Annotated in this window: 43 protein-coding genes; 24 read left to right on the plus strand and 19 right to left on the minus strand. The window is 50.8% G+C overall.

Going from position 1 to position 57,671, the window contains the following annotated elements; translation table 11 throughout:
* Both ACFOE0_RS08640 and ACFOE0_RS08645 read left to right on the plus strand, forming a co-directional pair.
* Positions 1-598: tyrosine-type recombinase/integrase (locus ACFOE0_RS08640; protein ID WP_380711800.1), on the plus strand; the 598-nt coding region annotated here is incomplete at its 5' end.
* Complete coding sequence (locus tag ACFOE0_RS08645) at positions 595-1,677, plus strand: IS91 family transposase (protein WP_248937837.1); 1,083 nt, start codon at positions 595-597, stop codon at positions 1,675-1,677. The genes ACFOE0_RS08640 and ACFOE0_RS08645, both read left to right, overlap by 4 nt.
* A gap of 268 nt (positions 1,678-1,945) precedes the next feature.
* On the opposite strand, the gene ACFOE0_RS08650 is transcribed toward ACFOE0_RS08645, so the two are convergent.
* The 3 genes from ACFOE0_RS08650 to ACFOE0_RS08660 form a co-directional block, all read right to left on the minus strand.
* Complete coding sequence (locus ACFOE0_RS08650; RefSeq protein ID WP_248937838.1) at positions 1,946-2,338, minus strand: GCN5 family acetyltransferase; 393 nt, start codon at positions 2,336-2,338, stop codon at positions 1,946-1,948.
* 110 nt (positions 2,339-2,448) lie between these two features.
* The gene (locus ACFOE0_RS08655; protein ID WP_248937840.1) at positions 2,449-2,748 is read right to left on the minus strand and encodes a hypothetical protein; all 300 of its coding nucleotides are present in this window, start codon (positions 2,746-2,748) and stop codon (positions 2,449-2,451) included.
* 841 nt (positions 2,749-3,589) lie between these two features.
* The gene (locus ACFOE0_RS08660) at positions 3,590-4,846 is read right to left on the minus strand and encodes a valine--pyruvate transaminase (protein WP_248937841.1); all 1,257 of its coding nucleotides are present in this window, start codon (positions 4,844-4,846) and stop codon (positions 3,590-3,592) included.
* Positions 4,847-5,230: 384 nt separating this feature from the next.
* Here ACFOE0_RS08660 and ACFOE0_RS08665 point away from each other — a divergent pair, with 384 nt between their 5' ends.
* From ACFOE0_RS08665 to ACFOE0_RS08685, 5 genes are read left to right on the plus strand one after another with little or no spacing between them, the layout of a single operon-like run.
* Positions 5,231-5,818, plus strand: a complete 588-nt coding sequence (locus tag ACFOE0_RS08665) for a chemotaxis protein CheW (RefSeq protein WP_248937842.1) — start codon at positions 5,231-5,233, stop codon at positions 5,816-5,818.
* Complete coding sequence (locus ACFOE0_RS08670; RefSeq protein WP_248937843.1) at positions 5,808-7,961, plus strand: CHASE3 domain-containing protein; 2,154 nt, start codon at positions 5,808-5,810, stop codon at positions 7,959-7,961. The genes ACFOE0_RS08665 and ACFOE0_RS08670 overlap by 11 nt, the downstream gene beginning before the upstream one ends.
* On the plus strand, positions 7,961-8,845 hold the full coding sequence (locus ACFOE0_RS08675; RefSeq protein WP_248937844.1) for a CheR family methyltransferase: 885 nt from the start codon (positions 7,961-7,963) through the stop codon (positions 8,843-8,845). Before ACFOE0_RS08670 ends, ACFOE0_RS08675 begins: the two co-directional genes overlap by 1 nt.
* Before the next feature lie 9 nt (positions 8,846-8,854).
* Positions 8,855-10,339: a chemotaxis protein CheB gene (locus tag ACFOE0_RS08680; protein WP_248937845.1), complete on the plus strand. Its 1,485-nt coding sequence runs from the start codon at positions 8,855-8,857 to the stop codon at positions 10,337-10,339.
* A gap of 57 nt (positions 10,340-10,396) precedes the next feature.
* The gene (locus tag ACFOE0_RS08685) at positions 10,397-11,608 is read left to right on the plus strand and encodes a bifunctional alpha/beta hydrolase/OsmC family protein (protein WP_248937846.1); all 1,212 of its coding nucleotides are present in this window, start codon (positions 10,397-10,399) and stop codon (positions 11,606-11,608) included.
* An 81-nt stretch (positions 11,609-11,689) separates the two neighbouring features.
* Here the strand turns inward: ACFOE0_RS08685 and ACFOE0_RS08690 are convergent, their stop codons facing one another.
* The 8 genes from ACFOE0_RS08690 to fabB all read right to left on the minus strand — a co-directional run bounded on the left by ACFOE0_RS08690 (position 11,690) and on the right by fabB (position 24,091).
* The gene (locus tag ACFOE0_RS08690) at positions 11,690-12,898 is read right to left on the minus strand and encodes an alkaline phosphatase family protein (protein ID WP_248937847.1); all 1,209 of its coding nucleotides are present in this window, start codon (positions 12,896-12,898) and stop codon (positions 11,690-11,692) included.
* 176 nt (positions 12,899-13,074) lie between these two features.
* Positions 13,075-13,695, minus strand: a complete 621-nt coding sequence (gene dedD / locus ACFOE0_RS08695; protein WP_248937848.1) for a cell division protein DedD — start codon at positions 13,693-13,695, stop codon at positions 13,075-13,077.
* 2 nt (positions 13,696-13,697) lie between these two features.
* A complete protein-coding gene (gene folC / locus ACFOE0_RS08700) occupies positions 13,698-14,981 on the minus strand; it encodes a bifunctional tetrahydrofolate synthase/dihydrofolate synthase (RefSeq protein ID WP_248937849.1) in 1,284 nt (427 codons plus the stop codon).
* 9 nt (positions 14,982-14,990) lie between these two features.
* Complete coding sequence (gene truA / locus ACFOE0_RS08705; RefSeq protein WP_248937850.1) at positions 14,991-15,776, minus strand: tRNA pseudouridine(38-40) synthase TruA; 786 nt, start codon at positions 15,774-15,776, stop codon at positions 14,991-14,993.
* 148 nt (positions 15,777-15,924) lie between these two features.
* Positions 15,925-20,391 (minus strand): FimV/HubP family polar landmark protein, encoded by a 4,467-nt coding sequence (locus ACFOE0_RS08710; RefSeq protein ID WP_248937851.1) that lies wholly within the window; start codon positions 20,389-20,391, stop codon positions 15,925-15,927.
* Between the two features lie 204 nt (positions 20,392-20,595).
* Entirely contained in the window at positions 20,596-21,612 is a 1,017-nt protein-coding gene (locus tag ACFOE0_RS08715) for an aspartate-semialdehyde dehydrogenase (protein ID WP_248937852.1), read from the minus strand.
* Between the two features lie 2 nt (positions 21,613-21,614).
* Positions 21,615-22,745, minus strand: a complete 1,131-nt coding sequence (locus ACFOE0_RS08720) for a 4-phosphoerythronate dehydrogenase (protein ID WP_248937853.1) — start codon at positions 22,743-22,745, stop codon at positions 21,615-21,617.
* A gap of 134 nt (positions 22,746-22,879) precedes the next feature.
* The gene (gene fabB / locus ACFOE0_RS08725) at positions 22,880-24,091 is read right to left on the minus strand and encodes a beta-ketoacyl-ACP synthase I (RefSeq protein ID WP_248937854.1); all 1,212 of its coding nucleotides are present in this window, start codon (positions 24,089-24,091) and stop codon (positions 22,880-22,882) included.
* A gap of 236 nt (positions 24,092-24,327) precedes the next feature.
* Here fabB and mnmC point away from each other — a divergent pair, with 236 nt between their 5' ends.
* Positions 24,328-26,100, plus strand: coding sequence for an FAD-dependent 5-carboxymethylaminomethyl-2-thiouridine(34) oxidoreductase MnmC (gene mnmC / locus ACFOE0_RS08730; protein WP_248937856.1), 1,773 nt, complete (start codon positions 24,328-24,330; stop codon positions 26,098-26,100).
* A gap of 70 nt (positions 26,101-26,170) precedes the next feature.
* Here the strand turns inward: mnmC and ACFOE0_RS08735 are convergent, their stop codons facing one another.
* From ACFOE0_RS08735 to prmB, 5 genes are all read right to left on the minus strand, one after another.
* Positions 26,171-26,440 carry a YfcL family protein gene (locus tag ACFOE0_RS08735; protein ID WP_248937857.1) on the minus strand — a complete coding sequence of 90 codons (270 nt, stop codon included), beginning with the start codon at positions 26,438-26,440 and terminating at the stop codon, positions 26,171-26,173.
* Between the two features lie 14 nt (positions 26,441-26,454).
* A complete protein-coding gene (locus ACFOE0_RS08740) occupies positions 26,455-27,609 on the minus strand; it encodes an ATP-NAD kinase family protein (protein WP_248937858.1) in 1,155 nt (384 codons plus the stop codon).
* Positions 27,610-27,660: 51 nt separating this feature from the next.
* On the minus strand, positions 27,661-28,869 hold the full coding sequence (locus ACFOE0_RS08745) for an MFS transporter (RefSeq protein WP_248937859.1): 1,209 nt from the start codon (positions 28,867-28,869) through the stop codon (positions 27,661-27,663).
* Positions 28,866-29,963, minus strand: coding sequence for a chorismate synthase (gene aroC / locus ACFOE0_RS08750; RefSeq protein ID WP_248937861.1), 1,098 nt, complete (start codon positions 29,961-29,963; stop codon positions 28,866-28,868). The genes ACFOE0_RS08745 and aroC overlap by 4 nt, the downstream gene beginning before the upstream one ends.
* Before the next feature lie 113 nt (positions 29,964-30,076).
* The gene (gene prmB, locus ACFOE0_RS08755; protein ID WP_248937862.1) at positions 30,077-31,021 is read right to left on the minus strand and encodes a 50S ribosomal protein L3 N(5)-glutamine methyltransferase; all 945 of its coding nucleotides are present in this window, start codon (positions 31,019-31,021) and stop codon (positions 30,077-30,079) included.
* Between the two features lie 136 nt (positions 31,022-31,157).
* Here prmB and smrB point away from each other — a divergent pair, with 136 nt between their 5' ends.
* On the plus strand, positions 31,158-31,688 hold the full coding sequence (smrB, locus tag ACFOE0_RS08760; RefSeq protein WP_115134781.1) for an endonuclease SmrB: 531 nt from the start codon (positions 31,158-31,160) through the stop codon (positions 31,686-31,688).
* A 60-nt stretch (positions 31,689-31,748) separates the two neighbouring features.
* Here the strand turns inward: smrB and sixA are convergent, their stop codons facing one another.
* The gene (gene sixA / locus ACFOE0_RS08765) at positions 31,749-32,219 is read right to left on the minus strand and encodes a phosphohistidine phosphatase SixA (protein WP_248937863.1); all 471 of its coding nucleotides are present in this window, start codon (positions 32,217-32,219) and stop codon (positions 31,749-31,751) included.
* Positions 32,220-32,386: 167 nt separating this feature from the next.
* Between sixA and ACFOE0_RS08770 the strand changes: the two genes are divergently transcribed.
* From ACFOE0_RS08770 to ACFOE0_RS08785, 4 genes are all read left to right on the plus strand, one after another.
* Positions 32,387-35,176 (plus strand): insulinase family protein, encoded by a 2,790-nt coding sequence (locus ACFOE0_RS08770; protein WP_248937864.1) that lies wholly within the window; start codon positions 32,387-32,389, stop codon positions 35,174-35,176.
* Positions 35,177-35,409: 233 nt separating this feature from the next.
* The gene (locus ACFOE0_RS08775) at positions 35,410-39,684 is read left to right on the plus strand and encodes an EAL domain-containing protein (RefSeq protein ID WP_248937865.1); all 4,275 of its coding nucleotides are present in this window, start codon (positions 35,410-35,412) and stop codon (positions 39,682-39,684) included.
* Positions 39,685-39,841: 157 nt separating this feature from the next.
* The gene (locus ACFOE0_RS08780) at positions 39,842-40,534 is read left to right on the plus strand and encodes a hypothetical protein (protein ID WP_380711812.1); all 693 of its coding nucleotides are present in this window, start codon (positions 39,842-39,844) and stop codon (positions 40,532-40,534) included.
* 47 nt (positions 40,535-40,581) lie between these two features.
* The gene (locus ACFOE0_RS08785; RefSeq protein WP_248937795.1) at positions 40,582-40,722 is read left to right on the plus strand and encodes a hypothetical protein; all 141 of its coding nucleotides are present in this window, start codon (positions 40,582-40,584) and stop codon (positions 40,720-40,722) included.
* 135 nt (positions 40,723-40,857) lie between these two features.
* On the opposite strand, the gene fadJ is transcribed toward ACFOE0_RS08785, so the two are convergent.
* Positions 40,858-42,990: a fatty acid oxidation complex subunit alpha FadJ gene (gene fadJ / locus ACFOE0_RS08790; protein WP_248937797.1), complete on the minus strand. Its 2,133-nt coding sequence runs from the start codon at positions 42,988-42,990 to the stop codon at positions 40,858-40,860.
* Between the two features lie 9 nt (positions 42,991-42,999).
* The gene (gene fadI / locus ACFOE0_RS08795; RefSeq protein ID WP_248937799.1) at positions 43,000-44,310 is read right to left on the minus strand and encodes an acetyl-CoA C-acyltransferase FadI; all 1,311 of its coding nucleotides are present in this window, start codon (positions 44,308-44,310) and stop codon (positions 43,000-43,002) included.
* Positions 44,311-45,028: 718 nt separating this feature from the next.
* On the opposite strand from fadI, the gene ACFOE0_RS08800 reads away from it, so the two are divergent.
* From ACFOE0_RS08800 to ACFOE0_RS08850, 11 genes are all read left to right on the plus strand, one after another.
* Entirely contained in the window at positions 45,029-45,985 is a 957-nt protein-coding gene (locus tag ACFOE0_RS08800; protein ID WP_115134796.1) for an AAA family ATPase, read from the plus strand.
* Positions 45,985-46,920, plus strand: a complete 936-nt coding sequence (locus ACFOE0_RS08805; protein WP_248937800.1) for a DUF58 domain-containing protein — start codon at positions 45,985-45,987, stop codon at positions 46,918-46,920. The genes ACFOE0_RS08800 and ACFOE0_RS08805 overlap by 1 nt, the downstream gene beginning before the upstream one ends.
* Positions 46,917-47,435: a DUF4381 domain-containing protein gene (locus ACFOE0_RS08810; protein WP_248937801.1), complete on the plus strand. Its 519-nt coding sequence runs from the start codon at positions 46,917-46,919 to the stop codon at positions 47,433-47,435. The genes ACFOE0_RS08805 and ACFOE0_RS08810 overlap by 4 nt, the downstream gene beginning before the upstream one ends.
* A complete protein-coding gene (locus tag ACFOE0_RS08815; protein WP_248937802.1) occupies positions 47,429-48,439 on the plus strand; it encodes a vWA domain-containing protein in 1,011 nt (336 codons plus the stop codon). The genes ACFOE0_RS08810 and ACFOE0_RS08815 overlap by 7 nt, the downstream gene beginning before the upstream one ends.
* A complete protein-coding gene (locus ACFOE0_RS08820) occupies positions 48,436-50,550 on the plus strand; it encodes a vWA domain-containing protein (RefSeq protein ID WP_248937804.1) in 2,115 nt (704 codons plus the stop codon). Before ACFOE0_RS08815 ends, ACFOE0_RS08820 begins: the two co-directional genes overlap by 4 nt.
* A gap of 26 nt (positions 50,551-50,576) precedes the next feature.
* Positions 50,577-52,214, plus strand: a complete 1,638-nt coding sequence (locus tag ACFOE0_RS08825) for a BatD family protein (RefSeq protein WP_248937805.1) — start codon at positions 50,577-50,579, stop codon at positions 52,212-52,214.
* 113 nt (positions 52,215-52,327) lie between these two features.
* Complete coding sequence (locus ACFOE0_RS08830; RefSeq protein WP_248937806.1) at positions 52,328-52,891, plus strand: sigma-70 family RNA polymerase sigma factor; 564 nt, start codon at positions 52,328-52,330, stop codon at positions 52,889-52,891.
* Positions 52,884-53,588, plus strand: coding sequence for a DUF3379 family protein (locus ACFOE0_RS08835; protein WP_248937807.1), 705 nt, complete (start codon positions 52,884-52,886; stop codon positions 53,586-53,588). Before ACFOE0_RS08830 ends, ACFOE0_RS08835 begins: the two co-directional genes overlap by 8 nt.
* A gap of 174 nt (positions 53,589-53,762) precedes the next feature.
* Entirely contained in the window at positions 53,763-55,220 is a 1,458-nt protein-coding gene (putP, locus tag ACFOE0_RS08840; RefSeq protein WP_248937808.1) for a sodium/proline symporter PutP, read from the plus strand.
* Positions 55,221-55,574: 354 nt separating this feature from the next.
* A complete protein-coding gene (locus tag ACFOE0_RS08845) occupies positions 55,575-56,813 on the plus strand; it encodes an OmpP1/FadL family transporter (protein WP_248937809.1) in 1,239 nt (412 codons plus the stop codon).
* A gap of 125 nt (positions 56,814-56,938) precedes the next feature.
* Entirely contained in the window at positions 56,939-57,655 is a 717-nt protein-coding gene (locus tag ACFOE0_RS08850) for an SIMPL domain-containing protein (RefSeq protein ID WP_248937810.1), read from the plus strand.
* Positions 57,656-57,671: the final 16 nt, after the last annotated feature.

Raw genomic sequence — 57,671 nt, forward strand, 5'->3', positions numbered from 1 at the left:
GCCACCGCAAGTCAAACGCTTGCCTGATATCCTCACCCCAACCGAAGTGGCCATCGTCATCAGTCTTACCCGTCAGCTACGCTATCAGGTGTTTTTTCTCACCTTGTACAGCATGGGCTTGCGTCTTGGGGAAGCCATTTCACTGCGTGTAGGAGATATCGATTCAGCCTTAATGCAAGTGCATATTCGTGATGCCAAAGGCGGTAAAGACAGACTGGTGCCGCTGCCCAATCGCACCTTGTTGGCATTGCGATATTACTGGCAAACCCATCGTCATCCCCAGAGCCTGTTTCCGGGGAAGGACGGTAAACCAGACTCACTCATGGATAAAGGCGGCATTCAGCGGGCGTTAAAACGGGTGATTGCTGAGTGCAACATTCATAAAGCCATCAGTCCCCATAACCTGCGCCACAGCTATGCCACTCACCTACTGGAGCAAGGAGTGGACTTACGCTCGGTACAAAGCCTACTGGGCCATAACAGCCTCAATACGACTGCCCGCTATACCCGACTGACCCACATCACCCGCCAACACACGGCCAAGGCCATCAACCAGCTCACCGATTGTCTGGCGTTAACCTGGGAGTGTGGCGTATGACCTTCATCGATATTTTACGTGACCACCTTGAGACGTTTAATCAAAGGTATGGACCAAGACTCACCCCCGAGATGCATGAAGCCATTCACGCCATGCTCTGCTGCCGCGCCCAAACCGAACGAACCAGTCAGTGGGCCTGTCAGCATTGCCCTCATACCGCAGACTTTCCCCTGTCTTGTGGTCATCGCAGTTGCCATCAGTGTCAACACAACACCACCATGGACTGGCTGGCAAAACAGCAGGCGAAGTTATTGCCAGTTAATTATTTTATGGTGACATTCACCATACCCTATGAGCTGCGTGTTCTTGCCAAAACATATCCAGAGGCAGTCTATCAAGCCATGTTCACCGTGGCGGCCAGCGTATTGAAAGACTTCGCTAAACATTGTAAGCCACTAGGGGGTGAGATTGGGTTCACCGGCGTACTGCACACCCACAACCGACGCCGGGACTATCACCCGCATATTCACTTCATCATCCCAGCCGGGAGTTTTCATCAGGGCAAACAACAGTGGCAAAAGCACAAAGGTCAGTACCTGTTCAATGCCTTTAATCTGGCGACCGTTTGGCGTGCACGCTTGCTGGCATATTTAACACGCCAAGGCAATATCGCCCTGCCTCCCGTGGTGCCTAAAAAGTGGGTGGTAGATTGCCGTCATATTGGCAAAGGCCTGCCCGCGCTCAAGTACCTGTCGCGTTATCTATACCGGGGTGTCTTGCCCGATAGCAGTATCGTCAATGTCACGGATGACCATGTCAGCTTCGCCTATCACAATAGCCAAACCGACCGCCGTGAAATACGGACCTTACCCACACTCAAATTCCTGTGGTTGATATTGCAGCATGTGTTACCCAAGGGATTGCGACGGGTGAGAGATTATGGGCTGATGCGGGGATGCTGTCGCACACTCCGACAACAGATACAGCTGATGCTGGCCGTTGCGGGTGCCGTATTCCCCATCATGCCTGAGCCTAAGCGAGCCGCTGCAATACGAGTTTGTCCCTGTTGCCAACAACCAATGCAGTTTATGGGCGTTCATCTGCACAGACGACCGACGAGCCAGGCCATCACCCTCTGAGGTGACACAGATGGTTAGTGCTGAGAGTCACCGCTACACCAAGTGAGCAAAGGAGGCGGACAATAGATTGATATAGCTTGATTTATTTTAGCTGACGGTTTGGCTAACGGCATTGCACATCTTTTTAAAAGTGACAGCGTTGCCTGAACATCCACACCAGCGTTAGTGCTCTCACCGCTATTTACTATATAAAGGTATCACTTCTCAACCCCGGGCTTGTTCAACACCCGGGATAAGGACGCGGCTGCGCGCGGCCTATCCTTATTTGTTATGCGTTTCCTTCACTTTCAATAAAGTTTGTAATTGAATCAGGCTCCCGTTTACCACCTTCTAGCCAATCCACAAGCCATTCCGTAATACGCTCTCCCTTTTCATGAATATACTGCCCTTGCTCAGGCTCATTTATCCATTCTAATTGCCTGATCAGAACTAAAGGATCTTCGCTACCTTTCGTACTTTGGGAAAACTCGTGAGCTTCTTCGAAATTAGAAAATGCGTAATAGTATATTTCACCATCGAACTCATCTGGTGCCCCTAACCAAGGGCGGCACCAAACTCTAAATTCAAGAACATCATCATAAAAATACCCTCCGCCAGACTTAGTGGCAGCAGGATATTTACCAACCATGTCAAAATCGACTGCTACAGGGAATTTACTCATATCTGTCCTGGTGCATAACGCTGCGCTCAGCCGCCGGAGGCCAATGGCGACTTTTTTGCTGCGAAGCGCAAAAAAGGTGACAGTGGCCGGAGGTCGGTTGCAGCGCCTTGTTATGCGCTTGCTTGTAAAATGGCATGTTCTATTGCCTTATGTATATCCTGAAACTCATATGTAGCATCAATTTGTGAAACACCTGCCAAATTACAAATAAGCGTTTGGAAATGCGCCAATAAAAGTAGAGCTAACTCTTCGATGCTAGAAATTCCTTGCGCCAGACTTTCTAGATGACCGCGCTCATATAGAATTTCGTTAATTTTCGCCCTCACACTAATCGGATCAGGCTTAGGTAAGCTCATTCGCTCGGCTAACAAATCTGCGCTTTCGATTAGTTTTGCTATATCTGGACTCATCTATGGCCTTTCACCGCCGCATAACATTTGTATAGTGTGCATGCTCGTTTGTCACATCAGACCAGTGAAAACCGTGCCATTGTTTTGATTGATTATTCAACAGTGTGGCAACAAAAGTCCAGATTAAACTTTGAGCAAAAGCGTGCTGGCACATTATCTCCTTCTCATTGGCCTGTTATTTTTCACGCTATTTATCTATCTGCATAATTAAAAAGGATTTTTTAAATTCCCTTAAGTGCAAACCGTGCCACCTTCTGCACAAAAATTGATTTCAATGCACCAAAATTTAAATACGACTGTATACTTATACAGTTTTATCAGTTATTTGAATACCTGGTGACCAGTAGCCTTTCCTCTTCATCAGATTTCATCCTGATTCACCTACATTGATCATGAAAGGTCAACTCAGCACAGTGTTCATAAACGGGGCACTTCTGAGTTACGAAGTGCAGACTGTGAAGGTTTGGGGCAAAACGTTTGTTGGAGGAATACACCAGTCCCCATCGGAGACGCTGAGAGGTGTTGGATGAAATGGCGTGAGCGAGACATGGATGTCGAGCTAGCTTCAATCGAATCATGGACGAGCGTCTGAAGCGATAGCCAATTTCGTCCATAAACCCGAAGGGTTGTCGTCTCCGTCTGGGGCGGCAGGGGGTTTGCAAAGGGGGCGAAGCCGCCTAGTCCCCTTTGCCCGGGTGTGGGCAGGAAGCCCACGACTTTACCCGCTGGCAAGCGGCATGTCCCGAAGGGACAAACGGTAGTTCCGCCAAGCGAAGTTTGGCTAATGAGCCATGAGGCTAATGGAGCAAAGCTCCATCAATCAACATCGTCCGCAGAGCGATTACTCTGCATACGCTCTGGCAACTTCCTCTGCAATCACTGCAATCCCAACACGCATTTTGGCCTCATCCTGCACATAGTTCATGCGAATACACTCCTGACGGTGACGCCAGTTGTTGTCCTCCGCAGGCATGCCGAAGAAGAAATACTCGCCGGGTACCACCAGCACGCCGCGCGCTTTCAGCCGCTGATATAGCTCTTTGGTAGAGATAGGCAGGCCTTCAAACCAGAGCCAGAGGAAGATAGCGCCTTCCGGTTTGTGTACCCGAAATCCGGGTACGGTAATTTGTCGCTGCAGCTCCTCCAGCGCCCACTGGGAGCGGGCCTGATAGAAAGGCTTAATCACCTGCTCACTGAGCTCCAGCAACTTACCTGTGTTGATCATATGATTGGCGATGGCGGGCCCCATACTGCCCGGAGCCAGACTGACAATACCATTGATATTGGTCATCGCCTGGGTGACGATTTCATTGGCAATCACAATGCCACAGCGCACGCCGGGCAAGCCAAGCTTGGACAGGCTCATACACAAAATAGTGTTGTCGTTCCAGAATGGTGTCACCTCTTCAAAGATGATATTGGGGAACGGTGTGCCATAGGCGTTATCCAGAATAAGCGGAATGCCCCGCTCACGGGCGATCGCATCCAATCTGGCCACTTCAGCATCTGTGAGCACATTGCCCGTTGGGTTGGTGGGACGGGAGACACAAATCGCCGCAATGCTGTCATCCAGCGGCAAACGGTCAAAATCCACATGATATTTAAACAGGCCATCATCAAGCAGCTCGATTTCCGGACGGCAAGAGGCGAAGATGCCATCATCCAACCCGGCATCACTGTAACCAATATACTCAGGCGCCAGTGGCAACAGCACTTTCTTGAAGCTGCCATCGGTCTGCTCACCTGCCAGCAGGTTAAACAGTGCAAAGAAGGCACTTTGGCTACCATTGGTCAGGCTGATATTACGCTCGCTGATATCCCAGCCATAGGTTTCTCTGAGCAAGCTTGCCAACGACTTCAGAAACGCACTCTTTCCCTGAGGACCATCGTAGTTGGCGATGGCATCAATAAAGGCACCATCCGCCAGCAGCTCGGTGCTGACGCCATGAAAGTAGTCGAGCATCTCGGGAATGGCAGCCGGATTGCCTCCACCCAGCATAATGGCGCCTTCGGTACGTAGGCCTTCGTTGAGATCGTCCATCAACTGAGTGATCCCCGCGTAACGATTAAACTTCTCGCCAAATCTGGAAAATTGCATGACCTGAATATCGTCCCTTGTTATCTCTTAACCTATTGTTGTCTATCACGTTGGCTGTTTTTTATGGCTTGCAGCACTTCATTTCAGCCTGTGCGCCATTGTGACACAGGCTTGCCACTCAGGCGGGATGAAATTCTTTCATACAGATTGAAAATCTCAGCCTGAGTCACATTCCCGGCGACAGGAAAAAGTACAAACCTCCTTTCCCTTGATTTCTATCTCTGTTTTAAAGGCTGAAGAGCCAGGCAAGGTGTCAACTAATACAAGCCTCTGATTTTTGACATGTCCCCTATCTGACCTAAGGTTATTAGAGGTAACAGGAATACCTCAAATAGAGGCAGAACAGGCCTCTGGCAATACAAATCAGAATGGACAAGGTGCTGAATGAACAGGTCAGTTGCGAAAACCAGCCACCACGTTTTCGGCGGTGACAATCAGGAGCAGAATCTTCAACTGCATTCAGATAGTCATAAGCATCTGATTTTTAATGTCGGAGAAGTGGAATACGGCATTCCTCTTTCAGATGTCAAAGAGGTGATCAGTATGGGGCCTGTCACTCATGTGCCCAGGCTGCCGGACTATTTTGAGGGCATCCTTAACCTCAGAGGCGAAGTGATCTCCATTATCGACCTCAGACGTAAACTGGGGCTCCCATCCAAGCCCTGGCAACAGCAAAAAACCTGCATCATTATTTTTGAAGTCAATAAGCTCACACTGGGTGTGATTGTCGACAACGTCATCGAAGTACAAGGCTTTGGCAGCCAACAGATACGTCAGGAACTGGATATCTCCAAACACCCTGAACGTGAATTTATTCAGGGTGTCGCCACCAAACACTCGGGTGAGATGGTCATGTTGCTCAACAGCAGGAAACTGCTTAATCCGTTGGAGCTGGGCCTGATCGCCCAACAATTACAACAGCTATCTCCCTCTCACCAATCCGTTAACTCAGAGGCAGCTCATGTTCGATAACCTATCATTACGGGCAAAGATTTTAATGGGCAGTGCAGTCAGCCTTGGGTTTCTGGTACTGCTAAGCCTGCTCAGCCTGAGCAGTATCAGCAAATTGAATGAAACCGGTGCCTGGGTTGACCATACCTACAAGGTCATTAATAAGGCTCAGGAACTGGAAACCGCCGCGCTGGAGATGCAAACGGGTATCCGGGGCTACCTGTTGGCCGGCACAGAGCAGTATCTGGTTCCCTATGAAAAAGGTCGCCAGCATTTCAAGCGCCTGGTTGCAGAACTTTTACAAACCGTGGACGACAACCCCTCACAGGTTGCCCTGATGCAAGAGATGGATGCCACTATGAACAGCTGGGAGGAGTATATCAATGCCGAAGCGGTAGAGCTTCGCAGGGAGATAGGTGATGCCAAAACCATGAATGATATGGCCCGTCTGGTCGCAGAAGCTAAAGGTAAAACCTACTTTGATCGTTTCCGTGGGATGCTCGCCAACTTTATCAATCAGGAGCAAATACTGCTCAGCCAGCGAAAAACGGTATTTGAGAATGCTTCTACCCCAGAGGAGGTCAGCGCTGCCATTGAGTGGGTTAAGCATACTTATCAGGTGATTGTCGAAGCACAGAAAATCCAGGTTGCCGCCATAGATATGGAAACCGGCATGCGGGGTTACCTGCTGGCTGGCAGGGAGGAGTTCCTGGAGCCCTACAATAGAGGGGTTCAGGAGTCTACGTCGCTTATATCAATGCTCAAACTCAAGGTCAGTGATAACCCGGCCCAGGTACAACTCTTAACCGATATTGCCCGGGTGTTGAGCGACTGGAATACCTTGGTGGCCGAACCTCAAATCACCCTGAGACGGGAGATTGGCGATGCCAAGACCATGGATGATATGGCTGACTTAATCGGCAGCGATAGTGAAAAATTGTATTTCGATAAGTTCAGCTCACAAATACGTACCTTTATCGAAAACGAAAATATTCTACTCAAACAACGCCAACAGAATGCCTCGAGCAGTGCGGAGCAAACCAACTACGTACTCATTGTTGGCATGGCGATCGCCGCACTTGTCTCAATTCCTGCCGCCTTTATGATCAGCGCATCGATTCACAAGCCTTTCCGTAATATCTTCCAGGGCTTGTCAAAATTCAGCAGTAGTGAATTGAAAGAGTTAAGCCGCACCTTTAAAGAGGTTGTAACTCAACTCAGCTCAGGTGCCGCCGGTGTGGGCACAGTAGCGTCCAATATAGAAAATGCCAGTATGAACCTGTCGCAGATCTCCAACCGTCAAGCCAGCTCAGTGGAGGAGACCTCCGCCAGTACTGAAGAGATTTCCGGCATGGTGAAAATCAATGTGCAGTCAGCTGAGCAGTCCAGAGATCTATCGCGCCAGGTCGGAGAAAAAATGGGAGAACTGCAACTGGCTATGGAGCAAATTGCAGAATCCAATGAAAAGATTAATGAGCTGGTGAAGATTATTGGAGAGATAGGTACCAAGACAGAGATCATTGATGAAATAGTGTTCCAGACCAAGCTTCTGTCATTCAATGCCTCAGTGGAGGCGGAGCGCGCCGGTGAACATGGTCGCGGCTTCGGCGTGGTGGCCAAAGAGGTGGGTAACCTGGCCCAGATGAGCGGTAAAGCCGCCACAGATATCGCCGCCATAGTGAAGCACAGTGTCAGCGAAGCCGAGGCAATCGCCAAAGAGAACTCTGCCCGGGTGGAAAGAGGCAATCAAATCGTTAAAGAGACCAAGAGCCAGGCACAGACTGTGGTTACCGGAGCCAATAAGATTTTTGAAGCGTCCAACGAGCAGGCCAGAGGTATTCAGGAGATAAGCAATGCCGTTGAGTCAATCAACAAAGCCACTCAGCATGCGGCTTCTATCTCAGATCAGGCGGCAGCATCCAGTACAGATCTCAGACGTCAGTCTGAAGAACTCAATCGTCTCGTACTGCGGCTCAATAGCTTCCTGAGAAACAGTGACAGAGATTCCACCCCGGACTTTGCGTTACGCAGTGCCCCTGAGCCAGTGCAAATGGACAGTCACTGGCAGGCTCCTGCGTCCCGTCCCCACGAAGATGTGGCAGCGCCTATTATTGTTCCGGAAAATCAGGACAGCGACAACAAACAGGCCTGGGACAGACTGTAATGGCTAAGCTGATGTCATCCAATGCTGCTGTCGACCCACAGGTCTCCTGCCAGAATCTGGATGAGTGGCAGTCCAGTAATGTCTCTGACAATGAGTTTAAGGTTTTCAGTAAGCTGATTCTGGAACAGGCAGGAATCGAGATCCCACCTGAGAAACGTTCACTGCTTGAAGTCCGGCTCAACAAGCGTGTCAGAACCCTGGGGTTAAACAGTTTCTCTGAATACCTGGCAATGCTCCTGCATGACAGGGAACATACAGAGCTAACTGAGTTCATCAATGCTTTGACCACCAATACCACGGCCTTCTTTCGTGAATCATTTCATTTTGACTATCTGCTTCAACATCTGGAGTCCAATCCTGCTGGTAAGGATACTTACTTCTGGTCTGCAGCCTGCTCCAGCGGTGAAGAGGTGTACACCCTTGCCATGGTATGTGAGGAGTTTTCTCGAACTCACCCTGAGTTTACCTACAAGGTATTGGGAACCGATATCGACACTGAGCGGCTGGCCATGAGTACAGAAGCTATCTATGAGAAAGATAAGTTGGAGGAGATCCCCCATCTGATGCAGCTCAAGTATCTCTCCCCCACCAGCCCGGACCCGGCCCACTTTGCTATCGCCGCAGAGCTAAAAAGGCACATTAAGTTCCGTCAGCACAACCTGATCGCCTTCGACGCTTCACCCGGGATCACCTTTAATTACATTTTCCTGCGTAACGTTTTGTTTTACTTCCCAATGGAAAACATACGTCAGGTCATCAGCAAGCTGGAGAGGCACCTGTCACCGGGAGGCTTGCTGTTTGTCGGTTTGACTGAAACCCTGCATCATCTCGATACTGAACTTATTCAGGTCGCCCCTTCTGTCTATCAAAAACCGTTAGGCTGAGCCCTTCACATGGAGTTCTCAGTCAATTCAGGGGAGTGTGTGGTCAGCCCCAGCCAGGATATCTGCCTGCAGGCCGTGGTCGGCACCTGTGTCAGCGTCTGCATACGTGACACACAACAAGGTTTCGGCGGCATGTGCCACTACCGCCTGTCCACAGCCAATCAATCGATAACAGATGACAGTCAGGAGTACGACTACGGCGACAGAGCAATTTTGGCGTTACTGCAGAAACTGAAACACCAGGGGGCATCCAGGCAACACCTTGAGGCCTGGGTCATCGGCGGCGGCAACCTGAATACCAGCAGCATAGATATCTGTCGTCAGATAGGTGTTCGCAATATTGCCATCGCCTTCAGGGTATTGGCTGAATATGGGATCCCCATCTCTGGTACCTCTATAGGCGGCGATACCGGCAGGCAGATCCGCTTTTTTCCCGGCACAGGTGAAGTACTTTGCAGACAAACTCATAAAAGCAAGAGTGCAGGTGATGCTGAGCATCACCAGGCAATATTTCTCTCCAACAATGAGCCTTTATTCGACAAATTACAGCAAACCCTGACAGGCGCAGGCATCAATACCAGAATGGCACTGAGCAGCACTGCCGAAAGTCTGCAGGATCAGGTGTTGGTTATCGATGAATCCTGGTTGATGTCTGCAGGCCACCAGGTTGAGGGGCCTCAGTATACCGCCCCGGTTGTGCTGCTGCAGAACCATGACACCTGTCCCTCTTCGTTTACCCTGGACCGGGTGATCAATCAGTTCGGCAGCCTGGTGTTCATCGCCAACAGGCAGAATCTGCCCAAAGTGCTGAAGGCGGCCGTACATACACGTACATTGTCCTGTGCGCTTGGGGCAGAAGAGCAGGCCTTAAGCCACAGCCATTGTCAGGAGTCTCTGGTGATGATCGGCAGCTCTACCGGCGGTATTGACGCGCTGGACAGCGTGATTAAACATCTGCCCGCCATCATGCCCCCTGTATGCATAGTGCAACATTTACCTGAAGGTTATACAGATTCACTGGTCGCCGCGCTGGACAAGATCGGAAACCTCAAGGTGTGCCGCGCTGAAGATGGCATGCTGGCCAAACCCTCCACCGTATATCTGGCACCGGGAGACAGGCACCTGACGGTCACCCCACATGGTCAGCAAATCATGCTCAGGTTAAGAGACTCGCCCCCGGTCAACGGCTTTCGCCCATCGGTCGATACCATGTTCAAATCCGCCCTCAAACTCGAAGGGAAACGCCTGGTCGCTGCTCTGCTGACAGGTATGGGGCAGGATGGTGCTCAGGGACTGCTGGAGCTCAAGCAAGTGGGCGCGATCACCCTTATCCAGAATGAACAGTCCAGCGTGGTTTATGGTATGGCCAGAGCCGCAAATGAACTGGGGGCAGCCACCCGGGTTGTCTCGCTTGAAAATATGGGACAAGCTATTGTGGATTCTATAATTAACACCCAACAAAACCACAAACACAATCAGATGCAGTTGCTTTAACCAGAATAAACACCAAAGACCACACAAAGGCACTACAGATGAGCATCAGGAGGTTCTATGGCTCTACAGGTTAAATTTCCCAGTGGCTCACTTATGCTGGCAGGCAGTTTGGAAACGCCGGATACAGAACCTAAAGGCTATGCGCTGTTCGCTCATTGCTTTACCTGTGGCAAAAGTTCCGTGGCTGCCAGTCGCATATCCAGAGCCCTGGTTGAAAAAGGGTTCGCAGTATTCAGATTTGACTTTACCGGGCTGGGAGGCAGTGAAGGTGACTTTGCCAACAGTAACTTTTCCTCCAACGTAGATGATCTGGTTGCCGCTGCAGACTTTATGCGCAGTGAATATCAAGCGCCGGCATTATTGGTTGGCCATAGTCTGGGGGGACGCGCCGTACTGTCTGCAGCCGCTCGTATCAGCGAAGTCCAGGCCGTCGCAACGCTGGGGGCACCTGCAGACCCGGACCATGTCAGTAAGCAGTTTGCCTGCGACCTTGAACGTATCGAGAAGGAAGGTGAAGCCAATGTGTCACTGGCTGGCCGCCCTTTCACCATCAAGAAGCAGTTTTTGGAAGATATACGGCAGGACAACCGGGATATTGAACAACTGAAAGCCGCACTGCTGGTAATGCACTCCCCCGTAGACAGTGTGGTCTCCATTGCTCAGGCGGAGAAGATCTATACCCGAGCCAAACACCCCAAGAGTTTTGTCACTCTGGACAGCGCCGACCACCTGCTGACCAACAAAAACGACGCTATCTATGTGGCCGAAGTGATTGCTGCCTGGGCTGCCCGCTATTTACCGGTTTCAGCAGAGAGCAGTAAGCAATACCCCAAAACCGCCGCGGGTGAGGTGGCCGTCTATGAGTACAACCACAAGTTCACCCGTACTCTGGTGTGTGATAAACACCAGTGGCTCGCAGACGAACCTGCCAGGGTGGGAGGAGACGAACTTGGGCCTGATCCCTATGAACATCTGCTGGCAGCACTGGGTGCCTGTACCTCAATGACAGTGCGTATGTATGCCAATCGCAAAGGGCTGGATTTGCAGGATGTGCAGGTACTGCTTGAGCACTCGCGCCAGCATGGGGAAGATTGTCAGCACTGTGACGACCAACATGCCAAAGTAGAAGTACTGGCCCGTAAGGTGAAGGTGACCGGGGAGCTGACTCCAGAGCAGCGCCAGCGATTATTGGAAATTGCCGATCTCTGCCCGGTCCACAAGACCCTCAGTGGCAAGATAGTGATCACCACAGTTCCATGGGAAGACTAATGCATACGCTTTACTCATAATACTTTCGCTTTGATCTTAAAGGGCTCCAACAGGAGCCCTTTATGTTTATCAAACGCGACTTTACTCAGCCAGCGCAGGACTTAATGAACTGCCATCGCCATCCACAGGAACCAGGAGTTCCAGCCCGAGTATTTCGGCAGCGACCGGGTAAATATCCAAATTGGATACACGTTCCAGCATCAGCCCCTGCTTGAAGGCAGGACCCACGCCAATCAAAGTTGCGTCCATATCATCAAAGTGAGGATAACCGTGATCACCGAAATAGGTGGCAGGTTTATCCAGGGTAAAGGTCGCCGGAGCCCGAGTTTCAAACATAATGTCCGGGACTCTTGGGCTACCGAAGAACTTGCGGGCCTTCATGGTTTCCTCAGATACATACTGGAAACGACCACCGGCAGCCGCTTTCAATTTGGCTATCTGCTCTGCTTTATCTGCGTCGACACCTTTTTTGGCATACAGCATCAAGTGTGGCCCGGAGAACTGTACCTTCCACTCATCAGAGATGGGCAGCTGACTGACCTGAATACTCTTTTTGGGGTTGATAGTGGCCATACCATGGTCTGACACTATCAGCAGACTCACCGGCTGCGGCAGCGCCTGCAGCTGTAGGTAAAAGTCGCCTATCATGGCATCCATCTTCTGCACAGCGTTATATACCTGGGTACTGTCAGGCCCATGGTCGTGCCCCATGCTGTCTACCAGAGAAAAGTACCCGGCGATAAAGCGGGGGCGCTCGCTTTCCGGCAGAGTCAGCCACTGGATCATCTGATCCAGCCTGTCCTGATAATCGCTGTGCTTGGAGTAGTGATAGTAATAATCCGGCGTCATGCCGTTGAATCTGGCATCCGACTCGGGCCAGAAATAAGTCGCAGACTTAACTCCCTGTAACCTGGCAAGATTCCACAGCGGCATCCCTTTAAGCCAGGTGCTGTCATCCTTGCCTTTTCCAAGCCGGTAGCACTCATCGCGCGCCTTATCGCAAAAGCGGTTCTCCACTATGCCGTGATTGACCGGCAACAGGCCGGTAATAATGGAGATATGGTTGGGAAAGGTTTTGGTTGGATAGACAGGTGTCAGCCGCTCGGCTCGCACACCGGCTTTGGCCAGCTTTGCCAGCTGCTTTGCCTGGTGTTTCTCAATATAGTCCCAGCGAAAACCGTCCAGTGAGATCATCACCAGCGTGTGTTCTGCCGTTTTATCGGTTTCTTGTTGTGCCGCGGCCTCCCCTGATCCCAGTATCAGTGCCAGCAGCAATATCAGCTGTTTCATCTTATTCTCATCCTTGTATTGATGTGCCCAAGAATACAGATGATGAGTTTAGATTCAATGACAAGCAGGAAATTGCACCAGCGGTTGCTGCGCACTCAGGCTGACAACTGTTGGCAAAGGAGCATAAAAAAGGCCGCCCCGGGGCGACCTTCATATTAAGCTTTAGTTTGGCTGACTCAGGACTCCAGCGGGTTGAATGGCACTACCCTGCCCTTAAGCTTGGTCAGCTTTTCCACTTCACCAAGCAGCTTTTCAACCTTGGCTTTGGAGACATCCGGTCCGACAAACACCTTGGTCAGGCTGCCATGAACGGGTTTTGCAGGCAGAGTGTAGGCCCGGAAACCGGCTTCTCTAAGCTGTTCAACCAGCCCCTGAACATTGCCCGCGTCGCGGAAGCTACCCAGTTGCAGGGTCCAGCCCGGGGATTTCGCTACTGGCTTATCGACCCTGGCTGTAGTCTCCTGTTTGGCTTTGAGTTTCGCCTCAGGCTGAGTTGCTGGCTTTTGCGCCTGTTCAGTCTCCTTGAGCACCCAACCGCCGTTCTCCTCTTGCTCCAGCTCCTTTGGTTGCTCAGGTGTGGCACTGTCACTGTTACCCAAAGTCATGGTATCAGCCACTTCCAGCACTTCGAAGGCTTCCGGCGCTTTATCACCGGCAGATTGCGGCCGCAGCGGGATCTCTGCAAATTCTTCCTGAACCCGCTCCTTCTTACCATCCAAAATATCAGGCAGGAAAATGACGCCCAGGGCCACTACCACTATGGTCCCAACCAAACGGTTATGAAACTGACTCGACAAACTTATTCCCCATCAATGAATGATTTAACTGCAGATACAGTGTAAAAGGAGCCAAACACAATTACCACATCATCCTCAGATACCCCTGAGGTTAACGCCTGCCACGCAGCGTCTGCCTGAGTGAACGCCTGATACTGTGCCTCTTTGGGCAAACATTGGGTGAGCGTACTCAGCTCAGCACTGCGCTCCGTATCCAGCTCAGTCAGGAACCACTCATCCACCACAGGCGACATTACCTCCAGCACACCGGCGATATCCTTATCTTTAAGCATGCCGCACAGAGCCAGAACGCGTTTTCCCTGATACTGCTCAAGCCGCGATGCCAGATAGCGGGCAGCGTGGGGGTTATGGGCAACATCCAGAATAGTCAGTGGCTTGTCTGATATTTTCTCGAACCGGCCTGTCAATCTGGCATTAATCAAACCACGTTCAATGGAACTTTGGGGCAATTCAGGCAGAAGCATCTCAAGAGCGGCCAGCGCAGTGGCAGCATTGGGCAATGGCAAATTGGGCATTGGCAGATTATCGAGCTGCCAGCGCTGTCCTCTGAACTGCCAGCGTTCCAGCTGTTCACCTTCAGGCCCCACACTCTTATAATTGAACTCTTTGCCGACTCTGTGCAGCGGCGCGCCGACTTTGTCAGCAACTTGCGTCACCGTTATCGGTAAGTCAGGCTCGCCGGTGATAGCCTGTTTGCCAGACTTGAAGATCCCCGCCTTCTCAAACCCAACAGACTCCCGGGTATTACCCAAAAACTCCTGATGGTCCAGATCCACCGCTGTCACCACGGCCACATCGGCATCGATAATATTGGTGGCGTCGAGACGTCCACCCAGGCCTACTTCCAGAATTGCCACATCCAGTTTGGCCTGCTTGAATAGGTACAGGCCGGTCAGGGTTGCAAATTCGAAGTAGCTCAGGGAGGTGTCGCCCCTTGCCTGTTCAATCGCCGCAAATGCACCGATAATGTCGGCATCCGGCGCATCAATGCCGTTAATACGTACCCTTTCATTGAAGTGAACCAGATGGGGGGAACTGTATACGCCCACTGACATACCCGCATCGCGCAGTATGCTTTCCAGCATGGCGCAGCTGGTGCCTTTGCCATTGGTACCGCCAACAGTAATCACCCTGGTTGGTGCCAGATCCAGTAAGCCCATTGACGCGGCAACCTGACCTACCCGCTCCAGCCCCAAATCCATCGACGCCAGCTCACTGGTATGCCTGGCAAGCAGATACTCCAGCCAGGTATTCAAACTGTCTGACTGTGTTGGTACTTGAATCATCCTGATATCCTAGTCGGGTAAAAACAGTGGACCCATCGCCAGCTTTGGCAATTCAAATTCCTGCGGGTAAGTAACATCCACCAGATACAAACCATGGGGCTTTGCAGTAGCCGCGGCCTTGGTTCTGTCTTTCATGTCCAGCAGCGTACGCATCCAGTCCAGCGGCTGGTTACCCAGGCCGATCTCCAGCAGGGAGCCGACAATATTACGCACCATATGGTGCAGAAAGGCATTGGCCTGAATATCGACAATGATATACATACCCTGGCGGGTTACAGTGACCTTGTGGACATTACGAAACGGCGTTTTTGACTGACACTGGATAGCCCGGAAACTGGTAAAGTCCTGCTCGCCAATCAGTGCCTGGGCCGCCATGTTCATGCGTTTTTCATCGATAACGCCGTGGTAATGGCTGACACCGTGACGGTGAATCCCCGGACGGAAGTTATGATTGTAGATGATGTAACGATAACGACGGGCTGTGGCAGAGAAGCGAGCATGAAACTCATCATCGACCTGCTTAGCCCAACGCACAGCAATGCCGTCCGGCAGATTGGCGTTGACCCCCATGGTCCAGGCGCCCTCTTTACGGATCGCATTGGTATCAAAGTGCACCACCTGACCTGTTGCATGCACGCCTGCATCGGTACGACCGGCACATTGAAGTTCAATCGGCTCATTGGCCACTATCGACAGCGCTTTTTCCAGCTGCGCCTGCACAGAATCGACTTCCTGCTGACGCTGCCAACCATAAAAGCCACTGCCATCGTACTCAACCCCAAGGGCAATACGCATAATCTCTCCGGAATAGAACGGGCCACAGGGCGCCCCGTCCCAAATACAGTCTTAAAAAATGCCGCAAAGTCTATCATATTGGAAGCGGAAAACGGCGAATCCAAGGCACAAAAAAGCGGCGCATGGAGCGCCGCTTTTGCACTGGCTATCAGCCTATTTTTTCCAACAAACGCTGCGCTTCATCCTGCTGCCTGTCGTTACCATCCAGGGTGACCTCCTGCAGCAGTGCTCTGGCACTGTCGTTATCATCAATTTCGATATATGCCCGGGCCAGATCCAACTTGGCGTTAACCGAGTTTTCTTCGTCATCCACATCAACCATGGTGTTATCACCGACCACCTTGCGGTAATCCTCCATGGCAACTTCCGCCGGGCCCTGGTAGTTATCGACCTCATCACTTTCATCGGCTTCATTAAGCAGACGGTCTATATCGATAAATCCATTTTCCTTTTGGAAGTTGGCCAGGTCCGCCTCATCAAAATGAGCCGTTCTGGGTCTTTGCTGTGTCGCCTGCTCCTGCTCTTTGGCATCCAGTGCCGCCAGCGCCTGCTCCACCGTCATATTGTTGGTGCTTTCGAGCGCCTGTTCATCCACCTCTACATCAGCAACCTCCCCGACCGAGTCAGTCGACTCACCGGAGAACTCCTCGTTTTCGGCAAATGCCGCCAGCAGCTCCTCATCAGACAGAGACATGTCAGTATCATGTGCGTCCAGCGACAGATCCGCACCAAAAGGATCGGGCGATGCTTGAGACGCCGCAGCCTGGCTGGGTGCCATTGAAGCCATCTCTGCCAGTTCATCAGGTGAAACATCCGCTTCTTCAGCTTCTGCCTGACGCGCACGGGCCAATGCTTCTTCCCTGTGTTTGGCGCGCAGTTCACTGCGGCTCATGGCTTCATCCATCGCCTTTTCGCTGCGCTCCAACGCCGTCATATTGGTCAGCTCACCCTGATTCATATCAGGAACAACCGATGGATTAACCCCTCTTTGAATGGGCTGACCATTTTCATCGAGCGAATCCAGATCATCGGCCGAGAAAGTGGTTCCCTCAGATGAGTCCAGATCTGTCAGAAAGTCATCGTCCAGCCCGTCATCCAATTCAGAGCCGAAGTCTTCTGCACCAAAATCAGCCGTACTGTCGCGATTCTCCAAAGAGGCCAACTCGGCAAGGGGATCATCTGCCTCTGCTACCGACTCAGACTCAAACTCGGGCTCGGCCTCACCGACCTCTTCGGCAGTGGCCAATTCCAGATCTTCAGATTCCCGACCTTCTGATTCCTGAATTTCAGTATCCAGGCTATCCAGATCGGCTTCTTCTGTATCAGGAGCAAGGGTTTCAACCTCTGCATCAGACTGCAAACCAGCCAATAAGGCTTCCGGGTCGGCATCGTCAACATCCAGGCCTTCTATCTCAGCCAGAGCAGAATCGAGTTCGTCATCAAGCTCGGAGTCCTGCTCATCAATTGCTTCAACCGCTTCAGATGCTGCATCTGGAGTGTCCGTAGTCTCTTCGGATTGAGTCTCTTCGGATTGAGTCTCTTCGGATTGAGTCTCTTCGGCTTGAGCCCCTGCCTCCTGCAGGTCTGTTTCCTGAGGGGCTGCTTGCTGAATATCGGTTTCCAGACTATCCAGGTCAGTGCCAGCATCCTCAGCTACCTGAGCTTGAGCGTGAGCTTCAACCTCACCTTCAGAATCGGACTGCAGACCTGCCAGCAAGGCTTCAGGGTCGGCATCTTCAGTATCCAGACCATCGATATCAGCCAGAGCAGAATCGAGCTCTTGATGAAGTTCGGAGTCCTGCTCATCAATTACTTCAGGTGCAGCTTCAGGGGCTGATGTCTCAACCTCTTCATCAGACTGCAGACCTGCCAACAAGGCTTTGGGGTCGGCATCTTCAGTATCCAGACCTTCTATATCAGCCAGAGCGTCATCCAGCTCAGAATGCAGCTCATCTGTACCTTCAGCTTGATTTACTTCAGCATCAGTATCTAAAGCCTCGACTTCAGCGTCAGACTGTAAACCCGCAAGCAGGGCTTCGGGGTCGGCATCATCAGAGTCCAGGCCTTCAATATCAGCCAGGGCATCATCCAGCTCAGAATGCAGCTCTTGCTGGGCAGTATCAGTCACAGGCTCATGGCCTGATTCAGGCTTCATTTCCGGAGCGGTCTGAGGCTCGGTCTCCAGACCAGCCAACAGAGCATCTACATCCGCTTCCTCTTCCGGCAGATCAACATCCGGCATCTCCGCCATAGCTGCATCCAGCTCGGCATCAAGAGCAACCTGAGTCTCATCTGTCTCGGCGATCGGCTCAGCTTCTGCTTCGAATTCGGTTTGGTCTTCAGCTTGTGGCTCCGGCTGAGGCTCTGCATCCAGACCAGCCAACAGAGCATCTACATCCGCTTCCTCTTCCGGCAGATCCACATCCGGCATCTCCGCCATGGCTGCATCCAGCTCGGCATCAAGAGCATCCTGAGTCTCATCGGCCTCAGCGGCAGGTTCAGGTTCGGCGTCGAATTCTGTTTGGTCCTCGGCTTGTGGCTCCGGCTGAGGTTCCGGCTGAGGCTCCGCATCGAGACCAGCCAACAGCGCGTCTACATCAGCTTCCTCTTCCGGCAGGTCAACATCCGGCATCTCTGCCATGGCTGCATCCAGCTCGGCATCAAGAGCAACCTGAGTTTCATCTGTTTCTGCGGCGGGTTCAGCTTCTGCTTCGAATTCTGTTTGGTTCTCTACTTGCGGTTCCGGCTGAGGCTCTGCATCCAGACCAGCCAACAGAGCATCTACATCTGCTTCATCTTCCGGCAGGTCAACATCAGGCATCTCCGCCATGGCTGCATCCAGCTCGGCGTCCAGGGCATCCTGAGTTTCATCTGTCTCGGCGGCAGATTCAGCTTCGGCTTCGAATTCTGTTTGGTCTTCAGCTTTCGGCTCTGGCTCTGGCTCTGGCTCTGGCTCTGGCTCTGGCTCAGCCTCGGGCTCTGCATCCAGACCGGCAAGCAGCGCATCTACATCGGCTTCCTCTTCCGGCAGGTCGACATCAGGCATATCGGCCATGGCCGCATCCAGCTCGGCGTCAAGGGCATCCTGAGCACTGTCTTCTGCAGCCGGTTCGATTTCAGGAGCGGCTTCCTGCTCTGGTGGGAGATCTACATCCAAGCCAGCCAACAGGGCATCAACATCAACATCATCCTCATCAGCGCCCTCTTGCGTTGACATATCTGCCATCTCGGATTCAGACAGCTCCTCAGCACTATCTACCGCCATCAAATCATCCGCTGGGGCAATATCAGGCTCAAGATCGGATTCCAGATCTGCAATCAGGGAATCAACGTCATCCCCCTCTGCCGCCACATCATCGGAGACTGGTGCCAAATCATCGTCGGGCTCAAGCTCCCCCTCAGGCTCTGAAGTTGATTCGATATTGTCGATATCGACATCCTCGTCATCGCGCTGGGCTTCACCTTCTTCCTGCTCGCCCATAGCTTCTGCCCACAGGTCATCGAGAGACTGACTCTCATCCGGTTCAGGCGCAGGTTCCGGCTCATCCTCTTCGGCGACATACATATCAGGATCGCCGTCGCCACTAAGATCGGTTTCAGGCTCAAGGTCTACATTGCCAGCATCCAGCAGGCTATCAATGGAATCGTCTGGCTCATCCAGATGCACTGCCAAGTCATCAACGTCGTCTTTAAGGCCTTCGGCCGCGGCTGTTGCAGCAACCGCTCCAGCTCCAGCCGCTACAGCAGCCTGGGTAGCCCCGGCCTGAGCAGCTTTACTGGACTTGCGTTTAAGTACAATCCAAAGACCAATCAATAGAAGTAAGGTCACGCCCACACTGATGAGCCCAAGACCCAGAGGAGAGGTAATAAAGGCTTGCTCCTCTTTTGGAAGCGCTGCCTGACTGGCTTCCCATTCAAGCTGTTCAACTTTTTGCCTCAGCCCCTGATTTTGCTCTCTGGAGGTGATCAACTCCTGCTCCAAAGTGGCTACTCTGTCGCTCAGATCCTGTATTTTGGCCTTGAGGTTGTCATTATCATTCTTGACGACCACCAATTGATCCAGCGCCCGACCCAACTCATCAGTCAGGTTGAGGTTTTTGGATTGTGCCTGAGTCAGAGATTCATTGATCTGATCAAGTTCCTGCCTGGCTTCCTTCAAGTCGACCGCATTTTCCGCTTCGATCACTTGCTGAGGCGTTGGCTTGGCGGCTTCCTGACGTAACATGGCTTGCCAGCTTCTATCATCCTGTTCGGCCCTGGACTTAGCCAAAGACGCAGGAATCGCCTTGATAACCTCTTTGGAAGGGATAGCCAGAATCATGCCTTTTTCAAGGCTGTTGTAATTATCAGAGGCAAAAGCATGAGGGTTGGCTTCAAAGATAGCCGCCATCATTTGATAAACAGTGACACTGTTATCGGGGCGGGTCTTCTGGGCAATGCTCCAGAAGGTATCTGATGTGGTTGTCGGCCCGTACTGGGCGACTTCGACCCGGGTTTCTCCCTCAGGTCCGGTAAGTTTCAACGACCCCACCGCTGCAGCAGGTGAAGATGGCAGGGATGCCAGCGCAAAAACGACTGTAGCGGCTCCCAAAAGAGTTGAAGTGCGAAAATTCATCAATCCTTTCCTTTTCAGCACACGGATAACGCCACGCAGACGTATAGCTTTAGGCAATTGTATTTATTGAGATTACTATAAACCAGAATGCTACTCCCTGCTACTGTTCACAAGTGTTATAAGGTTTTCACCAAAGGTGATGGAAAACAAAAAAGCCTGCACAGCGGCAGGCTTTTAACAGTTAAGGGCTAACTTACCGATATATCAGTAATAATCCCGGATCAATATCTCGGCGATCTGAACACTGTTGAGGGCCGCGCCCTTACGAATGTTATCGGCAACAATCCAAAGATTTATACCATTTGGGTGAGAAATATCTTTACGCACCCGTCCAACGTACACAGGATCAGTACCAGCACCGTCAGTCACGGCGGTTGGATACTCTTCATCAGACTCAAACAGTTCCACGCCTTCAGCGTTGGCCAGTACCGCTTTCACCTGATCGGCATCGACCTGCTGTTGGGTCTCAATATGAACCGCTTCAGAGTGGCCATAGAACACAGGCACACGTACTGCTGTCGGGTTTACCTCGATACTGTCATCGCCAAAGATTTTCTGGGTTTCCCACACCATTTTCATCTCTTCTTTGGTGTAGCCATTGTCCATAAATTTGTCGATTTGCGGCAGTACGTTGAAGGCAATCTGCTTTGAATAAACCTCAGACTCGGCTGGCACCCCCTGCAGCAACTTGGCACACTGCTTGGCCAGCTCTTCGATGGCCGCCTTACCTGTGCCAGATACCGACTGGTATGTGCATACGTTAATGCGGCTGATACCGAAAGCGTCATAAATCGGCTTCAGTGCCACCAGCATCTGGATGGTAGAGCAGTTCGGGTTGGCAATGATATTACGGTTACGGAAGTCAGCAATTGCATGAGGGTTAACTTCAGGCACAACCAATGGAATATCATAGTCATAGCGGAAGTGAGAGGTGTTATCTATCACCACACAACCATGTTCTGCAGCGATAGGCGCCCACTTGGCTGACACATCACCACCAGCAGAGAAGAAACCTATCTGCGCCTTTGACCAATCGAAGGTCTCTACATCCAGGATTTCAATCTGTTTACCATGGAAGCTGACCGTATCTCCGGCACTGCGGCTGCTGGCCAATGGGTATAGATTGGCGACCGGGAAATTGCGCTCTTCGAGGATTTCGATCATGGTTTGACCGACGGCTCCTGAGGCACCTAATACGACAACATTGAATTCCTGCGACATAACTACAGACTGGCTCCTGAAAATCCTAATTTGGTCAACCAATCTACCTCAAAGCCACTGCCCTTGACCAGCGCCAGAGCGCTGAATTCACGCCTGTGTGTATGATTTTTTCTCAACTGGTCAAATCCCCCTGCCAAGGCGTAGTTGGCGCGGAATTTACGGTCGTCATCCCGCAGGTCATAAATCAATCTGCACAGTTGCAACAGTGCGCCTTCATCGGGCTGATTTTCAAGCTTGATGCGGGAGAAAACATGAACAGGCAACAATCCATCAAGCTTGTTCTCAGGCTCAATATTCAGGACCTGACTCAAAGCACTGTGAAGCATGGTGGTACCGCGGGCTTTCCCCTCCAGGCTATAACCGGCAATGTGGGGGGTGGCTATATCCACCAAAGGCACCAGCTCAGGCATGGGGTTGGGCTCTCCTTCCCACACGTCCAGCACCAGCTTAAGGTCAGCTCTTTGTTGTTTGACCCGGAATAGCGCCCGGTTATCGATCACCTCTCCCCGGCAACAGTTCAGCAACCAGGCATCAGGCTTAAGGGCTGACAGACGTGCTTCGTCCAGCAGATACCAGGTGGGTTCAATTCCGCCTTTGGTTAAGGGAACGTGCAAACTGATGACATCACAGCTGGCAATCAGCTCGTCCAGAGTGTGAAATTCACGGCTGTCACCGGATGCTGCCTGCACAGGATCGCATAGCAGGGTTTTGACGCCATAGGCCTCCAGACAACGTGCCACCTGACTGCCGGTATTACCGGCCCCAACTATGCCCACAGTTCGCTGTTTAAGACTGGATCCCGTCATAGCGGCCAGTTCCAGCATGGCAATAAAAGCGTACTCACCGACTGCTATCGCATTACAACCAGGCGCATTGGAAAAAGGGATTCCCTTCTGAGCCAGAAGCTGGGCATCGATATGATCTGTGCCTATGGTGGCACTGCCAACAAACTTCAGACTGTCGTTGTGTGCCAGCAGCTGCGCATTGACCTGAGTGACTGAGCGCACCAGGAGCACATCAGCCCCTTCAAGCTGTTCAGCACTCAACTGTCGGCCATTGACCAGAGACACCTCCCCAATATCGGCAAACACCTGCTCGACATAGGGCATATTTTCATCGGCAATTATCTTCATTGTTTTCGTTGTTCCATCTCGAATGCCTGAATCTTACCCCAATTTCATCAAAGTTCAGGTAAGTGGCGCAAAGAACACTGATTTTCGGACACAAAAAAGGGAGCCTCAGCTCCCTTTTATCCGATTAAACCGGCTTACTTATATTTGCGCAATACCAGCGTAGCGTTGGTACCACCAAAGCCAAAGCTGTTGCTCATCACTGTGGTCAGCTCTTTTTCCTGCATTTCAGTAGCAATCGGCATGCCCTCAGCCTTTTCATCCGGCGTCTCAATATTGATGCTTGGGGCAATAAAGTTATTGTCCAGCATCAGAGTTGAGTAGATAGCTTCGTGTACACCGGCAGCCCCCAAACCATGACCTGTCATAGACTTGGTGGAACCGATAACCGGCATCTCGTTGCCGAATACTTCACGCAGGGCTTCCAGCTCACGTACGTCACCCACAGGAGTGGAAGTACCGTGAGTGTTGACATATTCGATTGGAGTATCAACGTCCGCCAGCGCCAGGTTCATACAACGCACAGCGCCTTCACCGGATGGCGCAACCATGTCGTAGCCGTCTGATGAGGCACCATAACCGATAATTTCAGCGTAGATTTTAGCGCCACGGGCCAGAGCATGCTCCAGCTCTTCAACGACAACGATACCGCCACCGGCAGAGATAACGAAACCATCGCGGTTGGCATCATAGGTACGGGATGCTTTTTCCGGTGTGTCATTGTACTTGGTAGACAGCGCGCCCATGGCGTCAAAGCCCATGGCCAGGGTCCAGTCCAGCTCTTCAGCACCGCCGGCAAATACCATATCCTGCTTACCCAATTGGATAAGTTCAGCAGCGTGACCGATGCAGTGAGCACTGGTGGCACAGGCAGAGCTGATAGAGTAGTTGGTACCCTTAATTTTGAATGGAGTCGCCAGACAGGCACTGGTGGTACTGGCCATGATACGAGGCACAATATATGGACCAACACGCTTAACGCCTTTTTCACGCAGAGTGTCAGCAGCCTGTACCTGGTTAGCAGAAGATGCACCACCGGAGCCCACAACCAGGCCTACACGGGGGCTGGAGTACTGAGACTCTTCCAGACCAGCGTCTTCAATCGCTTCCTGCATAGCCAGATAAGCGTATGCAGCTGCATCACCCATAAAGCGCAATGCTTTACGGTCAATCAGGTCTGCTGGGTTCAATTTGATATCACCCCACACCTGGCTGCGCAGTTTCATCTGTTCAAACTGCTCAGAGTGCGTGACACCGCTGCGTCCGGCTTTCAGTGACTCGATCACTTCCTGCTTGTTGTTGCCGATACTCGACACGATGCCCATTCCGGTGATTACGACTCTTTTCATTGTTTACTATCCATTCCGTCAATATCAGAACCCGGGAGAGTCACCAGAAGCCTTATAAAATAAAGGTAAAGCCCCTGAAAGCGCACCCGCCCAAAATTTGCTGTGGCAATACTAACCCTTAATGACGACTCAAGTGGTCAGCTTTCCACAAACAAAGTTAAAATACAGCACATTCTCGCTCGGAGAAGCCGCATTACGCCAGCGCCCGAGCCATTAAGTCTGCTGAAAAGGTTAAAATGTCTACGCTTTCCAAGCCATTCGATTCTATTTCCATCAGCGCTGACCAAAGCCTGGCGCTGGTTTGCGACCAAGATCTGTCTGTTTTGCCACACCTGCTGGCCAAGCTGGCTCAGTCCCAACAGACCCATTTTCAGCTGAGCTGTTTCTGCTTGTCAGCACCCAATCCAGCCATATTCCAACAGCTGCTGCTGGAATATCAACCGGATTCTTTGAAAACCCCCAGACGCTGGTCTTTGAATCCGACGCCGGAGTCGTGTCTGACTGTCACGCTCACCTTGAATACAGAGTTAACCCTGAATGGGATCAACGAACTCGACTATCGCCATGGTTTCGAGCAACTGATTATTGCCGCCGATGCCAATGACAAGTTAGCTGCTGACCCCGACATCGCCTCAGCATTTGCAGGTCTGTGCAAACTGGGCGGAAATATTAGCTTATTGCAGCAAGATGACATTCTCGCGACAAGCCTGACCAAGGCTATGCTTTCGACTGAACAAGTGACTGACAACGCCTCTGGCCCCTATCCGGCACCAACACAAACCCGGGGAGAAACCGCAATTATCGGTGGCGGTATTGCCAGTGCGGCCCTGTGCTTATCTCTCGCCGAGCGAGGAGTAAACATGAGTTTGTTCTGCCGCGATGCCCAGGCCGGGGAAGCGGCATCCGGTAATCGTCAGGGAGCGCTTTATCCTCTGCTCAGCCAACACCACGATGAGTTAAGCCAATTCTATGTGCAGAGCTTTTTGTACAGCCGCTTTAGATTGGCGCAGATGCTTGAACAGGGACACGAGATAGCCCATGGCTTCAGCGGCGTTTTGCAAACTGCCCATGACGACAAAAGTGCTGCCCGGGTTGGTAAGGTGATGCAGTTTCCCTGGCCTGACTTTGTTGCCAGGCCCGTGGATGCAGAAACCGCCACAAACATTGCCGGCATAGATATTAATAAGCCCGGTCTTGAGTACCCGCTGGGCGCCTGGGTTTGTCCCGCCGAGTTTACCCGGGCCATGATTGCGCAGGCAGCAAAAGCAACCGGGCTTAAACAGCACTATCAAACTCAGATAGACGCCATCGAGCAAAAAGAGGACGGCTGGTACCTGAGCCAGTGTGGCAGCGAACAGAAGTATGGTCCTTTCGCCAATCTGGTATTGGCCAGCGGCGCAGAAGCCACCGCCCTGCCCCAGACCAGTCAATTGCCACTGAGTCCGTTTCGCGGTCAGGTGAGTCACGTCCCCACCACAGTCCGCCTGAGTCAGCTCAATACGGTACTGTGTGCCGAGGGGTACATGACGCCCGCCCATAATCAGGCTCATTGTATTGGCGCCAGCTATGTAAAGAGCAGCAAGGATCTGAGCTTCAGCGAAACAGAGCAGCAGGCCAACAAGGCTCGTGTGCAACTCTCTTATCCGGGCAAAGACTGGGTGGAAGATATTGATGTGAGCGGCAACAGCGCCAGAGTCGGAGTACGTATGGTCAGCCGGGATCACTTCCCTATGATGGGTGCCGCACCGGACACTGAACACCTGCTTGAATTAGCAGCGGCACACCCTCAGGATGCGAAATTCTGGCAGGCTCAAAATGCGCCGGTTTATCAGGGCTTATTTATCCTTGGCGGGTTTGGCAGCCGCGGTGTTTGTTCAGCCCCGCTGACGGCGGAAGCACTGGCAGCTCAGCTATGTGGAGAGATATCGCCTTTTAATCAGGATATTCGACAGCGACTGAACCCCAACCGAATGTGGATGCGCAAATTGCTGAAGGGCAAGCCGCTATAAAATCGGAGGCAGAAACAACAAAGGAGCCATGAGGCTCCTTTGTTTATACCGGCAACTATCAAGGCCGATGTTATGCGAGGATGGCGCTGCGCAGCTCCTGCCATGCATTGGCCACCAGCAGGTAATCCGGGTCTTCCAACTCACGGGTCGCCTGGTTCAGACAAACTTTCATTTTCTCATCCAGTGACGCCATATCAGTCTGGCCTTCACCTTCCATTTCAGCCAACACCACAGCAAAGTGTCCCTGAAGATAGCCGCTGGCAAACAGGGCGTCATCATCACCGCTGGTCACGATGGACTCGATCCACTGATCCAATGTTTGTTCGTACTTCTCTAACATGGGGTCTCCGTTTGTCACTCATTCAGATCAGGGTTGGCCACCTGATACATCACATAATCATGATAACCGGTGGTGACGCGATAATAGCCGCTCATTTCCCGGTCCAGTTCTGGGTCGCCACTATCCACGATCAGCGGCCGACCTTCAAGTGCTTTCAGCTTGGTTTTGGTCGCCAGGATAATAATATTCTCCTTGCCTATCCTTCTTATAAGCTCTGGCGACAACTGCTGATTGCCCCGTCCCAGAATATGGCCCTGGCCACCGATAAGGGTGATGACCAGTTTTACTCCTGGATTATCCTTCCCTTCCCAGGCTGCGGCGGTCTGCTCCAGCAACTGATTGGCGGTCAAATCACTGGCCAGCAGATCACGGTCCTGAATCAGATCGACACCCAGCAAAGTGTTATCCAGCCCAAGCTCCTCCATCACAGCAGCCACAGTACTACCTGACCCCATAATAAACAGCTCATCATCCATCTGCTCAATCAGGTTAGCAGCGATATCAGCCAGTACCAACTCATCTACTTCCTTGCCGCCCATTTTAACCGCCTGCACATATCTGGGCTCAGCAGGCACAGTCATCTCACCAAAGCGTCTGGCCCTGACAGTACCCTGACGAAAAGCCTCTTCGTCAATATCCATCACATCGGCGCTCATCAGGCTGACCAACTCGCCCTGCAGCAACATACGAACCACAACCCCAGCGGCATGAGGAGTTATCGCATACACGCCGGAATGGATTTTCACCCCGGCAGGCACCCCCAGCACAGGCAAACAATCATCTACCTCAGCATAAACATCCCGGGCCGTGCCATCACCACCGGCAAACAGCAGTAAATCCGGCTTATGGGTATCGGCCAGAACCGCAGCCAGAGACCTGGAATCCCTTGCCGTGGAGGGCTCAGTTCCTGTGTACACCACCTGAGTAGTGAACCCCAGCTCCAACGCCAGCGTCTCACCCAGGGGCCCGGCGCCTGTCAGTATGTGAATATTGTCTTTGTAAGGCAGCAGCACTTCCAGCGCCTGTTTCATTCGCAGAGGCGCTTTCGGCTTTGCACCTCTGGCTAAAGCTTCCGCGGCAACACCATCACTGCCTTTTAGCGCGACACTGCCACCCAATCCGGCCAATGGATTGATCAATAGTCCCAGCTTAAACACTCTGTCACTCATGGTCTTCCCTGTGTTGTTTCTGTTTTGGCATTTGAATGGGTATCAGGTCATTCAGCCATGGGCTGGTAAGGCGTTATCCTGAGCTCTCGGCTCCCGTGGAATAAAGCAAACAGCCAGCATGGAAAGAAAGGCGCAGATTGCGGCAAACACCCAGGTCCACATGGCACCACTGCCATCTCCCCAAATATAGCCACATATCCAGATCCCCAATGCACCGCCCATACCAAAGCCAATACTGGCGTACAGTGCCTGGCCCTGACTTTGATGACGCTTATCAAAATGCTGATAGACAAACTGGATTGACGCGGCATGAACCAGACCAAAGGTAAAGGCATGGAGCAACTGACTCAGCGCGATGATACTGACATGTTCTACTCCAAAGGCCATCATCAGCCAACGGGCTGCTGTCATCAGAATACTGACAGCCATCAGTGGCATAACGCCAAAGCGCTTCAGTAGCCGGGGAGCCATCATAAACATACCAATTTCTGCCGTTACTCCCAGCGCCACCATAATGCCGGCCAGGGATTCTGCGTATCCGGCCTGTTTAAGGTAGAGGACGAAGAAACCGTAAAATGGTCCGGCGCTCATTTGCAACAACAAGGCTGACAGCAAGAACCAGAATACTGCCGGAGTAACTACCTTGCCTTTGGGCGCGGGGCTTTCATCCTTTTGCTGCCGCTCCGCTTTCAATGGCAGGGCACAAGCCAACATGCCAAGAAACAGCACCATGCCAAGATATGGCAGAATTTGCGCGCCAAAATGCTCAATGGCAAAACCACCACCTACCACAAGGCAGATATAACCCACGCTGCCCCAACTGCGAATCGCACCGTACCTTTGAGGGTTATTACCCAGGGTATCCAGAGTGACCACTTCAAGTTGGGCAAGGATGGCGTTCCAGAAGAAGGTATAAACCACCAGGCTGGCTGCCAGATAGAGGAAACTACCCTCTACAAAAAAGCTGGTGTAGGTAATGGCTGCCGCGGCGGCACCGGCTTTGACCAGTTCCACTCTCATACCTGTTCTGTCTGCCACTCTGGCCCAGACATTGGGAGCGATTACCCGGGTACCCAGTACAATTGCCAGCAATATGCCGATTTCCTGAGGATTAAATCCGCGACTTTCAAAGAAGACCCCAAGGTAAGGGACCATAACTCCAAGAATGGAGTAGAAGAAAAAATAACAGGCGCCCAGCCAAAAAAGCTGTCGCGCCTGTGCTGAGGCACCGTTTGGGGCCTCAGGTGTTGCTGGTGTCATTTACGCATTCCGAGAACTGGGGTTTGACTCTGTACATCCTGATTTTGCGCTCTGTGGCGCAACAGGTGGTCCATTAACACGATGGCCAACATGGCTTCAGCAATGGGAACGGCTCTAATACCGACGCAGGGGTCATGGCGTCCCTTGGTCACCACTTCGGCAGTTTCACCACGCACATTAATACTTTCCCCCGGCACACTGATGCTGGAGGTAGGCTTAAGCGCCATATGGGCAACAATAGGCTGACCGGAAGATATACCGCCCAGCACGCCACCGGCGTGGTTTGACTCAAAGCCCTCGGGAGTCATCAAGTCTCTGTGTTCAGAGCCTTTCTGGGTGACCACTTCAAAGCCATCACCAATCTCAACACCTTTAACGGCATTGATCCCCATGAGCGCATGAGCAATATCTGCATCAAGGCGATCGAATACCGGCTCACCCAAACCAACCGGCACATTAGTGGCAATCACAGACACTTTGGCACCAATGGAGTCACCGGATTTTTTCAAATCCCGCATGTACTCATCAAGCGCTTCGAGCTTGCTGGCATCGGGGAAGAAAAATGGGTTTTGTTCAATCTGATCGAAGTCAATGCTGTCTGCTGCAATCGGACCCAGCTGAGACAGAAAACCATGGATTTCTATGCCATGGACCTGCTGCAAATACTTTTTGGCGACAGCACCTGCGGCAACACGCATTGCGGTTTCGCGGGCAGATGAACGACCACCACCGCGATAGTCGCGCTGACCATACTTTTGTTGGTAGGTGTAATCGGCATGCCCGGGACGGAACAGCTCTTTGATGTTGGAGTAGTCCTGACTGCGTTGATCTGTGTTTTCAATCAGCAGGCCAATGGAGGTGCCAGTGGTTTTACCTTCAAACACTCCGGAAAGAATACGCACCTCATCGGCTTCACGACGGGCCGTGGTATACCGTGACGTGCCGGGACGTCGGCGGTCCAGATCATGCTGCATATCTTCAACACTGAGCTCCAGACCCGGAGGACAACCGTCAATAATGCATCCCAGTGCCACACCATGACTTTCACCAAAAGTCGTGACGACGAAGTTCTGACCAATACTGTTTCCCGACATCCGTATACGTTTCCTCGTTGTTTTAATGGTTCCTGATGTGGCGTCTTAATTGTTTGTTGTCAGCCATGTAGGGTTAAAGGCGAGGCATCTGCCTCACCTTTGGCAGGATAAGATTATTCCCTATCCTTATAGATGGCGAAAAGTGATTCATTTTCAACCAGCTGATCACGGGTCAAAACAAACACGCCATCACCGCCATTTTCAAAGCTCACCCAGGTGAATGGCACTTCAGGGAATTGCTCCATCAGATGCACCATGGAGTTACCCACTTCAACCACCAGCACACCCTCTTCAGTCAGGTAGTCAGCCGCATTGGCCAGAATACGCTTGGTAATATCAAGACCATCGCGGCCTGATGCCAGACCAATTTCAGGCTCGTGATGATATTCCTTGGGCATATCATCAATATCTTCCTGATCCACATAAGGAGGGTTAGACACAATCAGGTCGTACTGAGGGCCTTTTGGAATGGCACTGAACAGATCTGACTGCATTGGGAACACCCGGTTCATAACACCCAGACTTTCGATGTTCATCTGTGCCACTTCCAGCGCGTCATCGCTGATATCCAGCGCATCCACTTCAGCATCTTCAAACTCGTAAGCACAGGCGATAGCAATACAACCACTGCCGGTACACAGATCCAGTACACGATTAACCGGCTTGTTGTACAGCCATGGGCCAAAGCCATCCTGAATCATTTCACCAATTGGCGATCTTGGTACCAGCACGCGCTCATCCACATAAAACTGCAAACCACAGAAATAAGCGACATTGGTCAGGTATGGTACCGGCAGGCGTTCGCGAACGCGACGCAGGATCAGGTCAACAATCTTGTGCTTTTCGCTGCTGGTCAGATTGGCATTCACCACCTGCTGCCCAAGTTCATCAGGCAGGTGCAGGGCGTGCAGTACCAGAGCCACGGCTTCATCCCAGGCATTGTCGGTACCATGACCGTAATAGATACCCGCATCATTGAAACGGCTCACTGCCCAGCGCAGCATATCGCCAATGGTTTTCAGCTCAGAAACAGCTTCATCTACAAAGATTTTGTCCAAAACAGACTCCAGCAATCAATTTGTCGCCATTGTAACTGAATTGGCCCTGTGAACGACAGCAAACATTCGCCTCTGAAGTGGCCTGTGAGCACCAAGATAACTCACATAAATAGAGACTTTGGGGTAAAATGCCGGAATGAACATCAAAAAAACCAATCAAACCAGTGGCTCATTTGCCGATTTGTTCGGTGATGTCAGACCATTGGCTCAGGACAAACGTCATTTCGGTACCCCGCTGAAAACCAAAGTTGAAGTGGTGGAAAAAGCGGTGCAGCTGGAGTCAGACAGCTACTTTTCTGATACTTACCAGCCTCTATTACCAACAGATGGCCCTATGCGCTGGCTCAGATCCGACTGTGACAGTTTTGAAGTGAAGCGACTTCGCAGAGGCGACTATGTACCAGATCTTCTACTGGACCTGCATGGATACCGCCAAAGTGAAGCCAAGCTTGAACTGGCGGCGCTGATACATGCATGTATTAAAGAGCACATTCAGTGCTGCTGCGTAATGCACGGATATGGGACAGGTATTTTAAAACAACAGGTCCCTATGTGGCTGGCCCAGCACCCTCAGGTAAAAGCGTTTCATCAGGCCCCCAAAGAATGGGGTGGAGATGCTGCGTTGCTGGTACTGGTCGATATAGGTGAGCACCCACACCGTAGATGACAAGGCTGAGTGAATATGAAAAAACCGGGTGATGGCCCGGTTTTACTGTTCAATTAGCTTTCAGCCAATGGTATGAGGCGCTTCCTGCCACACCTGGCTGGCTCTTTCACCGTGAAGATCAAGCAGGCATATGGCAGAAGTAGCAAACAAAGGCGGCTCAATACCACCGACCATCTCGCTGACCAGATAACCCAGTAATGGCATATGTGATACCACCAGTACCTTGTCCGCTTTATATTGCTGGGCATAAGCCTGGATTAATGAAGCACACATGGCAGGGTCAGCAGAGGGAACCAATTCATCCAACACCATCAGCTTACGAGGCTCGGGGAAATGAGTACTCACCTCCTGCCAACTCTGCTGAACTCTGAGATAGGGACTGATCAGCACTAAATCAAAAGTTGTAACATGTGATGTCAACCAGTTAGCCATTTGACGGGTTTGATAGCGCCCCTGGTCTGTCAGTACTCGCTCGCGGTCAGATAGCGCATCAAAGCTGGCTTCGCCATGCCTCATTAAAAACAGCTGCATACAACTCTCGCCTTCGATTGTTATTGCTTTTTTTGAAGATTGTATCCCCATTTAAGCCGGTAAAAAACCATAGTGAGCTTAATCTTTAGTCGAGGAGGTCGGCTTTGTTTGCCAAAACCCTCTCAGGGACTCAATATATAAGCTGACTTCCCGAAAGGAGCCGGCACTTGTCTTCCCAATTTGAGCTAATTTCCAGCCCCAACGACAGCCGTCAATATCGCTACCTTATTCTGCCAAATGAATTACGGGTTCTACTGGTACAAGATGACCAGGCTGAGCAAGCTGCCGCCTCGATGGCAGTCAATGTCGGTCACTTTGACGATCCCGCTGAGCGTCCGGGCATGGCGCACTTTCTTGAGCATATGCTGTTTCTTGGCACAGAGAAATTTCCTGATCCAGCTGAATATCACGCCTTTATCAATCGTCATGGTGGCAGCAACAACGCCTGGACAGGTACTGAGCATACAAACTTCTTCTACAGCCTGGATGCCGAGGCGTTTGAGTCATCGCTGGACAGGTTTAGTCAATTTTTTGTCGCCCCCTGCTTCAACCTGGACCTGGTAGAGCGAGAGCGTCAAGCAATTGACGCTGAATACAGTCTTAAACTGAAAGATGATATTCGTCGGGTCTATCAGGTACATAAAGAAACCGTGAATCCTGCTCACCCCTTCTCTAAGTTTTCCGTGGGAAACATAGTCACGCTGGGAGGAGACAGAGAACTACTGCGCAATGAACTGCTGGCCTTCTACGAGGATCATTACAGTGCCAACCTGATGACTCTGTGTATGGTTGCTCCCCTGCCACTGGACACGCTGGAATCGCTTGCGCGTCAATATTTTGACGCAATTCCAAATAAAGGAATGCGAAAGCACTATCCGCAGGTGCCTTTGTACGGCGATAAGCAACTACGCAGACAGATTAATATCGTTCCCTTGAAGGATCAGAAGCGCCTGACTATCTCTTTTGCCCTGCCAGGAATAGATTGTTACTACAAAAGCAAGCCCCTGACTTTTATCAGCCACCTGTTGGGCAATGAGTCCAATGGGAGTTTATTGAATTATTTCAAAGACAAAGGATGGGCAACGGCACTATCTGCCGGGGGGGGAATTAACGGCTATAACTTTAAAGATTACAACATCAGTGTGCAGTTGACCGAAACCGGCCTGTCGCATATTGACGATATTATCTGTGCGACATTTGCCTTTATCGATCTGCTCAGGCAGCAGGGTCTGGAGGACTGGCGTTATCGGGAACGGGCAGACTTACTGGACATGGCTTTCAGATTCCAGGAAACCATCAAGTCCATGGATCTCTCCAGCCATCTCAGCATCAATATGCAACACTACTCGGCCGAAGATGTGATTTTTGGTGATTATCGAATGGCCGGCCTGGATGTTGATGAGTGTAAGCACCTGCTTACATTGATGAATCCACAAAATATCCGGCTGCAATTAATAGCACACGAACTTGATACTGATTCGCAAGCAGACTGGTATCACACCCCCTATATGGACAGCCCCATTTCTGCTGAAAGACTCAACAGCTGGAGTAATGTGGCCCGGATCCCTGAACTGATCTTACCTGAGGCCAATCCCTTTATTGTCAGCGCCCCTGAAGTGCGGCCCGGGGGTAATGAAAGTTCAGCTCCCAGCATTGTCGCTGAAGGAAAGGGATACAGGATTTGGCACAAGAAAGATGGCGAGTTCAATGTCCCAAAAGGCCACCTGTATTTGTCGCTGGACTCAGAGAAAGCCAGCGCGACGCCAAGACAGGCTGCCCTCACCCGCCTGTATGTTGAAATGCTTCAGGATTATCTGACAGAGTTCACCTATCCTGCTGAAGTTGCTGGCTTAAATTACAATATCTACCCGCACCAGGGTGGCTTAACCTTGCATATCTCGGGTCTGACCGGCAATCAGGAAAAGTTACTGGCACTGATTATCGAGAAAGCCAGGGAGCGGAATTTCAGTGAATCACGATTTCAGGCAACAAAACGGCAACTGCTGCAGGCCTGGTACAACGTCAGCAGAGCCAAACCCATTTCTCAGCTGTTTACCAGCCTGACAGTCACGCTGCAGCGCCGTAGCTATGAACCCAACCGGCTGGCAGAGTGCCTGGAGGATGTGACTCTGACGGAACTGCATGAGCATGTCAGAGCTTTTTTCGAGAAGATCCACCTTGAAGGTTTGGTATATGGTGACTGGCTCGAAAGCGAGGCCAAACACCTGGCCCACAAGCTGGACGTGATTCTGACTTTGGTGTCGTCTCCCAGTGGAGAATCAGAACGCCAACTGGTAGATATGCGTGGAAAAGGCACTTTGCTCAGGGAGTTGGATATACACCACCCGGACAGCGGCATCATAGTCTACTACCAGTCAGCCTCAACCGATCCCCGGGATATGGCGCTGTTCAGCTTATTGAACCACACCATGTCCTCCTCCTTCTTCCATGAGCTGCGTACCCAAAAGCAACTGGGTTACATGGTGGGAACCGGTTATTTACCACTGCACCGGCATCCGGGAATGATCTTCTATATCCAATCCCCCAGCTCAGGCCCTCTGACCCTGCTGCAGGCCATTGATGAGTTTGTTGCAGACTTCAATTATGCCGTGATGCAAATTACCACTGAGCAATGGGAAGACACCAAGAAAGGTCTGGTGCAACAGGTAATGGAGCACGATGCCAATCAAAAGACACGAAGTCAGCGATACTGGGCCAGCATAGGTAACAAGGACTATGGGTTTGACCAACGTGAAATGGTGGTAGCTGAGATTATGACCCTGAGCCGCTCGGACCTTATTGAGTTTAATATGTCTCACCTCAGGACCCGTAAAGCAGACAGGCTGGTTATTTACAATCGCGGAGAGCAGCAGGAAGCTTCCCAGCTTTTGCAGTCAGGCACCCTGATTACCGACCTGAAGCTGTTCAAAAATCAGGCGAACAAATTCAGCCTATAGGATTACAGCCAATAGCAGGATTCTCAAAAAAACGCCCACTGGGATATTACAATTCACTAGTGGGCGCTGGTTTTTCATCAATTCCAACCAATATGTAAAGCATTTCCACCGCCAGCCACCAGCAGACCCAAGTCGTACATGTCTGCAACCTTTGACAAACGCCAATCGTTCTGAAAAAGTTAGAGATTGCAACATTTTAAGAACTTAGTATAAAAACGAATAAGTCGCCCAAGATGCCAAACAGAAAAGCCATTAATACGCTGCTGAGTCTGCTTCTCTTTATTGTTTCCGGTAGCGTACAGGCGCTGTCACCCAGCCCCTATCCAATCAAGCTGAATGCAAAGTCATACGGCCTTGAGGAAGGGCTGTCTCAAATCGCGGTATCTTCTATCACAGAGGACCACAATGGCTATGTTTGGGTAGGTACTCTCAATGGCTTAAACCGATACAACGGACAAAAATTCAGACATTACTTTGCCGAGGACGGCTCAGACCTGCCCAGCTCCTTTATCCGACGCTTGTTTACCGATAGCCAGGGCCGTGTTTTCGTTGGTACTGACAGAGGACTGGTGGTCTACGAGTCTCGATATGACCGCTTCTATCTGCCGGAAAACCTGAAAGCACTGTTAGCAAACCGGTCCATTTCATCGATCTCTGAATTTCCGGAAGGTTTGATAGTGAGCTCTACCAAGGAGATCTTCAAATTATCTAAGGACCTTAGCTCAATCGAACGTGTATATTCGACATCTAAAATTGAGATAAAGAAAGTCGTCTATCTCAATGGAGAGATGTATATACATGGGTACGACAATAGCCTGATCCAGGTAGGCCAGGCAGGCGAGATAGAGGTTTCGGGAGTTATTGATGTTATAACTTTGGGAGAAAAGCTTTTTATCCTCAAGAATGCAGGATATGAAGTCATTGGCAAAAATAGTAATAAAACCGTACATGATGCTTCAATTAGTTATATAACTTCAAGTAGTAAGCTTGACTATATCATTGCGCTGGAGCAAGGATCCTTAATAAAACTGGATAGCGAGCTTAATAAAGAATACCTGGGAACGCTATGGTCTGAGGATTTAGATATTTCCGGACTTCAGGTGTCTGATGATGCGGTTAGAGTGCTTACTTATAACAGAGGTTATTATGAAACTTCCGACAAAATTAACATAATCTCAAACATACCAAATATAGAACATTATGTCTGGGATATTAAAGCGTTCGGAAACGACAAAATTATTATCGCGACAGAGGGTGCACGCTTATTAGTCCTGAACTCAAATTATGAGGAAATTGATAATATAGATGCCTCGGTATCCGGTCCTAAAAAGCTCTATGTAGATGGCTCAGACATATTTTTTACATCTCGCCAGGGACTGTTCAAAGTTGATACAACCAGCGGCTCTTCAGTCAATATTCTTAATGGCGCCTTTTGGAGTATAACGGGTGATGAACGGCAACTCATTCTCGGCAGTGACAATGGAGTTCTTCATACCTATGACAAGACCACGCAGAGCTCCACGTCCATACATGTAGAGTCAAATAACGAACCTGTATTAGATGTCATTATTACGTCAGATGATAAAGACGCCTATTGGATAGGAACACAAGGAGGGCTCTATCTCTACAAGGATCAGAACCTTAAAAAGGTGAAGAGTGGAATAGTTTTTTCTCTATTCCAAGACCAAGATGATATCTTTATTGGTTCCAGTAAGGGTTTGTCTAAAGTAGATAAAAAAGAAATGTCTATTGATGACATTATTATTAATAACAAACCAGTATATTCAATTACTGAATTAAATGACGTTATATACGCAACCTCAGATAAGGAAATTATCTCGTACAACAAAGACTCCAATCAGATATTACTATTAACTCGAAGTTTCGGTAGCAATGATGAGTACAATCAGCAATCCGTGGAGATAATTGGTAACACAGCACTGTTTGGGGCAAAATCTGGTATAGCCACACTCAATGATGAAAAACTTGACGAATTCATCAATAACAGCAGCGCTCCTAAAATAACATTAGACAGCCTCAAAATATTTAATAAGGAAGAAATTATAGGAGGTGACTATTTGTCTGAAAGCTTAAATGAAACAAATGTGCTTACATTAAAGTACTCAGATTATCCATTGACCATTAGCTTCAGCTCTCCTGGCAATGAAGATGTCGACATATTCTATCAACTCAAAGGTTTATCTGACACTTTTGTCCAAGCCATTGACATTAATGCGGCGACATACACCAACTTGTCCTCTGGCGATTATACACTCAATGTATATGCCATGGATAAGCTCACTAAAAAAGTGAGCAATATGAAGTCACTTAATCTGGTTGTGACCCCGCCCTGGTGGCTTTCTACCGAAGCAAAGCTTGTTTACCTGGTCATCGCAGCCTTAATCGCTGCAGCTATCATCAAAGCTTTGATTAGACGACGTGAAGTCCAGAAAAAAATTGCTCAGAGTGAAGAGCGACTTAAATTGTCACTTTGGGGCAGCGGCGATGAAATGTGGGACTGGGACATAGAATCTGGCCAGATCTATCGCTCCAATATCTGGGGGTCACTGGACTTCCCAAAAGATGGCCAAAGAGCAGGAGAGCCAGGTGAAGAGAGTAATATCCACCCCTTCGATCAATCCAGAGTGCGTGATGCGTTAAAGAGCCATTTCAATGGCGAAACAGAACACTTTGAAGCAGCCTACCGGGTTAAAGGAAAGGGTGGCGACTGGATCTGGATTCTGGACAGGGCAAAAATTGTTGAACGGGATGAGCAGGACCGCGCCGTCCGTATGACGGGCACTATAAAAAACATCAGTAACTTCAAGCAGACAGAAGAACAACTAAAACTGTTTGAACGGGCAATTCGTAACATGTCTGAAGGTATGTTCATTCTGGATGACAGCTTCAGCTTTGTTGCCGTAAACCAGGCCTGTTGCCAATTATCGCATCAATCCAGGGACAAGTTTATCGGCAGAGAGATGAACTTTGAGCTCTATCCGGAAAACTATTCAACCCAGGTTAAACAGCTTCTACTTAAACACGGTCGCTGGCATGCGGATGTCGAAGCTAAACGCGGGGACGGTACCAGCTTCCTGATGGAACTGACTATAGATGCCATATATGGTGAGGCGGGCGTCATCTCTCACTATGTTGGTGTTTTCTCAGATATTACCCGTAGAAAGTCCCAGGAAGAGGAACTTAGAAAACTCACCAATAATGACGGTCTCACCGGCCTGCCAAACAGATCCAACATGCAGGTGACGTTGAGCAACCTGGTAAAGAAAGACAGTCACCATACTCTTATGGTGATTGACCTGGATAACTTCAAAAAGATCAATGACTCACTGGGACACCAGATTGGTGATGAGCTGCTGGTTCTGGTGGCCAAGAGACTGGAACAGGCTATCCCCAGACATACAGGCTTGTATCGACTTGGAGGCGATGAGTTTGCCATTCTAGAGGATAAACTGCCGGATATCGGCTCTGGCGCAACCATCGCCTCACGAATTATCGAACACTTCGCCACCCCTTTTGAAATCGCCGGAGAGAAACTGGTAATCGGTCTGAGTATCGGTATTGTGCTTTACCCGGAAGATGAACAGAACGAGCAGGCACTGTTAAGAAAAGCAGATATCGCCATGTACCACGCCAAGTCGGCAGGTGGTAACCGCTACCAGTTCTACTCTGAGTCCCTGAACAAAAATGCCATCAGACAGCTGGAAATTGAGAACCTTATCCGTGATGGTCTGAGGAAAGATTTCTTCCAGGTTCACTACCAGCCCAAATATGACATCAAGTCCAATAAATTGACGGGAATGGAGGCACTTGTCAGGCTGGATCACCCAGATAAAGGATTGATTTCTCCTGGAGAATTTATCCCTCTTGCAGAAGAAAACGGGTTAATTGTTGAAATCGGAGATCTTGTGCTGAAAAAAGCCTGTTTTGCGGCACAAAGCTGGCGTGAGCAGGGCCTGTTCAATGGCCGCGTCGCTGTCAATTTGTCGTCGCACCAATTTGCTCTACCTGATCTGCAACAACGCATTGAATCCATCCTGGCACTGACACGTTTGCCGGCGGCAAATCTTGAGCTGGAAATCACCGAAGGCACTGTCATCAAACAACCTGAGAAAGCCATTAAGGTGATGCAACAGCTGTCTAAGATGGGAGTCAGCCTGGCGCTTGATGACTTTGGAACCGGGTACTCCTCGCTTTCATATCTGAAGCGATTCCCCATCAACACACTGAAAATAGACAAAGCTTTTGTCGATGACATCGACAAGTCAGACCGAGACCTGAAGATGGTGGACTCCATTATCACCATAGCCCATAACATGGGACTCTCTGTTGTAGGTGAAGGCGTAGAGCTGAGTGCTCAACTTTCCTTGTTAAAAGCCCTTAACTGCGAAGAGATCCAAGGCTTCCTATACAGTAAGGCGCTACCCGAAAATGAATTTACAGCACTGTTGGAACAACAAAGGCAAAACAATCACTCAGCCGTAAGCTAATTAACCAGCACCTTATATTGGAAGTGGGTTCAACTTAAGTTGGGTCCACTTTTTTTTACCCAAAATAAAACACCAGCAAAACCTTGGCATAACAATTGAATAACATAAACCGGTGTCAATAAACCCGTTAACCAATTGAAACTAAGAGAGATTAAAAATGAAGAAATTTACCAAGGCCTCTGTAACTTTCGCTGTAGCTGCAATTGTTGGTGTAACCGGAGCGTTTGCTTTTACTTCCGATTCCTCTGACCAGAGTGCTGGTATTGGTCCTCGCATTAAGTTTGTTGAGCAGACTGCCGGTATCGGTCCACGCATCAAGTTTGTTGAGCAGACTGCCGGTATTGGTCCACGAATCAAGTTTGTTGACCAGACAGCAGGCATTGGTCCACGTATCAAATTCGTTGAGCAGACTGCCGGTATTGGTCCACGCATCAAGTTTGTTGACCAGACAGCAGGCATTGGTCCACGTATCAAATTCGTTGAGCAGACCGCAGGCATTGGTCCACGCATCAAGTTTGTTGAGCAGACTGCCGGTATCGGTCCACGCATCAAGTTTGTTGAGCAGACTGCCGGTATCGGTCCACGCATCAAGTTTGTTGAGCAGACTGCCGGTATCGGTCCACGCATCAAGTTTGTTGAGCAGACTGCCGGTATTGGCCCACGTATCAAGTTTGTTGAGCAGACTGCCGGTATTGGCCCACGCATCAAGTTTGTTGAGCAGACTGCCGGTATTGGCCCACGTATCAAGTTTGTTGAGCAGACTGCCGGTATTGGCCCACGTATCAAGTTTGTTGAGCAGACTGCCGGTATTGGCCCACGTATCAAGTTTGTTGATCAGCAGGTTGCTTAATCAACTTGCTTCTCCTTATCAACCAAACAATTCCCAAGAGGTGCGGTATGTTTAAATTAGTAATTAGAGCCCTTAAGCAGGACAAGCAGCTGGCAAAGCATGTTGCCAAGTGCGAGCGTAAGAAGGTACAACTGCCTGAAGGTTTGAATACTCTCGAAGTGATCCCTGCAAAAGGATGGTGGGGGTAAAGGTTGGGTGGCTGGCTTGAGGGACTCATACTCCCTCTGCCCCATAGTGAACGGGAAGGCAGTCAATGTTCAGACCGACAAAGAAAAAGCGGCAATCACTTGCCGCTTTTTCAGCTTTAGCCAATCTTGGATGAATTAAACTTCTGGAAAGAACTTCTCATCCTGCTCAGCCATTTTCTTCAACATGTCACAGGGCGCAAATCTATCGCCGAATTGATGCTGATACCCTTCGAGTATCTCAACCAAACGGCGGCTACCCAAGGTATCCATATAGCGGAATGGGCCACCCAGGAATGGAGGGAAGCCAATACCAAACAGCGCGCCAATATCTCCATCTCTCGGTGAAGCAATGATGCCCTCTTCCAGGCAACGCGCCGCCTCGTTCAGCATTTGTACAACACAGCGACGGGATATTTGGTTGTGCTCCTGAGCTGCCCCGGCATTAATCCCCAGCACAGAGTAAACAGTTTCATCAACCTTCTTACCTTTCTTGGGCGCTTTGTCACCGTATAGATAAAAGCCTTTGCCGTTCTTACGGCCTTTACGATCATCGGCCATTAATTTGTCAAAAGCGGAAGGCGCAACAAAACGACTGCCGAGCTCTTTTTCCAGAATTGGCGAAATCTTGGCTCCAACATCAATACCCACTTCATCCAGCAAGGTCATAGGTCCCACAGGGAAGCCAAACTTCACCAATGCCTTGTCCAGATTTTCGACTGACTGACCTTCAAGTAACACCTGAGCCGCTTCATTCATATACAAAGCCAGGATACGGTTCACATAGAAGCCGGCGCAATCCTGTACCACAATCGGAGTCTTTCCCTGCTTCTTGGCGAAAGCCACTGTTGTGGCAATGGTTTCAGGAGAAGTTTTGGCATGAGCTATCACTTCCACCAGCGGCATTTTATCTACCGGAGAGAAGTAATGCAGACCAATGACATTCTCAGGGCGCTGCGCCGCTTCAGCAATCTGAGTAATAGGCAAAGATGAGGTATTGGATGCGAAAATAGTATGCTCACCACACTCTCTTTCAATGTCCTTCACCATCTGATGCTTAAGGTTCAGATCTTCAAATACAGCCTCCACCACTATGTCGGCATCCTTAACGCCTTTGTATTCAGTCGTGGTCGTCATCAATGCCATCAACTGATCACGTTCAGTCGCACGCATATGGCGGCGTTTGACTCTTTTATCCAGTAGCTTATAGGCGTATGACAGAGCGTTGGACAAACCGTTTTCGTTAATATCCTTCACACGGGCAGGGATCTTGGCCTTAGTCGTCGTCACCGAAGCGATACCGCCGCCCATCAGTCCACCACCCAGCACAACCGCCTTTTTCACTGGCTTGGGTTCAGTATCTCCGGCACCGGTTTCCTTTTTCATTTCGGTGATGGCAAAGAAAACCGCTCGCATGGCTGCAGACTCAGGGGTCATAACCAGATCGGCAAAGTGCGCCGCTTCAACCTGCAGACCTTTGTCCATCCCTTTATCCAGGCCCTGACGCACACAATCAATGATCTTGTCTGGAGCCGGATAATTCCCCTGAGTCTTCTTGAGCACCTGTTTTGCAGCCTGGTCGAAAATGATATTACGGCCAGCACCGTTACCTTCAAGTATACGGCTCATCACAGGCAGCTTGGGTTTGCGTCTCGGACGATTGCCCTTCAGCGCCATCTCAATGGCTGTTTGCTCCAATATGGAGAAGGGCACCATGTCATCTACCAGCCCCATTTTAAGTGCCTGCGTTGGACGTATCTGTTTGCCGGTCAGCATCATATCCAGCGCTTTGGTGACGCCGACCAAACGAGGCAACCTTTGGGTTCCGCCGCCACCTGGCAGCAAGCCCAACTGGACCTCAGGTAATCCCAGCATAGTCTTTTTATCATCACTGCAAACGCGCTGATGACAAGCCATGGCGAGCTCAAGACCACCGCCGAGGCAAGCACCATGAATGGCAGCAACAACAGGGATATTGAGGCCTTCCAACTGAGCGAATACCTTGTGCCCCTGAGCAGAAAGTTCTCTGGCATCTTCAGCGGTTTTACAGGCATCCAGCATGCCAATATCGGCACCGGCAACGAAGGAGTCAGCCTTACCAGAGATAAGCACCAGGCCACGAATAGAGGAATCGGCTTTAACCTCTTCGAGCACCTGAGTCACTTCGTCAGCAAATTCCGCTTTCAGGGTATTCATGGTCTCACCAGGAACATCCATCACCAGCAGGGCGATACCATCTTCACGACGTGTCAGATTAAATGTCTTTTCCATGCTATCCCCCTACTCCACTTCTACAATCATCGCTGCGCCCAAACCACCGGCGGCACATGCGGTTGTCAGTCCCACGCCACCACCGCGACGCTTCAGCTCATTACACATCTGGGTAATCAGCCTGGTACCGGTTGCAGCAAAGGGGTGTCCGTAGGCAATAGAGCCCCCTAGCACGTTAAACTTATCCATATCTATCTCGCCAATGGCCCGGTTACGGCCCAGCTTCTCTTCGGCGAACTTCCTGGAGCCAAACATCTTCATATTTGCCAGCGCCTGGGCTGCAAAGGCTTCATGCATCTCGATCAGGGTCAGGTCTTCCAACTCCATACCTGCACGGGCCAGCGCCAATGGCGTAGCGTAGGAGGGGCCCATCAACATGTCTTCCCATACATCGATGGCAGAGAAAGCGTAACTCTTGATATAACCAATCGGCTCATAACCCAGCGCTTTGGCCTTGCCTTCACTCATCAAAATCACCGCGGACGCACCATCAGTCAGCGGCGTGGCGTTGGCGGCAGTCACTGTGCCATGTTTGCGGTCAAATACTGGTCTTAACTTGGCGTAGGACTCAAGCTTTGAGTCTTTACGAATGTTGTTGTCTTCACTGATAAAAGACTTATAAGGCGGTACATGAGAAACCATTACCTCATTGGCCAGCACGCCAGACTCCCAGGTTTGGGCAGCCAAAGAGTGGGACCTGTGAGCCAATGCATCCTGCTCAGCACGGGTAATACCATGGGTTTTCGCCATCTGCTCCGCTGTCTGCCCCATAGACAGGCCAGTGGTATATTCAGCCACTGCAGGCGGGACGGGTAACAGATCTTTCAATCCAAGACGGCGGAAAATCGCCAGTCTCTGGCCCAGAGTCTTGGCTTTGGTCAAATCAACCAGCGCTCTGGCCAGCTTTTTGGAGACGCCAATAGGCAAGACTGAAGATGAATCCGCGCCCCCGGCAACCCCCACATCAATGGTACCGGCCATAATTGACTCGGCAACATTTACAGTTGATTGGAAACTGGTCGCGCAGGCACGGGTAACGCTGTAAGCATCTGTGGCAATATCCATACCCGTGGTGAGTACAATTTCACGGGCAATATTTGGCGCCGCCGGCATCTGAACGACCTGACCATAGACCAGCTGCTCAATCAGCTTCGGATCCAGCTCAGCACGGGATATCATCTCGTTAACCACCATGGCGCCCATTTCCAGTGCGGACACACCATGAAATGCTGTCGCCTGTTTGGCAAACGGCGTTCGCAGCCCTGCTACAATCGCAATACGTTCACCGCGGCGATTGACCAACTCTTGTCTGTCACTCATTTGTCACCCTCATTCCTTGCCGGGTTCTCTGATGCACCGGCCCCTGATGTTATAAGGCAGCCCTATTAGGGTCTATTGACCTTTCATAGTTGAATTTTGCTCGAGATAGACGCGCTTTAATCGCGACGCAAGGTGTGCCGCCTAGTGGTCTAAGCAAATACCTTGCAACAAAGAGTAAAGCGCGTATAGCCGAGCCCTTCGGGCAGCGTTTGTCGTCGCTTTCTACTGCATTAACGCTCACTTATGTAGAACAACTACACCTCAATCGCGTTGCTTTGTATAAAACAACGACAAAAAGCTGCAAAACCATCTTCAAAGGTCAACAGACCCTACCCCCTGAGTTTGTTATAAAAATCTGTAACTCCTGGATACACCAAACAGGTCTGACCAATAGAAGTGTGATCCGATTCTAACTTCTTACCCCAAAGTTTTAAACACTTGTTTGCATTTTGATGAAACCACTGACATCAGAGTGATAAAATTTCAGTCTGCCAAGTAGATAAAGCTCAATTATAGAAATGCAGCAACACTAATAAACGGCGGTTTGCCCTCCACGACTGGACAAACACTTTATGGCTGAGGTATTAAATTCTGTCCATAAGCCAGTGACTCACTTGAAACTTATCCCGGAACTGGCAGTCTATGGAAGGTGCAAACCGGTTCTTTAAGAACCTTTTCCGCTTTCTTATCACCCACGCTGAACAAATTGAGTGCAACCATGCCGTTAAGTCGATTTCAATCTCTCCGTGCTTATCTTGATCAATTAATCCTTGGCCAACCTGCACTGACCGAAAATTTGCTGATCGCGCTGATCGCCGATGGCCACCTGTTGGTAGAAGGTCCCCCGGGACTGGCCAAGACCCGCGCTGTTAAGGCCCTATGTGATGCCATTGAAGGTGATTTCCATCGCATTCAGTTCACCCCGGATCTTTTGCCGGCAGATTTGACCGGTACTGATATTTACCGTGCCCAAACAGCGACTTTTGAATTTGAGTCAGGCCCTATATTCCATAACCTGATCCTGGCGGACGAAATCAACCGGGCACCGGCCAAAGTGCAATCAGCTCTGCTGGAGGCTATGGCCGAAGGTCAGGTTACTGTTGGTAAGAACAGCTATAAGCTACCAGAGCTGTTTTTGGTGATGGCAACCCAGAACCCACTGGAAAACGAGGGTACCTATCCGCTGCCAGAAGCCCAGCTGGACCGCTTTTTAATGCACCTGAACCTGGATTACCCCAGTGCCGAGACCGAGCTGGAAATCCTCAGACTATCGCGCAATGAGGCGCTTCACGCTGAATTGCCAAGCATTGAGGCGATATCCCAGGATGAAATTTTTACCGCACGCACCGAAGCCCTGAAAATCTACCTGGCCGATACGCTTGAACAGTACATAGTGGATATTGTGATGGCCACCCGTCAGCCGGAAAAATACAGCGATGAGCTGGCGAGCTTTCTGGACTATGGTGTCAGCCCCCGCGCCACTCAATCTCTGGAACGCTGTGCCCGCGCCCGCGCCTGGTTGAATGACAGAGATTTTGTCACCCCGGAAGATATCCAGGCTGTCGCTCCCAATGTTCTGCGTCATCGTCTGCTGCTGAGCTACCACGCTCAGGCTCAGGGTGTGAGCAGAGATCAGGTTATCAATCATATTCTGAGTCTGGTTGCTGTTCCTTAATGAAAACACTGTCTGAATTGCCATTGTTCGCCGACGGTTGGCATCTGACTGAAGCTGAACTGCTTGCCTGTCAGGGACAGGCCAGAGCCATACCTGAAAAGCGAAGTCGCGCCAAAGCCTCACTGGCTGGCCACAGGGCCAGCAATATTAAAGGCCGTGGGATGGAGTTTGCTGAAGTACGTCATTACCAGAATGGGGATGACGTACGCACCATTGACTGGCGGGTAACCGCCCGCACCGGCAAAGCCCATACCAAGCTGTTTGTTGAGGAGCGCGAGCGTCCTATTATTCTGCTGCTGGATATGAGTTACAGCCTGTATTTCGGCTCAACCCTGCTGTTGCAGTCTGTTCAGGCTGCCCATCTCGCAGCAACTCTGGGGTGGAACGCCATACAACATGGTGACCGTATAGGCGCACTCATCGCCAGCGAAGCCCATCATCTGGAGCTTAAGCCCAAAAGCCGCCAAACCGGCATACTGCAGTTGATCTCTGGCATTTGTGAGATCCATGGTCAGCAACTGGCAGAGTTTAAATCAGGTAAACGGGATGAGCATCATCTCAGCCGTGCCTGTCAGCGCCTTGCCAGAATCGCCAAACCCGGCTCTCTGGTCTGGCTGATTACAGATGGTGCCGACTTTAACCCGGATTGTCTGGGCCCACTGACAGACTTAAAGCGCCACTGTGATATTGGTGCTTATTTAATTACCGACCCACTGCGTCAGGGCTCTCTTTCTTTGCCAAGAGATTTCAGTCTGCCGGTAAGGGATGGCGATACTGAACGGGTGCTCAACCGCAGCCAGTATGAAGAATGGCTGCAAACCCAGCGGCATCAGCAACAAACCTTTATCAATATGATGGATAAATTAAGGGTACACACCCGCCTGATTGACGCCGGGCTAAGTCTGACACAACAACTGGAGCTATTGCGTTCATGACTGCAACTCCTACTGCGCCTACCAACCCTGCTCTGGCGCAACTGAAAGACATCAACCTGCCGGAACAGATTGGCAGCTGGCCACCTGCTCCCGGCTATTTTTTACTGGCTGCACTGACCATTGTTCTGGTTGTAGCCTTTGCCTGGTTTTATATCAAACGTCAAAAACGCCTGACCGCCAGTCGACAGGCTGTTGAGCTTGTTGCGTTGCTGGATAAGGGCTCTGCTGATTATCCGCGGCAAATAAATACCCTGCTTAAAAGGACTGCACTGACCTACCTGCCACGTAATCAGGTCGCCTCATTGGATGGTAAAAAGTGGATTGCCTTGCTGGGCACTTGCATTGAAGAAAGTGAACAGCAGGCATTACAACACTTGCTTGCAGCCAGATTCAGCCCTGGCGGCCTGAATATGGCTGACGCCAGTGAACTTGAAGCCATTGCCATTAAGGTGCTTAAGTCACTGCCTGATGCCAAACTGCTGGCTGGCACCAATGTGGAGGCTCAGCCATGTTGAGTTTGGAATGGCCCTGGCTGCTATTGCTGCTTCCCCTGCCCCTGCTTATTCGCAGCAAACAGGAGGAGCAGATCAGTGGTGGTGAGTTAACGATGCCAGGTATCGCGCGTACTCAGTCCCAAAGAGTGAAGGTCGACCGCAGCACTATTCGTTGGTTTTACCTGCTGATGTGGGCTTTCCTTGTGGTTGCCTGCGCCCGTCCTCAGTGGCTGGGAGAACCTATCGATATTCCCACCAAGGGAAGAGATTTAATGGTCGCTGTCGATCTGTCCGGCAGCATGCAAATTGAAGATATGGCATTGGCTGGCCGAACTGTCGACCGCTTTTCTGTGGTTCAGCAGGTGGTCAGTGACTTTATTGACCAACGTAAAGGTGACCGCCTTGGGCTGATCCTGTTTGCCGACCACGCCTACTTACAAACTCCCCTGACCGCAGACCGCCGCTCAGTCGCCCAGTATATGCGTGAGGCTCAAATCGGCCTTGTAGGAAAACAAACAGCAATCGGTGAAGCCATAGGTCTGGCCGTAAAGCGCTTTGAGCAAATGGAAGACAGCAACCGGGTGTTGGTGCTGCTCACCGACGGCAGCAACAATGCGGGCAATATAGAGCCACTGCAGGCAGCAGAGATAGCTGCTGAACGTAAGGTTACTATTTACACCATAGGCGTTGGCGCAGATGTAATGGAACAAAGGGGATTTTTTGGAACCCGCAGAGTTAATCCATCCAGTGATTTGGATGAATCCACACTGACGGATATCGCCAGAATCACCAATGGTCAGTATTTCCGTGCCCGTAATCCTCAAGAGCTTCAACAGATTTATGAGGAGATCAATAAATTGCAACCTGTCAGCCGGGATGAGCAAAGCTACCGCCCCCGCAGTGAACTCTTCTACTGGCCATTGGGCGTGGCATTGTTGGTGAGTATAGGTCTGGCACTGTCTCAGGCAGGCCTGTTGAATCTGCCTGCAGCTAACAGGTCTGGCAATGGGAGAAAAGCCTCATGAGTTTGCATTTTATACGCCCCGAGTGGCTGCTGGCTCTGCTGCCATTGGCCCTGCTACTGCTGCTACTTTGGAAAACCAAAGGTAAACTCAGTGCCTGGCAAACTTATATTGCTCCTCACCTCACTCAGCTGCTGACTCCAGGCGGTAAGCAAGCCAGTAACAGGTTAGTACTGCTGTCAGTGTTTTGGTTTGTGGGAGCCATCGCTATGGCAGGCCCGGCACTGACCAAGAAGCCTTTGCCTGTGTTCAGCAGCGCTCAGGGGCGGGTAATAGTGCTGGATATGTCCAGGTCCATGTATGCCACTGACCTTGCACCCAACAGGCTGACTCAGGAGAAATTCCGGGCCACAGATCTGATAAACAGCCTGAAAGATGGTGAAACTGCCCTGATTGCCTATGCTGGCGATGCTTTTACCATCAGCCCAATGACCACAGATAAGCAAACCTTGCTGAACCTGCTGCCCACCCTGACCCCGGACATTATGCCGGTACAGGGCTCCAATCTGGCCTCTGCTATCACGCTTGCCAAACAACTGCTGGCGCAAAGCGGCCACCAGCAGGGAGACATCATTTTACTGAGCGATGGTATCAGTGGTCGCCAGTATGACGAATCCCAGAGCCTGCTTGCTGACAGTCAATATCGACTGGGTGTGCTTGCGCTGGGCACCAATCAGGGAGCGCCAATACGTTTGCCCAATGGACAACTGCAGCGGGACAACGCCGGTGAAGTGGTGATTGCCAAGACTGATTTCTCACTGCTGGGACAGTTGGCTACGGGGACAGGTGGCATTATGTTGCCATTCAACCCGGATGGCAGTGATGTCCAGGCCCTGACAAATTGGCTGGACAAGGATACGGCTGATGCCAAAGCCACCGAGATTAAAGGTGACAGCTGGCAGGACCTGGGGCCTTATCTGGCCATATTACTGTTGTTGCCCGCATTGTATAGTTTTCGCAGAGGCATCCTGGCTGGCTTGGCTCTGATTATATTTATTCAACCTCAGCCATCCATGGCTGCCGACTGGTGGCAGGATCTTTGGCAAACCCCGGATCAGCAAGGACAAGCCGCCTTTGATAATAAAGCTTATCAGGATGCAGCCTCGCTTTTTGAAGACAGTAACTGGCGTGGCAGCGCTCACTATAAAGCAGGGGACTATGAGAAAGCGCTGACCGAATTTCAGCGGGATGAAACTGCAATTGGCAAGTTTAATCAGGGCAATGCCAGAATGCAGCTTGGCCAACTGGATGAAGCGATTAAGGACTATGAGGCAGCTCTCAAGCAAGATCCCGGTTTTGCTGACGCCGGTGCCAACCTTAAACTGGCTGAAGAGTTGAAAAAGCAGCAGGAGCAACAGAAGCAGCAAAATCAACAGAGTCAGCAGGACCAACAAAGCCAGCAGGACCAGCAAAGTCAGCAGGACCAACAAAGTCAGCAGGACCAGCAAAGTCAGCAGGACCAACAGAGTCAGCAGGACCAGCAAAGCCAGCAGGACCAACAGAGTCAGCAGGACCAGCAAAGTCAGCAGGACCAACAGAGTCAGCAGGACCAACAGAGTCAGCAGGACCAACAGAGTCAGCAGGACCAACAGAGTCAGCAGAGTCAGCAGAGTCAGCAGGACCAGCAAAGTCAGCAGGACCAGCAAAGTCAGCAGGACCAGCAAAGTCAGCAGGACCAACAAAGTCAGCAGGACCAACAGAGTCAGCAGGACCAACAGAGTCAGCAGGACCAACAGAGTCAGCAGGACCAACAAAGTCAGCAGGACCAACAGAGTCAGCAGGACCAACAGAGTCAGCAGGAGCAAAATAACGAAGCAGCAATGCAAGCGGATACAGCTCAGGCGGCCGATGGAACTGCGGAGGAGAACAAAGACAAGACTGATGCCCAGGCCGCGGCTCAAATGGAGGCTGAATTGGGAGAGCCTGGTGGTGGAGACGCTGAAGCCAGTGTTGCCTCATCCCGATTGTCTGAAGAGCCCCTGCCAGAGGATATGCAGCGAGCGCTGCGTGCTGTCGCGGATGATCCATCCGTGCTGCTGCGCAACAAGATGTTACTTGAATATCAGAAACGCCGTATGAGAGGCGAACAACCCAAGGACAGTGAACAGTGGTAAAACGAGCTATTTTTCTGTTTCTTTTTATGCTGCTGATACCTTCGGCGGCCATGGCTGCAGTCACCAAGGTCGACGCATCGGTCGACAAGAATCCTGTGATGGATGGTGAGTACTTTGTATTAACCGTTTCCGCCAATGACAATCTGGATGCTCAGGCACTGGACACCTCAGCCCTGAGTAAAGATTTTGTCGTAGGCCGAACCAGTGTTGGACGCAGCACACAAATAGTGAACTTTGATACCAGCAAGCAAACCAACTGGCAGATACTGTTGGCTCCCAAAGCAACCGGGACCTTTACTATCCCGGCGTTTACTATTGATGGCGTTAAATCACAGCCTATACAACTAAAGGTTGTCGCCTCCGGCAGCCAGTCTTCCCAGTCAAAGTTGGTGTTTATTGATGCCTCGCTTTCCGCAAAGGAGGTCTATGTAGGCCAACTGGCGCTCTATCGGGTCAAACTCTATCTGGGTGCAGATCTTCAGCGCGGTGTGCTGAACGCCCCCACACTTAATGGTGCTGAACTCAAACAGCTCGGGGAAGATCAGGACCAGCAGGAGATTGTTGATGGTAAACGTTACCGGGTCATTGAACGCACCTACGGCATTACTCCATCACAAGCCGGTACCCTGGCAATAGGTCCAGCGACTTTTCAGGGGGATGTAGTGATGAACAGCGCCGGGAATCGCGACAGCCTGTTTGGCTTCGGCTTTGGTGATAGTCGTATGGTACAGGCTGCCAGTAAAGAACTGACAGTCAATGTCCTGCCCAAACCCACCCATTACCAGGGTAAATGGTTGGTGGCAGATCTGGTGTCCCTGAACGATGTCTATGGCGAAGATACTCAATATCAGGTTGGTACCCCAATCACGCGCACCGTCACTTTGCTGGCATCCAATGTGGAGGATACCGCACTGGCCGATTTGGAGATTCCGGTGCCTGAAGGCTTTAAAGCCTACCCGGAAAAAGCCCAGCGGGAGAATATCGTCCGTAATGGTCAGCTGGTTGCCAAACTGACCCAGACCATCGCCATGGTGCCGTCAAAGGCTGGCAGCTTTACCTTGCCTGAAGTGCGGTTGCCCTGGTGGAATCCTCACCTGCGCAAGCAGGAGTGGGCCAGCTTACCTGCTGAAACCATTGAGGTGAGCGCCGCCGTGGGTCAACCTCAATTACCAGCATTCCAGCCAGACGACCAGGCCGCTGTTGAGACTAATCTACCCCAGCCAATGCAACCAGTTGTCACCGATGCTGGTTTCTGGCCCTGGTTGACCGGGATATTCGCCCTGCTTTGGCTTATTACTCTGGTGTTATGGCGTCGCACAGTAACAAGCAATGGGATGACATTATCCAAAGCTCGGGATATCGACCGGCCTGCCTCCTCCAGCGGTAAAGAGGCGCTGACTCAGGCTTGCCGCCAGCAGGCGCCGGAAAAAGTACTCAGTGCCCTGCAGCAGTATGTTGCCTCAAATACAGGCCAGGAAGCTTCACTGGCTGATATAGCCGCTCGCTACCCGGAACTCAGACAGGTGATAGATTCACTGCAGACCGCCCGCTACAGCCGCGAAGGTAAAAACCTGGATTTCGATGCCATATTGACCACAATTCTGGCGGTGAAACTGACACAAAAAAGCAGTGCAGCAATCCAGCTGGCCCCCCTGAATCCCTGATAGAATCTTTCGGGTTCACACCAGCTTAGAAACGTCGGCTCCTGTGGTCGGCGTTTTTTTATGCGCTTTTTTCAGCTAGCATTGTGATCATCATCCCATCGCGCCGATAAAAAATGTTTACAAACTGGCGAAAGAAAAAGTCTGAGCAGTCGGTCAAATCTGACATGCTGAATAAACAAAGACGATACGACAGCCTGGTTCGGGCGTTGCACAAGGATATCTTCCGTTATGCCTTTTGGCTTTGCGGAGATAAGCAGGTGGCTGAAGATATTACTCAGGAAACCTTTCTGCGCGCCTGGAAATCACTGGATTCACTGAAGGATGAAAAGGCCGCCAAGGCCTGGCTGATCACCATACTGCGCCGTGAAAACGCCCGCCGTTTCGAGCGTAAGCAGTTTGATTACTCGGATGTTGAGCAGGATACACTTGCAGACTCCTACAGCCCCAGTACAGAGGAGCATGCCGAGCAGTATCTTATCCGCCGGCATATCTCCAGGTTGGAACCTGAGTATCGCGAGCCTTTGGTATTACAGATCATTGGGGGCTTCAGCGGCGATGAGATTGCCGAGATGCTCGAGCTGAATCGTAATACTGTAATGACCCGACTGTTTCGGGCACGTAATCAATTGAAAGACGCGTTGGAAAGCGCCGAGATCAGAGGTCAATCCAATGGATGAATTAGAATTTCGCCGCCGGGCTTATGCTGACCCACAAAGCCGGGATGACGATTTTATCCAGGCCAGCGAAGAAACACCTGAGCGTCAGCAGTTTCTGAAAGACCTGAATAAGCTGGACGCCAAACTCGAACAAGCGATGAGTCTGGATGTACCTGATGGCCTGGCAGATAAACTGCTGTTGAATCAGCAACTGTCAAACCACAGACAGCAGAAGAAAGCCGTCTCCTTTATGATGGCCATGGCGGCATCGGTTGCCATGATACTGGGAGTGGGTTACGCCACCTGGCGGATGGCCCCCATTGAATTGAGTGAACACGCCATTGCCCACGTACTGCATGAACCCAAAGCACTCAGCGCCCATGGTGATATCAGCTTTAATCAGATTAATGCTCAGCTGGCATCGCTGAAGGGATTTAATGACAAGGGATTCAGTTCACAGCCGGGTCAGATTTTTTACAGTACTTATTGTGATTTTCAGGGTGTCCGCAGCCTTCACCTGGTCATGCAGGGCGAAAATGGCAAGGTAACGCTGTTTATTGTCCCTACTGAGGAGCGTATGGCACTGGAAAGCCAGTTTGCCGACAACCACTTTAAAGGACTTGGGTTTTCCAAAGGCGACGCTTTCCTGCTGCTTGTAGGTGAAAACCAACAGGATCTGCAGTTTGCCCGACAAGAGCTGGATCAAAGCTTCATTTAAAACTAAAATCCCTCCCCTTCAAACAGGACGCCTATCGCGTCCTGTTTTGCATTTGTGATTGGGGTCACCCCAACAGATTGCGACACCGGGCAAGCAGCCAATATCATTTTTGCTTGTTGAAGTGTGTCGGGAACACCTATTTCTCACCAGAACAAAAATTCTTATGGGGTCATCATGACAGTTGAAACTCCCATCCTGATAACCTTTGCCGGTTATCTGGTACTAATGTTGGCAATCGGCTTTTGGGCCTACAAAGCCACGGATTCAGTAGACGACTATATTTTGGGCGGCCGCAAGATGGGGCCGGCAGTCACGGCGTTGAGCGTCGGCGCGTCAGATATGTCCGGTTGGGTACTGCTGGGCTTACCCGGTGCGGTTTATCTGGGCGGTTTGGGAGAGATATGGATTGGCGTAGGCCTGCTTATCGGTGCTTTGCTTAACTGGCTGTTTGTTGCCCGTCGCCTGCGTATTTTTACCGAGATGGCTGACAACGCCCTGACCCTGCCTGAGTTCTTTGAACACAGACTGGACGATAAGCAAGGGATTCTCAAGCTGGTCTCAGCCGCCACTATTCTGCTGTTTTTCACCTTTTACTCTGCTTCCGGCATGGTGGGCGGCGCCATATTGTTCGAAAAGGTATTCGGCCTGGATTATGTAACCGCGCTGCTGATAGGTTCGGCCATTATTGTGTCTTACACCTTTATTGGTGGTTTCTTTGCAGTGAGCTGGACTGACTTCTTCCAGGGGATCCTGATGCTGATTGCACTTATCATTGTCCCTGTGACTATTTTCTCTGAACCTCAGTCTCAGGGAGCAATAGACAGTATTACGCCTGAGATGTTGCACCTGATGCCTGAGTCCATGACCCTTATGGGCTTTGTGTCATTAATGGCCTGGGGACTGGGCTACTTTGGTCAGCCCCATATACTGTCCCGCTTTATGGCTATTGAGTCCGATGCTGCCATTCCCACGTCCCGTAATATTGCCATGGGCTGGATGCTGATCGCCTTGATTGGCGCGCTGGGTGTAGGGTTTGCTGGCCACCTTTACTTCTACCAAACACCGCTGCAAAACTCAGAAACAGTCTTTATTCAGTTGGTTCAGGTCGCTTTTAACCCCTGGGTGGCCGGCTTACTTATCGCAGCTATTATGTCGGCTATCATGAGCACCATCGACTCTCAGCTACTGGTTTGCTCCAGTGTGATCACTGAAGATTTCTACCGCAGATGGGTTCGTCCCCAGGCTCATAATGCCGAACTTTTGTGGGTTGGAAGAATCGGCGTGCTGGCCATTGCAGTTATCGCCGGCGTGCTGGCTTTGGATCCCAAAAGCAGTGTGCTGGAGCTGGTCAGCTATGCCTGGGCAGGATTCGGCGCCGCATTTGGCCCGGTAGTACTCTTGTCTCTGTTCTGGCGAGGCTTCAGTCGCAATGGTGCCATAGCAACCATTCTTGTGGGAGCTGTCACTGTAGTTGTCTGGAAACAGCTCAGTGGCGGCATCTTCGACATGTATGAAATGGTACCCGGATTCCTGTTTGCCACACTGGCAGGCTGGGGGATCAGTCTGTTAAGCAAACCCAATGCTGCTGTCACTTCAGGCTTTGACCGATTCGTTGAACAAATCAAAGATTAAAGACGACTAACTATTCAAAAATTATAGAGTAATTACTTTAAAATCAAGGTTTTTGGCAAATGGCGTACACCTGTACGCCATTTTTTGTATCAAAACGCAACGACCAAAATCACAATCACGCAACCAATGCATCAACCAGCCCTTCCCCTCTAATCATTGGCATCTCTGAGGTCAGACCTCAACAGCTATATCCAACATCAGAACCAAGCCCAGCATAAGCCACCAAGTTAACCATCAGTTAACATTTTTTCGGCTCTGGTCGGAGTTGTTGGAATCCCCCCGCATCCATACCATACGCGGCAATATTAAGGGGAGTGGGCAAAGACCGGCTTCCAATATGAAGAGAAGATAATAATGAAGTACTTCAACAAGACAATTCTGGCCGTAGCAATTACAGCTGCGAGCTCTCAAGCAATGGCTGCCGGTTTCCAGCTGAACAGCCAGTCTGCCACAGGTATCGGCCGCGCCTTTGCCGGTGACGCCGTTATCGCTGACAACGCCTCAGTACTGGCCCGTAACCCTGCCGCCATGGCTTTGTTCGATGAGAAAGCTCTGTCTCTGGGTATCACCTATGCCGATGTTACTGCCGAGATCAAAGATGCTTCTTTGCATACCAAGAACCCATTGACTGGCCAACCAATCGCTGTTGAATACGGTGGTCTGGATAACGCTGCTGAAGGCAAAATTATTCCAAACGCCTTCTATATCCAGCCAATCAACGATACCTTCGCCTTCGGTCTGGGCGTATTCTCCAACTATGGTACAGGTACAGATACAACTGATTTGACTGCTGGCAAAGCACTGGCCCCAATTGACCTGATTGGTAACACTGAAGTGACTACAATCAACTTCAACGCCAGTGTCTCTGCCCGTATCAATGAGCAGTGGAGTGTAGGTGCCGGTCTGGACATTATCCACGGTGAAGGCGTGTTGACCCGTGGCGGTCAGAATGTGGTCGATGTTGAAGCTGATGGTATCGGTTTCGGCGGTATCGTAGGTGTGACCTATGAGCTGGATGCCAATAACCGCTTCGGTCTGAGCTACCGCTTCAGCCCGGATATGAAAGTGGAAGGCACTCTGAAGAAACTGGCTAACCCAACTCAACCTCTGGCGGACCACGAAGAGCTGACTGTGCCTATGGCAGATATCGCTCAGTTTGCCGGTTTCCACCAGTTGACCGAACAGTTTGCCCTGTCATACACAGCACAGTGGACCCAGTGGAGTAACTTCGATTCTGTGGACCTGCACGGCCCTGATGAGCCACTGAAAGTTTATCAGTGGAAAGACTCCTGGTTCTTCAGTGTCGGTGGTACCTACACCCTGAATGATCAATGGACCCTGCGCGCCGGTTACGCTTATGACCAGGGCGTAGTGGATGATATCCAGTCTATCTCTATTCCTGACTCTGACCGTCAGTGGGTATCTGTGGGTGCGACATATCACCTGACTCCCAAGTCCTCTGTCGACTTTGGTTTTGCTCATGTAATGGGTGAAGAAACTCATTTGAGCGAGCAGTCTTTGTTTGGTCAGCTGAACGCAGTTACCAACACTGGCGCAAACTACATCTCTTTGCAGTACAGCTACAGCTTCTAAGCCTGGAGCTTTAAGTTAAGCTGATTCAGCATTCAACGCCCCGCCTTTGCGGGGCGTTTTGTTTTCTTGTCCCAAAGAGTTAGCGGGAGTAGAGTGAAGCCAAAGTATCTTCGTAAGGAGCAATGATGAGATCTTCATCCCCTTTTTCCGCACTCATCCTCGGGGTATTGCTGGCGACCGGGTTACTGGGTGCAGCCTGGCTGGCAAGCGATACTCTGCTGCAGGTGAAATCGATGGACCGCACGGTCAATGTCAAAGGCCTGGCAGAGCAAGAGGTCAATGCCAATATTGCTATCTGGCCGATACAGTTTACTGAAGTCGATAATGACCTTGGCAGTCTGTATCGCAACGTTGAAGCCAAAACCCAGATTGTGGTCAGTTTTCTGAAAGCCCTTGGCTTTAAAGATGATGAGATCACAGTGTCGCTGCCCAATATCGAGGACAGACAGGCCCGCGGCTATGTGGACCCCAATGTCAGATACCGCTATTTCGCCAAATCCACAGTATCGGTTTATACCAACAATGTTGAGCAGGTGCGTCTCAGCAGAGGCAAGCTGACCCAGTTGCTGGAGAAAGGCATCACCATCTCTACGGATGATTATCAAAGCCGGGTGGAGTATCTGTTTACAGGCCTCAACGAAATCAAACCTGAAATGATCCAACTGGCGACCCGTAATGCCAGAGAGGTCGCTGAAAAGTTTGCCCGGGATTCAGACTCAAAGCTGGGTAAAATCAAAACCGCCAGTCAGGGTCAATTCATCATCACAGACAGAGACAGCAACACACCTTACATCAAAAAAGTCAGAGTGGTCTCGACCCTCACCTATTACCTGACAGACTGAATCGAAATGAATCCAA

This window comes from Shewanella submarina, from assembly GCF_042646185.1.
GTDB classification, from domain to species: domain Bacteria; phylum Pseudomonadota; class Gammaproteobacteria; order Enterobacterales; family Shewanellaceae; genus Shewanella; species Shewanella corallii.

What these genes read in the sequence shown, in the direction of transcription:
- ACFOE0_RS08645 (WP_248937837.1), top strand. Translation starts at nt 595, where the DNA reads ATGACCTTCATCGATATTTTACGTGACCACCTTGAGACGTTTAATCAA.
- ACFOE0_RS08650 (WP_248937838.1), bottom strand. Translation starts at nt 2,338, where the DNA reads ATGAGTAAATTCCCTGTAGCAGTCGATTTTGACATGGTTGGTAAATAT.
- ACFOE0_RS08655 (WP_248937840.1), bottom strand. Translation starts at nt 2,748, where the DNA reads ATGAGTCCAGATATAGCAAAACTAATCGAAAGCGCAGATTTGTTAGCC.
- ACFOE0_RS08660 (WP_248937841.1), bottom strand. Translation starts at nt 4,846, where the DNA reads ATGCAATTTTCCAGATTTGGCGAGAAGTTTAATCGTTACGCGGGGATC.
- ACFOE0_RS08665 (WP_248937842.1), top strand. Translation starts at nt 5,231, where the DNA reads ATGAACAGGTCAGTTGCGAAAACCAGCCACCACGTTTTCGGCGGTGAC.
- ACFOE0_RS08670 (WP_248937843.1), top strand. Translation starts at nt 5,808, where the DNA reads ATGTTCGATAACCTATCATTACGGGCAAAGATTTTAATGGGCAGTGCA.
- ACFOE0_RS08675 (WP_248937844.1), top strand. Translation starts at nt 7,961, where the DNA reads ATGGCTAAGCTGATGTCATCCAATGCTGCTGTCGACCCACAGGTCTCC.
- ACFOE0_RS08680 (WP_248937845.1), top strand. Translation starts at nt 8,855, where the DNA reads ATGGAGTTCTCAGTCAATTCAGGGGAGTGTGTGGTCAGCCCCAGCCAG.
- ACFOE0_RS08685 (WP_248937846.1), top strand. Translation starts at nt 10,397, where the DNA reads ATGGCTCTACAGGTTAAATTTCCCAGTGGCTCACTTATGCTGGCAGGC.
- ACFOE0_RS08690 (WP_248937847.1), bottom strand. Translation starts at nt 12,898, where the DNA reads ATGAAACAGCTGATATTGCTGCTGGCACTGATACTGGGATCAGGGGAG.
- folC (WP_248937849.1), bottom strand. Translation starts at nt 14,981, where the DNA reads ATGATTCAAGTACCAACACAGTCAGACAGTTTGAATACCTGGCTGGAG.
- truA (WP_248937850.1), bottom strand. Translation starts at nt 15,776, where the DNA reads ATGCGTATTGCCCTTGGGGTTGAGTACGATGGCAGTGGCTTTTATGGT.
- ACFOE0_RS08710 (WP_248937851.1), bottom strand. Translation starts at nt 20,391, where the DNA reads ATGAATTTTCGCACTTCAACTCTTTTGGGAGCCGCTACAGTCGTTTTT.
- ACFOE0_RS08715 (WP_248937852.1), bottom strand. Translation starts at nt 21,612, where the DNA reads ATGTCGCAGGAATTCAATGTTGTCGTATTAGGTGCCTCAGGAGCCGTC.
- ACFOE0_RS08720 (WP_248937853.1), bottom strand. Translation starts at nt 22,745, where the DNA reads ATGAAGATAATTGCCGATGAAAATATGCCCTATGTCGAGCAGGTGTTT.
- fabB (WP_248937854.1), bottom strand. Translation starts at nt 24,091, where the DNA reads ATGAAAAGAGTCGTAATCACCGGAATGGGCATCGTGTCGAGTATCGGC.
- mnmC (WP_248937856.1), top strand. Translation starts at nt 24,328, where the DNA reads ATGTCTACGCTTTCCAAGCCATTCGATTCTATTTCCATCAGCGCTGAC.
- ACFOE0_RS08735 (WP_248937857.1), bottom strand. Translation starts at nt 26,440, where the DNA reads ATGTTAGAGAAGTACGAACAAACATTGGATCAGTGGATCGAGTCCATC.
- ACFOE0_RS08740 (WP_248937858.1), bottom strand. Translation starts at nt 27,609, where the DNA reads ATGAGTGACAGAGTGTTTAAGCTGGGACTATTGATCAATCCATTGGCC.
- ACFOE0_RS08745 (WP_248937859.1), bottom strand. Translation starts at nt 28,869, where the DNA reads ATGACACCAGCAACACCTGAGGCCCCAAACGGTGCCTCAGCACAGGCG.
- aroC (WP_248937861.1), bottom strand. Translation starts at nt 29,963, where the DNA reads ATGTCGGGAAACAGTATTGGTCAGAACTTCGTCGTCACGACTTTTGGT.
- smrB (WP_115134781.1), top strand. Translation starts at nt 31,158, where the DNA reads ATGAACATCAAAAAAACCAATCAAACCAGTGGCTCATTTGCCGATTTG.
- sixA (WP_248937863.1), bottom strand. Translation starts at nt 32,219, where the DNA reads ATGCAGCTGTTTTTAATGAGGCATGGCGAAGCCAGCTTTGATGCGCTA.
- ACFOE0_RS08775 (WP_248937865.1), top strand. Translation starts at nt 35,410, where the DNA reads ATGCCAAACAGAAAAGCCATTAATACGCTGCTGAGTCTGCTTCTCTTT.
- ACFOE0_RS08780 (WP_380711812.1), top strand. Translation starts at nt 39,842, where the DNA reads ATGAAGAAATTTACCAAGGCCTCTGTAACTTTCGCTGTAGCTGCAATT.
- ACFOE0_RS08785 (WP_248937795.1), top strand. Translation starts at nt 40,582, where the DNA reads ATGTTTAAATTAGTAATTAGAGCCCTTAAGCAGGACAAGCAGCTGGCA.
- fadJ (WP_248937797.1), bottom strand. Translation starts at nt 42,990, where the DNA reads ATGGAAAAGACATTTAATCTGACACGTCGTGAAGATGGTATCGCCCTG.
- fadI (WP_248937799.1), bottom strand. Translation starts at nt 44,310, where the DNA reads ATGAGTGACAGACAAGAGTTGGTCAATCGCCGCGGTGAACGTATTGCG.
- ACFOE0_RS08800 (WP_115134796.1), top strand. Translation starts at nt 45,029, where the DNA reads ATGCCGTTAAGTCGATTTCAATCTCTCCGTGCTTATCTTGATCAATTA.
- ACFOE0_RS08805 (WP_248937800.1), top strand. Translation starts at nt 45,985, where the DNA reads ATGAAAACACTGTCTGAATTGCCATTGTTCGCCGACGGTTGGCATCTG.
- ACFOE0_RS08810 (WP_248937801.1), top strand. Translation starts at nt 46,917, where the DNA reads ATGACTGCAACTCCTACTGCGCCTACCAACCCTGCTCTGGCGCAACTG.
- ACFOE0_RS08815 (WP_248937802.1), top strand. Translation starts at nt 47,429, where the DNA reads ATGTTGAGTTTGGAATGGCCCTGGCTGCTATTGCTGCTTCCCCTGCCC.
- ACFOE0_RS08820 (WP_248937804.1), top strand. Translation starts at nt 48,436, where the DNA reads ATGAGTTTGCATTTTATACGCCCCGAGTGGCTGCTGGCTCTGCTGCCA.
- ACFOE0_RS08825 (WP_248937805.1), top strand. Translation starts at nt 50,577, where the DNA reads ATGCTGCTGATACCTTCGGCGGCCATGGCTGCAGTCACCAAGGTCGAC.
- ACFOE0_RS08830 (WP_248937806.1), top strand. Translation starts at nt 52,328, where the DNA reads ATGTTTACAAACTGGCGAAAGAAAAAGTCTGAGCAGTCGGTCAAATCT.
- ACFOE0_RS08835 (WP_248937807.1), top strand. Translation starts at nt 52,884, where the DNA reads ATGGATGAATTAGAATTTCGCCGCCGGGCTTATGCTGACCCACAAAGC.
- putP (WP_248937808.1), top strand. Translation starts at nt 53,763, where the DNA reads ATGACAGTTGAAACTCCCATCCTGATAACCTTTGCCGGTTATCTGGTA.
- ACFOE0_RS08845 (WP_248937809.1), top strand. Translation starts at nt 55,575, where the DNA reads ATGAAGTACTTCAACAAGACAATTCTGGCCGTAGCAATTACAGCTGCG.
- ACFOE0_RS08850 (WP_248937810.1), top strand. Translation starts at nt 56,939, where the DNA reads ATGAGATCTTCATCCCCTTTTTCCGCACTCATCCTCGGGGTATTGCTG.